Genomic DNA, 56304 nt, shown 5'->3' with positions numbered 1-56304 from the left:
GACTTCTTCGAGATGCTCTATGGTCACCTGCTGCTTTCCGGCAATGCCTATGTCGAGCCTCTGGCGATCGGCGGCGAACTGCGCGAGCTGCATCTGTTGCGGCCGGACCGGGTGACGGTGGTGGAAGGGCGTGACGGCTGGGTGAGCGGCTATGATTATCGCGCCGGTGGCGTGAGCCGGCGTCTTGCCGCCGAGGCGGGCGCGGATGGGCGGCCGGCGGTGCTACGGCAGATCGTTCTGGAACTGCGAAAAGATCCTGATCTCTGAGGCATGGCCTCGTTGAATCAATGTGTGAAGACGCTGACTCGACTTGCGAGGAATGCGCGCAACCGATTCAAATGAATGTAATTTGATACCGGCGCGATGGGGCTGTGACCGCCAGTTGCCGATCTGTCCGCAAATCCTAATCAAGAGAGATTAACAATGGATGACCTCACGGTCGGGCGCTATGATGGGGCGCGGGTGGAGCTGTTTCTGGTCAACTGGAGCGACCCGACCCAGCACCTGCTGCTCAATGTTCGCGAGATCGGCGAGGTTGCGCGGGTGGGCGGGCAGTTCCGGGCCGAGCTTCGCAGCCTGGCGCATCGGCTGAGCCAGCCGCAGGGTCGGGTTTATACGCGACGTTGCGATGCGGTGCTGGGTGACGCTCGCTGCGGTGTCGATCTTGCCCTGTGGAGGGCGGAGGGGGCGGTCGTCTCTGTTGCCGACCGAAGCCATGTGGTGGTGTCGGGGCTGGAGGCCTTTGACGGGGGCTTTTTCGAAAGGGGCAGGATCAGCTTTGCGGGCGGCGTTCATGCAGACGTCGAGACGGTGGCAAAGCGGGCCGATGGTCGTGCCGAGCTGACGCTGTGGCTGCCGTTGGAGGAAGAGCTTGCACCGGGGGCCGCGTTCGAAATCACGGCCGGCTGCGACAAGAGCTATGCGACCTGCAAGGCTCGCTTTGAAAACCACTTGAACTTCCGCGGTTTCCCGCATGTGCCGGGCGCCGACTTCGCCTATTCCTATGCTGATGGGGAGCGCGTCCATGACGGCGGGCCGATCTTTCCATGAGGGCGGATGGGGCACGTATCGTGGCGCTGGCCGAGACATGGATCGGCACGCCGTACCGGCATCAGGGGGCGACCAGGGGCGTCGGTTGCGACTGCATCGGCCTGATCCGCGGCATCTGGCGCGAGCTTTATGGCGAGGAGCCGGAGCCGGTCCCGGCTTATGCCGGGGACTGGGCTGAGCGAAGCGGCGACGACCGGCTGCTGGATGCAGCGCGGCGGTTGTTTGGGCCTCCCGTGCCGGTGAGTGAGGCGGCCCCGGGTGATCTCCTGTTGTTTCGCTGGCGGCCAGACTGCGCGGCAAAACACGCCGGGATCCTGGCGGGGCCGCAGCATTTCATCCATGCCTACGAACAATGCGCCGTGACGCGATCGGCGCTCGTGCCGGGGTGGCGGCGGCGGATTGCGGCGGTGCACCGTTTCCCGCAGAACTTGAATAAAACGGGCTGCTGAGCTATGTTTCTGGAGTGGTGAGCGAGGTTGCAGCCTCGCCCACCGTTTGCTTATCTGTTGAAATTGATCCGGACGGCTATTGACCAGCCCGTCCGGGTCATCCTCACGATAAGCGCAATGCTAATCGGCCTGAGCCTCATAACATCACCTCCATGTTCGAAAGCAGGGCTCCTGCCTGAGCCGGTGTAGCCTGTCTCCACCGGTGCGCCGGCTGGTACGGCGCGTTCTGCTTTTGCTTTCGAACCTTCCCACGCTAGCACAATTTTGACGGGTATCCAGTGGCATCGCTGGACGCGCCGAGGGAACTGCCATGGCCACAATTCTTTTCCAGGCTGCGGGGGCGGCGCTCGGCAGCGTGTTCGGCCCTGTGGGGGCGATCATCGGCCGTGCGGCAGGCGCGCTCGGCGGCAGCATGGTGGATCGGGCGCTGCTTGGTGGCTCGCCGACTGTGTCTGGGCCGCGGCTTGCCACTGCGCGCATTCCGGGTGCCGACGAGGGAACGGCGATCAACCGGGTCTATGGCACGGCGCGGGTGGGCGGCACGCTGATCTGGGCGACGCGATTCGAAGAAGAGGTGACCCGCGAGCGCACCGGCGGCAAGGCGACGAGCGGACCTCGGGTGGAAACCTTCCGTTACTTCGCAAACCTGGCCGTCGGGCTCTGCGAGGGGCCGATTGCCGGCGTGCGGAGGGTCTGGGCAGATGGGCGGGAACTGGATCTGACGACCATCGAGATGCGGATTTATCGCGGTGACGAGGAGCAATTGCCCGATCCGCTGATCGAGGCAAAGCAGGGCGAGGGCAATGCGCCTGCCTATCGTGGCCTGGCATACGTCGTGTTCGAACGGCTGCCGCTCGACAGCTTCGGCAACCGCATTCCGCTTCTCCAGTTTGAAGTGCTGCGGCCCGTGGGTTCGCTGGAGAACCAGATCCGGGCCGTGACGATCATCCCCGGCGCGAGCGAGCATGGTTATGCGACGGTTGCCGTGACGGAGAAGACGGGCGAGGGCAGCGCCAGGGTGCTGAACCGCAATGTGGTGACGGCGGGGACAGACTGGCAGGCTTCGCTCGACGAACTGCAAGCGCTTTGCCCGAACCTGCAAAGGGTGGCGCTGGTGGTGTCGTGGTTCGGCACAGACTTGAGGGCAGGTCACTGCCGGATCGTGCCGGGGGTGGAAGTGGCGCAAAGGCGCGACGAGAGCAGCCCCTGGGCCGTGGCGGGTGTATCACGGGCCGAGGCGCATCTGGTGAGCCAGAACGGCGGCCCCGCTTATGGCGGCACGCCGAGCGATGCGAGCGTGATGCAGGCGATCGCCGACCTCAAGGCGCACGGGCTGAAGATCTACCTTTACCCCTTCGTGATGATGGACATTCCGCCGGGCAACGGGCTGCCGGATCCGTATGGCGGCGAGGAGCAGGCGGGTTATCCGTGGCGCGGACGGATCACCTGCTTTCCCGTGTCGGGCGACGGGACGGCGGCCGTCGCGGACCAACTCGCTGCATTCACGGATGGGGCAGAAGGGTACCGCCGCATGGTGCTGCATTATGCAGCGCTCGCGACAGCGGCTGGCGGGGTCGACGGCTTCATTATCGGTTCCGAGCTGCGGGGCCTCACGCAATTGCGCGACGAGGAGAATGCCTTTCCCTTCGTGAAGGCGCTAGTGGATCTGGCCGCCGAGGTGCGGGCGGTGATGGGACCGGAGCCGAAGCTGACCTATGGTGCCGACTGGAGCGAATATTTCGGCTACCATCCGCAGGACGGTTCGGGCGACGTGTTCTTCCATCTCGATCCGCTCTGGGCTTCGCCGGATATCGATGCCGTCGGGATCGACAACTACATGCCGCTGGCGGACTGGCGCGACGAGGATCTGGGCGCGGTCAATCCCGATGGGTTTCGCGTGCCGGATGATGTCGCGGCGATGCAGGGCCAGATCAGCGCCGGCGAGGGTTTCGACTGGTATTACGCGAGCGAGGAAGCGAGGCTGAGCCGCACGCGCTCGCCGATTACCGACGGGCTGGCGAACAAGCCCTGGGTGTTTCGCTACAAGGACCTGCGTGGCTGGTGGTCGAACCGGCACTACGATCGGGCCGGTGGTGCCGAACATGTGGCGCCGACGGGTTGGCTGCCGGGCATGAAGCCGATCTGGTTTACCGAGCTAGGTTGCCCAGCGATCGACAAGGGCGCAAACCAGCCGAATGTCTTCGTTGATCCGAAGTCTGCCGAAAGCGCAGTGCCTTACTTTTCGAGCGGCGGCCGCAACGACAGCATGCAGCGACGTTTCCTCGAGGCGCACCACCTGTGGTGGCAGGGGGAAGATGCGCCGGCGGGCATGGTGGACCCTGACCATGTTTTTGTCTGGACTTGGGATGCGCGGCCGCAGCCGGCCTTTCCGAACAATGTCGATCTGTGGGCGGACGGCGACAACTGGCAGACCGGTCATTGGCTCTCCGGGCGCCTCGGGTCAACGACGCTAGGCGATACGATCGCGGCGATCCTGCGCGAACATGGTTTTGATGATTTCGACGTGTCGCAGGTGAGTGGCGACCTGAACGGTTATGTCCAGGGCGAGGTGACTTCGGCGCGCGCGCTGCTCGAACCGCTGCTGGAGGTGTTTCAGGTGGACGTAGCCGAGGAGGCGGGGCGGCTGACTTTCCGCTCGCGGCTGAAGGCGAGCCTGGCGCCGAAGCCGGTTTCCGTGGTGGCGGATATCGAGGACGAGCCGCTCTGGTCGGAAAGCCGGGGGCATGACAGCGACTTTGCGGCAGAAGCAGTGCTTACCGCCTATAATCCGGTACTGGACTACGAGCAGTCGAGCAGCCGCTCCCGTCGCGCGGCCGGCCCAAGCCGACGCACGCTCTCCTACGACCTGCCGGCGGTGCTGCCGGAGGACCTGTCGCTGGAAGCAGCCGAGACGCTGTTGCGCGCGCAACGCCTGGGACGGCGGACGATCAGTTTCGCCATGTCGCCGGCGGAGATTACGCTGGAGCCCGGGGATGCGGTGCGGCTTGACCTTCCGGAGGCGGCCAATCCGGACGGGGTCTTCATCGTCGAGCGGGTCGAGGAAGCCAGTGTGCGACGCATCGAGGCACGCCATCATGCGCCGCTTGCTCCGGTCAATCGCGGGCGACCGGTGCTTCGCCGGAATGGCGGCGGCAATGGCCCGGAGGGCTTTGCGCCGGTGCTGCATTTCCTCGACCTGCCGCGCCTTTATTCAGGCGAGGCGGCGAGCTTTGCCCGCCTCGCAGGCTTCTGCCGGCCGTGGAGGCGGATGGCGGTGTCGTCATCGGTCACGACGGAAGGATATCGCACCCGCACTACGATCGAGCGGCCGGCACGCGTGGGTGTCCTGACGTCGGCGCTGACGGGTGGCGTGACGGGCATGTTCGATGAGGTCAACGCGATCGAGCTGGATCTTTATTTCGGAGGCCTGTCTTCGGCGGCAGAACTCGCGGTGCTGAATGGCGAGAACCGCCTGGCGGTGAAGGCGGAAAACGGCGTCTGGGAGATCATCGGGTTCGTCGATGCCGAGGAAGTCGCGCCGAACCGCTGGCGGCTGACGCGGCTGTTGCGTGCTCTTGCCGGGACCGAGGACGCGATGGGCGCCGGGGCCGCGGTTGGCGCTCCCGTCGTGGTGCTGGACGAGGCGGTCGTTCCGCTCGGGCTGCTGCCGGAGGAACGTGGCCGCAGCCTCAACTGGATCGTCGAAAGCCTGGGTCCGGCAGGCGGCCGATCTGGTCCGCATGTCTTTGCCGGTGGGTTGCGTGCCGAGACGGCGCTGGCGCCGGTGCATCTTCGTGCGAAACGACTGGGGAGCGGTGACATCGAGATCACATGGAAGCGGCGCAGCCGACTGGAGGGCGATAGCTGGGACGGCTCGGACATCCCGCTCGATGAGCCGGACGAGCGCTACCGCGTGGAACTGCTGGAGGGGACCGCGGTGAAGCGCACGGCGGAGGTGGCGGAGCCGCTATTCGTGTACCCGGCATCGGACGAACTGGCGGACTTCGGCGCACCGCAGGCGAGCCTTTCGCTGAGGGTGAGGCAACTGGGTCGGGCTGTGCCTCTCGGCATTCCAGCTGAAACCATTGTCATCGTCGAGGATTAACAAGGGAGCATGAGCATGGGTGATACAAAACATTGGTACCGGTCAAAGACCGTCTGGGGCGCATTGATCGCCGTCGCAGCATCCTTGCTGCAGGTCGCCGGACTTCAACTCGGTCCGGATGTGCAGGCCGATCTCGTTGAACTTATCGTGACTTCAGCCGGCGTTGTCGGAGGACTTCTGGCGATCTATGGCCGGATTGTAGCCGATAGTGGAATCAGGGGAAAATAAGCTGACTTACTTGGCCCTACCAAGCATTCATTTGCCATTCAGCAGCCGTTGGATACATAATCCATCACATGCTTTGCATCTGAATCCTGTCGTACGTTGAGTGGAAAAGGTAGCTATGGCGCGACTGCCGATTATCGCAATACTGGCCGCCGGCATAGCCGCTTCGGTTGGTGTGCAGCCGGACCGTGCCCACGCACTCGACTACCTCGTTTTTGTCGCGGGTGACTGTGGATCGGCAGCGACCCGCGTGGTGCGCGAGACCGGCGGGCAGTTGCTGTCTGCCCAACCCTCGGCTGATGGCCAGACTTGCGTCGTCACTGTCCTGGTGCAGGGCGATGGCAAGCAGCGACCGCGCAAGGTTACCGTCAGGGTTCCCATGTAAGGTGGGCAACGCAGGTTCAAGGCCGGCATATTGAATTTGAGGGGCGGTGCATGCGCATTCTGGTTGTCGAAGACGACGTCAATCTCAACAGGCAGCTTTCCGACGCCCTGAAGGAACAGGGCTACGTCGTTGACCAGGCGTTTGACGGCGAAGAAGGGCATTACCTCGGCGACACCGAACCTTATGACGCGGTGATCCTCGACATCGGCCTTCCGGTGATCGACGGGATTACGGTCGTCGAGAAATGGCGTGCGGAAGGCAAGGGTATGCCTGTGCTGATGCTGACGGCGCGCGACCGCTGGAGCGACAAGGTAGCCGGTATCGATGCCGGCGCCGACGACTATGTCGCCAAGCCCTTCCATGTCGAAGAAGTGCTGGCCCGGGTTCGGGCGCTGATCCGCCGGGCGGCCGGTCATTCCTCCTCCGAGATCGTGTGCGGGCCGGTGAAGCTCGACACCAAGGCCTCCAAGGCGACGGTGGATGGGGTGCAACTGAAACTTACCTCGCACGAATTCCGTCTGCTCTCCTACCTGATGCACCACATGGGCCAGGTGGTTTCACGCACCGAACTGGTGGAGCACATGTATGACCAGGACTTCGACCGCGACTCCAATACGATCGAGGTTTTCGTGGGCCGGCTTCGCAAGAAGCTGGGCGTCGACCTCATCGAAACGGTTCGCGGCCTCGGTTACCGGATGCAAGCTCCCACCAATGCGAAATAGGCTTCCGCGCCTGAAGCTCGGGCCGAGCTCGCTCACCGCCCGGGTGCTGCTCCTGGCCACGTTGTGGTCGGCGCTGGCGCTGGTGGTGATCTCGATCGTCATCTCGCAGCTTTACCGACAGTCTGCCGAACGCGCTTTCACCGACCTGCTGCGGGCGCAACTCTACAACGTCATCAACTCGATCACGATCGGCGACGACAACCAGCTTTCCGGCAGCCCGCAATTGGGCGACCTCAGGTTCTCGCAGCCGGAGACCGGCTGGTACTGGATCATCGAGCCGCTCGGGACATTCGCGGCGCGGCCACTTTCGTCGTCATCGCTCGGGACCTCCAATATCAGCGTGCCGTCGATCCTCGCAGTGCCCTTCAACAATCGCTACGAGCGCTTCTACAACGCGACCGACGCCTACGGTAACAACGTGCTGGTGGCCGAGACCGAGGTGGTGCTGGACGGCGAGGGACGCGCGGCGCGTTTCCGGGTGTCCGGCAACCTCTCGGTTGTCGAGGAGGACATCCAGACCTTCTCGCGTAGCCTCTACATTGCCCTGGCCGTGTTCGGCCTGGGCAGCCTGATCGTGAACGGGTTGGCGATCCTTTACGGGCTGCAGCCGCTGGACGGCGCACGGCGTGCGCTGGATCGGGTGCGGCGTGGCGAGGTGGAGCGGGTGGAGGGACAATTCCCGCGCGAAATCATGCCGTTGGCGAACGACATCAATGCACTGATCGAAAGCAATCGCCGGATCATCGAGCGGGCCCGCATGCAGGTCGGCAATCTCGCGCATTCGCTGAAGACACCGATTGCGGTGCTGCTGAACGAGTCGCGCGCGGTGGAAAAGGTCCAGTCGGACCTCGTGCGCTCGCAGGCGGAAGGCATGCAGTCGCAGGTGCAGTCTTATCTGAACCGGGCGCGCATTGCCGCCCAGCGGGATTCCCTGTTGGCGCGCACGGAAGTGGAGCCCGTGCTGGAACGGCTGGTGCGGGTGATGAGACGGCTGAACCCAGACAAGGAGTTCCACCTTTACGTGGCGCCGCAGGGCATCGGCCTTGCGATGGAGCAGCAGGACGTGGAGGAAACCATCGGCAACCTGCTCGAGAATGCCGCGAAATTCTGCAAGACGGCTGTCTGGGTGACGGCGGTGCCGGGACCCGCGCCAGCGGGGGCGGAGGGCGACAGCGCACGCCGGCCCTGGATCGAGATGGCGGTCGAGGACGATGGGCCGGGCCTGGAGCCCGACGAAATCCGCGAGGCACTGAAGCGGGGACGGCGGCTTGACGAAAGCAAGCCGGGTGCGGGCCTTGGCCTTTCCATCGTGCGAGAGATCGTGACCGAATACCAGGGCGCGCTGGAGCTTTCGCGCGGCGAACGGGGCGGCCTGAGGGCAAGGCTCACCCTGCCGGCGGTGACCAAGGATGTTGCGCATTCGTAAGGTGGCGGCGCGAACTGTGGCGGAGCGGCAACAACCGCGCATTCGTGCCTGCCGGATGTGGACGCAAGCGAAGCCTGCTATATCTTTGAACCTGAGGCCGCGCGGGACGCGCGGAGCGACGACAGGGGCTGATGATCGCCAGATTCTCGTGTTTTGCCAAAGATGCCTTAATGATGCCATTGCGGGACAGGAGCAGTCTCATCAACGATTCCGGAATGGTGGCTGGGGCGACATCTAAGATGCAGAGATTGAACTACGGGCATATCGGAGTGCTGCTGATGGCGGCATCGGTTCTGGCTGGCTGCACCACCGCATCCACGGGTGGCAGCGGGCCGCGAGGGCTCCTGTCTCCACGCCCGTCCCCTTCGGCATCCTATATCTCGGCTCTGCAGGGCGGCATCATCGGTCGCACCGGCGCGACATTATCGGAAAGCGATCGCTCCCGGGCGCTGGAGGCCGAATACCGGGCCCTGGAAGACGCAGCGCCCGGCCGCGCCACCCCCTGGAAAGGGCGCAACGCCGATGGCGAGGTCGTTGCCAACGCGCCCTACCAGGTCGGGACGCAGAACTGCCGGCAGTATCGGCATACGGTGACCGTCGGTGGCAAGGAAGTGGTGGCGCGCGGCGCAGCCTGCCGCAATACGGATGGGACGTGGTCGCCACTCATCTAGCGCGACCAATTGACTTACGTCATGGCTTTGCCGGATTTGAAGCCTCATAAGCATCGCGAGAATGGAAGTCCCGCGATTGCTTGCGGCGAAACGCCTCAAATTCGCGTCAACCGCAGCGCCGCAGTTGGAAAGCGCCGGCCGTTGCAGTAATGGGCCACTATGCTTTTATGGATCGTCCTCGCAGCTCTGACGGCAGCCGTTGCGGCAGTCCTCATCCTATCGCTTGCCCGCGGTGCAAGATCGGCGGGCGCCGACCGCGCCGGTGAGATCGCCGTTTACCGCGACCAGTTGAAGGAACTCGAGCGCGATCGGGCGCAGGGGCTGATCGATGCGGAGCAGGCGGAATATGCCCGCGCCGAGATCGGTCGGCGATTGCTGGCCGCCGCCGATGCCGCAAACGAGGCTTCGCAAGGTGCGGGCCCGCGCAAGATCGGTTACCCGGCCATGGTCGTGACCGTGGTGCCGCCGGCAATCGGGCTCTGTCTTTACCTGCTGCTTGGCAACCCGGGGATGCCGGACCAGCCGCTTGAAGCGCGGCTTGCCAATCCCGGCAACAACATCGCGCTGCTGGTGGCCAAGGCCGAGCGGCACCTGGCGCAGAACCCGAATGACGGTGCCGGCTGGGACCTGCTGGCGCCGATCTATTTCCGCTCGATGCGGCTCGGCGACGCAGAAATGGCTTACCGTAATGCAATCCGCATCCTTGGCACCAATCCGGCGCGGCTTGCGGGGCTTGGCGAAACGCTGGTCGCGGCAAACGATGGCATTGTGACGGAGGATGCGCGGCTCGCCTTCGAAGAGGCGGCGAAGCTCGATCCGACCAATCCGCGCCCGCGCTTTTATGTCGGGCTGAGCCACGAGCAGGCGGGCCGGCGGGCGGAGGCACTTGCGGCTTTCGAGGCGATTGCCAAGGAATCACCCGCCGACGCGCCGTGGATGGAACTGGTGAACCAGCACATCACCAAGAATGGCGGGACGGCCGTGGCGGGCAAGAACGCGCCGCAAACGGCTTCGCCGGAGAAGGCGCTTGGCAACCCCAGCCAGGAGGATGTCGCGGCAGCTGCGAACCTGAACCAGGGTGACCGGCAGGCGATGATCCGCGGCATGGTTGATGGGCTTGCGGCGCGGCTGAAGGAAGACCCCGACAATCTGGAAGGCTGGCTGCGGCTGGTGCGATCCTATTCTGTGCTCGGCGAGCGGGACAAGGCGCAGGAAGCGCTGAAAAGCGGCCTGAAGCAGTTTCCCTCTTCGGGTGAACTGGTGGCGCTGGCCAACGAGATCGGGCTTGCCGTGGAAGGAACGATGCAATGACGCGCAAACAGAAACGGCTTGCGGTGATTGCCGGCGGCATGAGCTTTATTCTTGTAGCGGTGCTGCTGGTGATGTTCGCCTTCAGCCAATCGGTCGCTTACTTCTTCATGCCGGCCGATCTTGCGACCGCCGATATCAAGCCGGGTACGCGCATCCGGCTCGGTGGCCTGGTAGCTGAAGGCTCCGTGAAGCGCGGGCAGGGCTCCACGGTAAGTTTTACCGTGACGGACGGGACCGGCAGCGTGCCGGTGACCTACAGCGGTCTTCTGCCGGACCTGTTTCGCGAGGGCCAGGGCGTGGTGACGGAAGGCAGCTTCGAGCCCACCTCCCGCAATTTTGTGGCCGACAGCGTGCTCGCCAAGCATGACGAGAACTACATGCCGAAGGAGGTCGCGGACCGGCTGAAGGCCGACGGGACCTGGAAGGACCCCGACGAAAATGCTCAGGGCACCGGCAAGGGGATGACGAATTGATCATCGAACTCGGCCATTATGCACTGGTTCTGGCGCTCGCCACCGCGCTGATCGTCTCGACCCTGCCGGTGATTGGCGCAAGACGCGGCGACATGGCAATGATGGGGCTGGCCTCGACCGGCTCGCTGACGCTGTTTGCGCTGGTGGCGCTGTCCTTCGCCTCGCTTACCTGGGCCTATGTCGTTTCCGACTTCTCGGTGCAGAACGTGTGGGAGAATTCCCATTCGCTGATGCCGCTGATCTACAAATATTCGGGCGTGTGGGGCAACCACGAGGGATCGATGCTGCTGTGGCTGCTGATCCTGGTTTTCTTCAGCGCACTTGTGGCCCTCTTTGGCCGCAACCTGCCGGAAACGCTGCGGGCCAATGTGCTGGCGGTGCAGGCATGGATTTCGGTCGCTTTCCTGCTGTTCATCCTGCTGTCGTCCAATCCGTTTTTGCGGCTTGAACCCGCGCCGGCGGAAGGCCAGGACCTTAACCCGGTCCTGCAGGACCTGGGGCTCGCGGTGCATCCGCCGCTGCTTTACCTCGGTTATGTCGGCTTTTCGGTCTGTTTCTCGTTTGCCGTTGCAGCGCTGATTGAAGGGCGCATCGATGCGGCCTGGGCGCGTTGGGTGCGGCCGTGGACGCTGGCCGCCTGGACCTTCCTGACGGCGGGCATCGCGATGGGCTCCTACTGGGCCTATTACGAGCTCGGCTGGGGCGGCTGGTGGTTTTGGGACCCGGTCGAGAACGCCTCCTTCATGCCTTGGCTTGCCGGCACCGCACTTCTGCATTCCGCGCTGGTGATGGAAAAGCGCGAGGCGCTGAAGATCTGGACTGTGCTTTTGGCGATCATGACATTCTCGCTGTCGCTGCTCGGGACCTTCCTCGTGCGTTCTGGCGTGCTGACCTCGGTTCATTCCTTCGCGACGGACCCCGCGCGTGGCATCTTCATCCTCTGCATCCTGGCGATCTTCATTGGCGGCGCGTTTGCGCTGTTTGCCTGGCGGGCGCCGATGCTGAAGGCGGGCGGGCTGTTTGCGCCGATCTCGCGCGAGGGATCGCTGGTGCTCAACAACCTGATCCTGACGGTGGCGACCGCAACCGTGCTGATCGGCACGCTTTATCCGCTGATCCTCGAGACACTGACGGGCGAAAAGATCTCGGTCGGTGCGCCCTTCTTCAACATGACCTTCGGGCTGTTGATGCTGCCGCTTCTCATGGCCGTGCCGTTCGGGCCGATGCTGGCGTGGAAGCGCGGCGATTTGCTTGGCGCGCTGCAGCGGCTCTACGTGTTTGCCGGCCTGTCGCTGTTTGCCGGTCTCGCCTTCTTCTACATCCACAATGGCGGGCCAGTTATGGCGATCTTCGGGCTGGCGCTCGGTTTCTGGGGCATGTTCGGCGCCATTGCCGACCTCTGGTACCGCGGCAACTTTGCCAAGGTGGGCGTGAGCGTCGGTTTCAAGAGGCTTGCCGGGCTGCCGCGCTCCGTTTTCGGGACGGCGATTGCGCATTTCGGGCTTGGCGTCACCGTGCTCGGCATTTTTGCCGCGACCACCTTCGGCACCGAAACCGTGGTGGAGATGAAGCAGGGCCAGACGGCAAATGCCGGCGGATATGTGCTGACCTATGACGGCATGCGCGACGCGGTCGGCCCGAACTACACCGAGCAGCGCGGGCACTTTACCGTGCGCAAGGCTGGGGCAACGGTGGGCGACACATGGTCGTCGAAGCGGCTTTATACCGCCCGCCGCATGCCGACCACGGAAGCGGGCATCCTGACGTTTGGCCTCAGCCAGCTTTATGTATCCCTGGGTGATGCGATGGAAGGCGGCGGCATGGTGGTGCGCATCTGGTGGAAGCCGTTCATCCTGTGCATCTGGGGTGGCGCGCTGATCATGATGCTTGGCGGATTCGTCTCGCTGTCTGACCGACGCTTCCGGGTGGGCGCGCCGAACCGCAAGGCGCGGGCGGTGAAGCCAGTGCTGGAGGCGGCCGAGTGATGTGGCGTGGCCTGCTCCTGGCATTGATGCTGTCGATCCTCGCGCCGCTTTCGGCGATGGCCGTCAATCCTGACGAGGTGCTGGCCGATCCTGTTCTGGAGCAGCGGGCACGGAACCTCTCGGCGCAGCTGCGCTGCATGGTCTGCCAGAACCAGTCGATCGATGATTCCAATGCAGAACTCGCCCGCGACCTGCGTGTCCTCGTTCGCGAGCGACTGAGCAATGGCGACAGCGACGAACAGGTGATCGACTACGTGGTGTCGCGTTATGGCGAGTTTGTGCTGCTTAACCCGCGGATGAGCGCCAAGACGATCATTTTGTGGGCGACGCCGGTGCTGCTCCTGTTGGGCGGCGCTGTTGCGATGATCGTCTACGTTCGCACAAGGCCGCGCCAGCGCGCGGTCGCCGCATTGACGCCGGAAGAGCAGGCGCGCCTGGACGAGCTTCTCGAAAAGTAGCGTCCTCGAACATTACAAAGATTTCATCCTGCCGCCACGTGCAGTTAACCTGACCGCTCCTATATCTCTCGTCATCCACCGCCCGCCGGACCTCCGGCCACACAGATGACAGAAGATAAGAAGGTTAGGTAAAGATGCGCAAACTAGGACGTCCCTCTCTGAAGACCGTCTTGAAGACCACCACTGTCGCTGGTCTCGGAGCGGTCATGCTTTCCACCGGCATTCCAGCCGAAATCATCAGCTCCTATGCGGCTCCAGTGAGCGTCACGGCGCCGCAGGCACCGAGCTTTGCCGATGTCGTAGCGGCCGTTTCGCCGGCCGTTGTTTCCGTTCGCGTTCAGTCCGACGCGCAGCCGGTTTCCAACGATGGCAGCAATTTCTCCTTCAATTTTGGCGGCCGCGGCTTCGACCAGCTTCCCGACGACCATCCGCTGAAGCGCTTCTTCCGTGAATTCGGCGGCCAGGATGGCCAGGACGGCAATCAGAACCGCGCCGAACGCGGTGGCCCGCGCAACCGCGACGGCAACCGTCCGCACCGCCTGCGTCCGGCTGCCCAGGGCTCCGGCTTCTTCATCTCAGAAGACGGTTACGTGGTCACCAACAACCACGTCGTTTCCGATGGCGCGGCTTATACCGTCGTGCTGAACGATGGCACGGAACTGGAAGCCAAGTTGATCGGCAAGGACAGCCGCACCGATCTCGCGGTGCTGAAGGTCGATGCCACCAGCCGCAAGTTCACCTATGTCACCTTCGCTGACGACAGCAAGACGCGTGTCGGCGATTGGGTGGTAGCCGTCGGGAACCCGTTCGGCCTTGGCGGCACCGTGACTGCCGGCATCGTTTCGGCGCGCGGTCGTGATATCGGCTCCGGTCCGTATGACGACTACATCCAGGTCGATGCTGCGGTGAACCGTGGTAACTCGGGTGGCCCGACCTTCAACCTTTCCGGTGAAGTGGTCGGCATCAACACGGCGATCTTCTCGCCGTCCGGCGGCAACGTCGGCATCGCATTCGCCATCCCTGCCTCCACCGCCAAGGATGTCGTGGCCGACCTGATGAAGGACGGCAAGGTCGAGCGCGGCTGGCTTGGTGTTCAGATCCAGCCGGTGAACCAGGATATCGCCGAATCGCTCGGTCTCAAGGAAGCCAATGGCGCGCTTGTCGTGGCACCGCAGGAAGGCTCGCCCGGCCAGAAGGCCGGCATCCGCGAAGGCGACGTGATCACTGCCGTCAACGGCCAGCAGATCAAGGACGCCCGCGAACTGTCGCGCAAGATCGCGGCACTTGGGCCCAACACCAAGGTCGACATCGCCCTGTGGCGCGATGGCAAGTCGCAGAACGTATCCGTGACGCTTGGCAACCTGCAGAGCGACGAAGCATCCGCCCCGACGCCTGAGCAGCCTGAATCGCCGGCACCGTCGAGCGAGAAGGCACTTGCGAACCTTGGCATCACGGTCGCACCGGCCGGTGATGGCTTGGGTCTTTCGGTGACCGACGTGGATCCGGATTCCGAAGCTGCTGCCCGCGGCCTCAAGACCGGCGAAAAGATCGTCTCGGTCAACAACCGCAAGGTCGAAAGCGCAAACGACATCGGCCGCGTGATCGAGGAAGCCCGCAAGGACGGCCGCACCCGCGCCCTGTTCCAGGTGGAAGGCAACGGCTCGAGCCGCTTCATGGCGCTGCCGATCGACGAAGGTTGATCGAACCTGCCGGGCAAAAGAGGGGCGCCGCCGGCAACGGTCGGCGCCCTTGCTGTTGAAAGGGAGCAAAATGCGCTGGGACACGAGTAACACTGCCGAATCCAGTGGCACGAAAACCGGCGGTGACGCTATTGTGCCGCACATGAAGATTCTGGTGATCGAAGACGATCTCGAAGCAGCCGCCTACATGACCAAGGCCTTTCGTGAGGCGGGCATTGTCGTTGACCATGCAAGCGACGGCGAAAGCGGCCTGTTCATGGGATCGGAAAATTCCTATGACGTGATGGTCATCGACCGCATGTTGCCGCGCCGCGACGGGCTGTCGGTGATCAGCGAGTTGCGCAAGCGTGGCGTCAACACGCCGGTGCTGATCCTCTCGGCGCTTGGGCAAGTGGACGACCGCGTAACCGGCCTGCGTGCTGGCGGCGACGATTATCTCCCCAAGCCCTATGCCTTCTCGGAGTTGCTGGCCCGCGTGGAAGTGCTCGGACGCCGCAAGGGCGCACCGGAACAGGACATGGTCTACCGTGTCGGCGACCTCGAGCTCGACCGGCTTTCCCACGAGGTGCGTCGTGCCGGCAAGGAAGTGCTGCTGCAGCCGCGCGAATTCCGGCTTCTCGAATATCTCATGAAGAATGCCGGGCAGGTCGTGACCCGCACGATGTTGCTTGAAAATGTCTGGGACTACCATTTCGACCCGCAGACCAATGTGATCGACGTGCATGTTTCGCGGCTTCGCTCGAAGATCGAGAAGGATTTCGACAAGCCGCTGCTCAAGACCATTCGCGGCGCCGGCTACATGATCAAGGACGAGGGGTAAGATCCCTTGTTGAACCGTGCCCGCCTGATGTTCCGTTCGACCGCCGTGCGGCTGTCGGCGCTCTACATCCTGCTGTTTGCCCTGTGTGCGGCCTTTCTGGTCTTCTACGTGACCGCGATGTCCGAGCGCCTGCTTGCGCAGCAGACGCGCCAGACGCTGCAGGAGGAAGTGGGCGACGTGCAGCGCGCTTATGAGCGCGGCGGGATCAACCTGCTGGTGCGGATGATGGAGCGGCGTGCCCGCCAGCCGGGCGCCAACCTTTATGTCGTGGCGGGGCCGAACGGCGAGATGCTGGCCGGCAACGTGGCCTCGGTGCAGCCGGGCGTGCTCGACGAGCAGGGCTGGACGGAGCCGCCGTTCCGCTATGAACCTTTCGCCGAAGCGGAGAAGCCGGGCCAGGACGTGGCGATCGGTTATGTGATGCGGCTCGACAACGGCCTGAGGATCATGGTCGGGCGCGACCTCGGCGATCCTGGCCGCTTCCGGCTGATCGTCCGGCGGGCGCTGATGGTGGCACTGACGATCATGGGTGTCGGCGCGCTGGTGATCTGGTTCGGCATCGGCCGCAACGCCCTGAAACGCATCGATCGCATGTCGGCGGCGAGCCAGAAGATCATGGCGGGCGACCTTTCGCAGCGGTTGCCGGTCGGCCGGTCTGGCGACGAATTCGACCGACTTTCCGATTCCCTCAATGCCATGCTCGGCCGCATCGAGAAGCTTAACGAAGGGCTTCGGCAGGTGTCCGACAACATCGCCCACGACCTGAAGACGCCGCTGACGCGGCTGCGCAACAAGGCGGCCGACGCGCTTTCGGAAGATCGCGAGGATGTGCGCCGCGCGGCGCTCGAAGGCATTATCGGCGAGTCGGATCAGTTGATCCGCACCTTCAATGCGCTGCTGATGATTTCGCGCGTCGAAGCCGGATCGATTGCAGCGGAGATGTCGGAAGTGGATCTGTCCGCCGTTTCGGCTGACAGCGCCGAGCTTTACGAACCGGTGGCGGAGGAGGCGGGGCTTCAACTTGCAACCGAAGTGCTGCCCGGCGTGGCGGTGAACGGCAACCGCGAGCTGATCGGCCAGGCGATCTTCAACCTCCTCGACAATGCCATCAAGTATTCCGGTGACGGAGACGACAACCGCGGCATCAAGCTGCGGCTCGTCAAGCGGGATGGCGATATTCGCCTTTCCGTCTGTGACAACGGGCCGGGCATTCCCGCCGACAAGCGGGAGGATGTGCTGAAGCGGTTTGTGCGGCTCGATGAAAGCCGCTCGAAGCCGGGCACAGGGCTGGGGTTGTCACTGGTGGAAGCGGTGATGGAACTGCATGGCGGCTCGCTGGAGCTTTCCGACACATATGAAGGCCGTCCGGATGCAACGGGGCTTACCGTCACCATGGTCTTTCCGGCGCCAAGGCTCTAAGTGATGATCGGGATGATCGACGGGAGGCGCCGGTGGAGGAAAAAGCAGCGACGGTGAAAGTGTCCGAGCCGGTCAAGCGGCTCGACATAGTGTCGCCGGACATCATACGGCAGCTGACGCAGGCGGAAGCGAAAGCGGCCCTGTCCGTTCTCAAGGATGCAGCCAAGCTCGAGCCGGCGGTGGTTGAACTGCTGGCCGAAGATGGTCCGCTCAAGTCTTTCCTTGTCTCGGCCCTTAGCCTTTCCCCGTACCTCTCGGAAACCGCTGCCCGATCTCCGGCACTTCTGACCACTGCCATTCATGAGCCTCTGGAACCAAGGCTTCGGCAAATCGTCGGCCGAGCCCGCGACTGCTGGCGCCCCAATGATGGTGAAATCCCCTCCGAAAACGAAGTGATGACGGCGCTGCGGGTGGCCAAGCGCGAGCTGAGCTTCCTCGTCGCGCTCGCGGACCTTGCGCGTATCTTTACCGCCCGCGACACGACCTTCTGGCTGAGCGCGCTTGCCGATGCCGCGACCGCCGCCGCCATCGACCACCTGCTGCTGGCGGGCCACGAGAGCGGCAAGCTGAAGCTTCCAGACACCTCGAACCCCAGCGAGCGCTCCGGGCTGATCGTGCTTGGCATGGGCAAGCTCGGGGGGCGCGAGCTCAACTACTCCTCCGACATCGACATCGTCGTGTTCTTCGATCCGGAAGCTGGCACGCTGCCCGATCCCATGGGTGGGTCGGAAACTTACGGGCGGATGATGCGGCGGCTGATCCGCATCCTGCAGGAGCGCACCGCCGACGGTTATGTCTTCCGCACGGATCTGAGGCTGCGGCCCGACCCCGGCTCGACGCCGCTGGCGGTCTCGCTCGATGCGGCGCTCGTTTATTACGAGGCGCGCGGACAGAACTGGGAGAGGGCGGCCTATATCAAGGCGCGGCCGGTTGCCGGTGACATCGCGGCGGGCAAGAACTTCATGCGGCTGCTGACGCCCTTCGTGTTCCGCAAGTATCTCGACTACGCGGCAATTGCCGACATCCATTCCATCAAGCGGCAGATCCATGCTCACAAGGGACATGGGGCGATTGCGGTGAAGGGGCATGACGTGAAGCTTGGTCGCGGGGGTATCCGCGAGATCGAGTTCTTCGCTCAGACCCAGCAGTTGATTGCCGGTGGGCGCATGCCGCCCATCCGCGTTCGGGAAACCGAGGCGGCGCTTCGGGCGCTCGCGGAAGCCAAGTGGATCTCGCACGAGATCGCCGACGAGATGACGGAGTGCTACTGGTTCCTGCGTGACATCGAGCATCGGATCCAGATGGTGCGCGACGAGCAGAGCCATCACCTGCCGGACACAGAGGCGGAGTTGAAGCGGATCGCCTTCATGCTCGGCTTCCGGGACACCAAGAGCTTTTCGGCAAGACTCGAGGAGGTGCTGCGGACGGTCGAGAAGCGCTATTCGCGGCTTTTCGAACAGGAAGCCAAGCTTTCCGGTACCAACGGCAATCTCGTTTTCACCGGTCAGCAGGACGACCCTGAAACCCTGGAAACGCTGTCAAGCCTCGGTTTTGAGCGGCCAGCCGACATCTCGCGGGTGATCCGCACCTGGCACAATGGCCGCTATCGGGCGACGCAATCGGTTGAGGCCCGGGAGCGGCTGACGGAACTGATGCCGGCGCTCTTGAAGGCCTTTGGTGAAAGCAAGCGCGCAGACGAGGCGCTGCTGCGTTTCGACAGCTTCCTCAAGGGTTTGCCGGCGGGAATCCAACTGTTTTCGCTGGTTGCGAACAACCCGCCACTGCTGGCGCTGATCGTCACCATCATGTCCTCGGCGCCGAGGCTTGCCGACATTGTCGCGAGCAAGCCGCATGTCTTCGACGGCATGCTGGACCCCGGTCTGATTGCCGAACTTCCGACCCGCGAGCATCTCTCCCATCGGCTGACCACCTTCCTCACCGGCGCAAGGGCCTATGAGGAACTGCTGGACCGGCTGCGGATCTTTGCCGCCGAACAGCGCTTCCTGATCGGCATCAGGCTGCTGACCGCGACAATCACCGGGGAGCAGGCGGCACGCGCCTTTACCCACCTTGCGGACCTCCTGATCGAAGCGGCGCTCGATGCCGTGCTGCGCGAGATCGAGGCTGGCCATGGGCGGTATCCGGGCGGTCGCGTCGCGGTGATGGGGATGGGCAAGCTCGGCAGCTTCGAACTGACGGCAGGATCTGACGTCGACCTCATCCTGCTCTACGACTACGACGGTTCGGCTGCCGAGAGTTCAGGGCCGAAGCCGCTCGACGCGGTGCGTTATTTTTCCCGCATCACCCAGCGGTTGATCGCCGCGCTTTCCGCGCCGATGGCGGAAGGGGTCATCTTCGAAGTGGATCTTCGGCTGCGGCCATCCGGAAACAAGGGGCCGGTCGCAACCCGCATCACCTCGTTCCAGAAATACCAGCATGAGGACGCCTGGACCTGGGAGCACATGGCGCTGACCCGGGCGCGGCTCATCTGCGGTGACGAAAGCCTCGTCGCCGAGGCAAAGGACATCATCTGCGACGTGCTCGCGGCCGCCGACGATCCGGACAAGATCACCAGGGATGTCGCGGAGATGCGGGCGCTGATCGAAAAGGAAAAGCCACCGCGCGATGTTTGGGACATGAAGCTGATCCGCGGCGGGCTGATCGATATCGAGTTCATCGCCCAATATCTGCGCCTGATCGCGCCGGCGAAGGGGGAGGTGGTCAATACCTATGGCCTCTCGACGGCTGACGCGCTGAAGATGCTGGGCGCGCGCTTCCTGCAACAGGATCAGCTCGATACCTGCCTTGCAGCGCTGCGGCTCTACACCGAGCTTTCGCAGATCATCCGCCTGTGCGTCGACGGACCTTTCGATTCCAAGGATGCGCCGGCCGGTCTTGTGGAACTGTTGTGCCGCGCTAGCGACTGCCCCGACCTCAAGACGCTGGAAGGCGAGATGAAGCGGCTTTCCTCGGCGGTGCGAGACACCTTCAAGGCCGTTGTGCGGAAATAGGGCTCAGGCCGTCTTGCGGTGCTCTGCAGGCTCGCGGTCCGGGATCATCAGCGACACGACGGTGCCGACGCCGGTTCGCGAGCGAATGCGCATCGAGCCGCCATGCAGCGCCACCAGCGAGCGGGAGATGGCGAGACCAAGCCCCGAACCGCCCTTGCTCTTGGCATATTGGCTCTGCACCTGCTCGAAAGGTTGGCCGATCTTGGCAAGTGATTCCTTCGGGATGCCGATGCCCGTGTCGGCGATCGTCAGCATCAGGCCGTTCTGCACGCGGCGGGCACGAAGCTCGATGTTGCCGCCCGCATCGGTGAATTTCACGGCGTTCGACAGCAGATTGAGCATGATCTGCTTGAGCGCACGGCGGTCGCCGATGACGTCCAGGCGGTCGCAGAGACGACGGTTGATGGAGACAGATTTCTCTTCTGCAGCGATGGACGTCAGGCGCAGGCTCTCCTCGATCAGCGGCTTCAGGTCGACCGGCTCGGACACGATGCGCATGTGGCCCGCCTCGATCTTCGACATGTCGAGGATGTCGTTGATGACGTTGAGCAGGTGCTTGCCGCTGTCGTGGATGTCCTTGGAGTATTCAACGTATTTCGGGGATCCGAGAGGCCCGAACATGCCGTTCATCAGGATCTCGGAGAAGCCGAGAATGGCGTTGAGCGGCGTGCGCAGTTCGTGGCTCATGTTGGCCAGGAATTCGGACTTTGCCTTGTTGGCAGCCTCGGCGCGTTCCTTCTCCGCCTGATAGTTCGCGTTGGCGACTGAAAGCTCGGACTTCTGCCGCTCCAGCTTTTTCTGAGAGGCGGAAAGATCACCGATCGTTGCCATCAGGCGGCGTTCGGATTCGCGCAGGCGTTCCTGGTGGCGCTTGAGGAGGGTAATGTCGGTACCGACCGACACCATGCCGCCATCGCGGGTGCGGCGTTCGTTGATCTGCAGCCAGCGTTCGTCCGCAAGCTGGACTTCCGTGGTGCGGGACATGCCGCTGCCGTCGGGATCGGCCACGCGCCGCTCGATGACAGGGCGGGCGGCGGCTGCATTGACGGCCGCGCGCTCGGTGCCGGGCACGAGGACGCTGTCGGGAAGGCCGTATGCCTGCTGGAAGTGCGTGTTGCACATCACCAGCCGGTCGTTCTTGTCCCAGAGCACGAAGGCTTCCGAGGTGCATTCGATGGCGTCGGCAAGGCGCTGGTCGGCCTCGGCGTAACGCTGCGCCAGGCGATGGTGCTCGGTGACGTCCATGGCGATGCCGATGACATGGGTGCGGCCGTTCGCCGTCTTCACCACCTGGGCACGGGCACGCATCCACACGTAGTGGCCGGCGGCGTGGCGCATACGGAACACCTGGTCGACCTGCTTGGAATTGCCGCGGCTGATTGCGCGCGCCAGTGCATAGATGTTGCTGTCGGTCGGGTGCATCATGCGGGCGGCATCGGTGAAGGAGATGACGTTGCCGCCCGGCGGGAGGCCGAGCATCTCGTACATCGAGCCCGACCAGAACAGGCGGCGGTTCTCGACGTCGAAGTCCCACAAGCCGCAGCGGCCACGCGACAGCGCCGTTTCCATGCGCAGGTTGGACTGCACGAACGTGTCGTCGGCTTCGCGGGCGCGACGGACCTGCATGTAATAGGCATAGAGGATCACCAGCAGGATCGCCGAGATGCCGGCGAAGACGGTGACGTTAAGCGACACCTCCTGGCGCCAGAAAAGGTCGATATACTGCAGCGAATGGGCAGCGACGATAAGCGCGCCCTCGGTACCGATCGCCTGGATGACGGCGTAATGCGAGACATCGCCGATATAGGTTTCGATCACCGCGTTGTCGGTGCCGACGCGCCGCACTGCGGCCGTTTCGGGGAGCAGCGAGGTCAGGCGGCGATCGAGATAGGAGGCGATGTTGCCCCAGCCGCCGACCACGCGGCCTTCCGGGTTGACGAGGAGCACAAAGGCGCCCGGCATGGTGGGCTCCGGCGGCAGCACGGCGCGCAACTGCGCTTCGGCCGGCGCGCGGGCACCCGTCGTCACGAGCGAGGCATTGGCCGCAAAGGTAGCGCGGGCGGCAGAGGCGAGCAGCTCGGTGGAGTGGCGGGCTGCATCCTGCATGCGGCTGTATTCGCCCATGATGCCGACGACCCGCGAAGCGGCAACCACGATCAGGAAGGCAACGATGAGGAGGGGGATCGAACGCTTGAGGATCAGTTCGACCTTCGGCATCTGGCGTGCCATCGGTCTCCAGGTCAGCCGTCCTTCGTCAGGAACGGCTCGACCCAAGCCGTCCAGGCTCGGAAATTTAAAACGCAACCGACCTTCGGCAGCGGGGACCCGCTGCGCGTCCGACATCGTCTTCATGTAGACCCTCGTGATGATCCGACGCGCCGCTCGCCCGAATCTGACTCAATGAATCATTAGTGATTCTGCGTGTCCAGAGGGTCCGTTAGCTTTTTGTTAAGATCTGCTACCTGTTGCCAAACGGACTCAAAACCAGGTGCAAAAAAGGCCCGCGGAGAGATCCGCAGCCCTTGTCGTTCTAGCCCTTGAGCATCCGCTCGACGATGTCCCTGACATCGGTCGAAAGATTGGCGGCCCGCTCTATCGTGGTGAGCGCTGCCCGGGCATGATCGGCCCGCTGCGGTTCAAGTGAACGCCAGGACCGCATCGAGGTGAGGATGCGGGCTGCAAGCTGCGGGTTCTTGGCGTCGATCGCCAGGATCTGCTCGGCAAGGAAGCGATAACCTTCCCCGTCGGCGCGGTTAAAGCCGGTCGGGTTGGAGAAGGCATAGGTGCCGATCAGCGACCGTACCCGGTTCGGGTTGGTCGAGATGAAGCGCGGGTTCTCCATCAGCGACTTGACGCGCGACAGAGCGTCCGCGCCCGGGATGGTCGCCTGGATCGAGAACCACTTGTCGATGACGAGCGGATTGCCGTCAAAGCGAGTCAGGAAGCTCGCAAGTGCCGACGTTGCCTCGGACGAAGACGGGAAGCGATGGGCGAGTAGGGTGAGTGCCTGCGCCAGATCCGTCATGTTGTCGGAGGACGCGAAAGCCTCGGCTGCACGAGCCGGCGAGCCCTCCGAATAGGTGAGGTAGGACAGCGCGATGTTGCGCAGTGCGCGCTTCCCAGCGCTTTCCGCATCCGGCGCATAAGCGCCCTCGGGCTTCATCGTCTCGAACAGGTGGACGAAGCTCTTTTCGCCAGCCTCGGCAATGGCCGAGATGACCGCGGTGCGGCCGGCGTGGATTGCGTCCGGATCGTTGTTGCTGCCGAGTTCGCGGGCAATATCAGCCTCGCTCGGCAGCGTAAGCGCCTGTGCCCGGAAGGCCGGCTCCAGCGTCTCATCGGCAGCCGCCTCCAGAAGCGCGGCGATAAGCGCCGGATCGCAGGTCACGTCCTTGCCGTCGCGTGCATCCCGCGCCGCCTGCATCAGGTTCGGCATGGCAAGATCGGTCAGCGCCTGCCAGCGGGCGAAGAGGTCGGTGTCATGGCGGGCGATATGCGCAAGATCGGCCGGCGTCTGGTCGAAATGCAGGTTGATCGGCGCCGAGAACGACCGGTTGAGCGACAGTACCGGGCGCGACGAGATGCCGGAGAAGGTGAAGGTCTGGCGTCGTTCGGTGAGGTGCAGCACGTCCTCGGTGACTTCGCCGCCAGTGACGCCTTCCGGCGTTGCCAGCGAGCCGTTATCGAGGATCAGCGCGAACGACAACGGGATGTGCATCGGATCCTTGGTCGACTGGCCGGGCGTTGCCGGCACCATCTGCTCCAGCGACAGTGTGAAGGTGCCGCTGGACTGATCGTAGCTGCTCGAGGCGGTGACCAGCGGCGTACCGGCCTGGTGGTACCAGAGCGAGAACTGCGTGAGATCGCGGCCGCTCGCATCCTCGAAGCACTTCACGAAATCCTCGACGGTGGCGGCATCGCCATCGTGGCGCTCGAAATAAAGGTCCATGCCCTTCTTGAACATGTCGCGGCCCAGCAGGGTGGCGATCATGCGGGTGACTTCGGAGCCTTTTTCGTAGACCGTCGTCGTGTAGAAGTTGTTGATTTCACGATATTTCGTCGGACGCACCGGGTGCGCGAGCGGACCGGCATCCTCGGGGAACTGCTCCGACTTCAGGTGGCGGACTTCGGCGATACGCTTGACCGGCCGCGAACGCATGTCGGCCGAGAATTCGTGGTCGCGGTAGACGGTCAGGCCTTCCTTCAGGCACAGTTGGAACCAGTCGCGGCAGGTGATGCGGTTGCCGGTCCAGTTGTGGAAATATTCGTGGGCGATGATCGCCTCGATATTTGCATAATCCTGGTCGGTCGCGGTCTCGGGGTCAGCGAGAACATATTTGTCGTTGAAGACGTTGAGGCCCTTGTTCTCCATCGCGCCCATGTTGAAGTCGGAGACGGCGACGATCTGGAAGATGTTGAGGTCGTATTCGCGGCCGAACCGCTCCTCGTCCCATTTCATCGAGCGCTTCAGCGCATCCATGGCATAAGCCGCGCGCGGCTCCTTGCCGTGCTCAACATAGATCTTCAGCGCGACTTCATTGCCGGACATGGTGGTGAAGGTGTCTTCAACGACGCCGAGATCACCGGTAACCAGTGCAAAGAGGTAAGATGGCTTCGGGTGCGGATCGAACCAGGCGGCAAAGGCGCGGCCTTCGTCATAACCCGCGCCGCCAAGGAAGTTGCCGTTCGACAGCATGACAGGGTTGGCAGCCTTGTCGCCGATGATGGTGACGGTGTAGGGCGCCAGCACGTCCGGACGGTCCGGAAAATAGGTGATGCGCCGGAAGCCTTCAGCCTCGCATTGCGTGCAGTAGATGCCGTTGGTGCGGTAAAGACCCATCAACTGGGTGTTGGCTTCCGGGTTGATATAGGTGGTGATGGTGATCTCGAAAGGCGACTCCGCCGGCAGGTCGCGCACCGTCAGTTGCTCGGGCGTCACGTCATACTGGCTGGTCGGGACCTCGTTCTGGTCCAGCAGAAGACCGGACAGCGTCAGTTCATCACCATCGAGCACCAGCGGGGCCGTGGGATCGACGCCCTCGCGGCGGTGGAAGATCAGCCGCGCCTCAACCTTCGTATTCGTCGGATCAAGCTCGAACGTCAGGTCGACTCGTTCCAGGACAAAGTCGGTGGGGCGGTAATCTGCCAGATGAACAATCTGGCCCGTATCTGTGCGCATAGTACTTCCTGGAACCGGCTCTTCATGTGAGTCACGCGACAAGCATCGGACCGAAATCGGCCAGACTGTACCCGTCGCGGCGGGCATAATTGCACGCAATGCTAAACGATTGTTGAACCCTCTACATCACGCAGAGGTTCGATATTACCGTACTCGGCTCAAAGGGTTTCCGTTTCGTCACCCAATTTGATCAACTCATCAGCAGATTTCATACTCCTCGCGTCCATCATCCTCTATCGTGCGGACAAATCAAGCATTTCCCATCTTTTGCCTGTCTGAAGCGCGGCGAATTCCGAAGAGTAGTACATGGCCGCGGATGCCTCAAACCCCCTCAAGGGGATCATGATGAAGGTGAGCTCAGTCGTGGTCTTCGTGGCCATGCAGGCATGCATCAAGTCCGCCGGACCCGATATTCCGGCCGGGCAGATCACCTTCTTCCGCTCCGCTTTCGCGGTGGTGCCGATCATCCTCTACCTTGGATACCTTGGCCAATTGCGGGGCGTGATGAAGACCAGCAGCCCGTTTGGCCACCTGCGGCGCGGCATGCTCGGCATCATGTCGATGGGCTTCGGCTTCTATGGGCTGGTCAACCTACCGCTGCCGGACGCAATCGCGATCGGTTATTCCATGCCGCTGCTTGCGGTCGTGTTCGCGGCGATCTTCCTGAAGGAGCCGGTGCGGCTTTATCGCTGGACGGCGGTCATGGTGGGAATGATTGGCGTTGTCATCATCTCCTGGCCGAAGCTGACGCTGTTCCAGGACGGCGGCGTGCCTTCGCAGCAGGCGCTCGGCGCGGCGGCGGTATTGACGTCATCTTTCCTGGCGGGCTTCGCCATGATCCAGACGCGGCTTCTGGTGCGCACGGAAAAGACGGCGACGATCGTGATGTATTTCTCGCTCAGCGGCGCGGTGTTCTCGCTGCTGAGCCTGCCTTTCGGCTGGAATAACCTCAGCGCGTCGGAGATGGCATTCCTGATTGCGGCGGGGTTTTGCGGCGGCGTCGGGCAGATCCTGCTGACAGAAGCCTACCGGAATGCGGACGTTTCGACGGTGGCGCCGTTTGAGTACACCTCGATCGTGCTGGGGATTGTGATCGCCTACATCCTGTTTTCGGATGTGCCGACAGTCGAGACCTTGATCGGCACGACGATTACCGTCTCGGCCGGCATCTTCATCATATACCGCGAGCACCAGCTTGGGCTGGAGCGGAAGGCGGCGCGCAAGGCGTCACCGCCAGGCGGCTGAAGCCAGTCCTTAGAGCGGGATGGCAGCCGTCGCGGGATTGCTCTTCTTGGCAGAAGCAGCGCGCGCCGTGTCGGCATGGCTGTATTCCCGCGATGCGTTCACGGCCGTGCCGATGTGGTGCAGGCTGTCACGGAAGCTGCGCAACGAGCGGAAAAACGTGTTCATGGCAAAATCCTTATCGTTTGCGGATCAACGTTCGCGGAAGTCTGCGAAAACGGCTGCAGGACGCGACACACCGGTCGGGCGCGCCATGGCACGCGAGGTCATCTGCTCGTTCGTCGCCGAGCCGAAGCGGTGGTAGCCCTGCGTGGCACGCGGTGCGAGCCCTGCAATGCGAAGGGTTTCAAAGCCCGAGTGGATCGGGCGGAAGCGGGTCGTCATTGCCTTGGTTCCTTTAAACCACAATTCCTCCCAAGACATGTCTCTATATTGCGCCGCAACATCGATTCCGCAATGCGACAGAACGCCGTACTGTCATGCGCAACGTGCATGGCTTTCTTCATGGTCCGGTAATCTTGTTCAAAGAATCGGCAGTAACGGCCGAATGCCCATCTAGTGGCTGGTGAGGCGGCTCTTGAGGGTGAGCAGGTCCTGCCATGCAAGGGCCTTGTTGGCAGGGGCCGCGGTCAGTTCCTGCGGATGCAGGGTGGCAATCGCCGCCGTATTCCAGCCGGCGATGGTAACATCACGCCATTCGCCGCGGAGCGAATGGATCGTGCCGTTGACGCCGAAGAAGAAACGGGCCGGGAAGGTGCCGAGAAGCAGCAGCGTCTTCGGCTCGGCAAGCGCGATCTGGCGCTCCAGGAACGGCCGGCAGATTTCCATCTCGGCGGGCGAGGGCATGCGGTTGCCGGGCGGCCGCCACGGGATCATGTTGGTCAGCACCACGGCTTCACGGGCGAGGCCGATCGCACCCAGCATCCGGTCGAGAAGCTGTCCCTGCCGTCCGGAAAAGGGGATGCCGTCGCGATCGTCATCGGCATTCGGCATCGGGCCGATGACCATGATGCCTGAGGCCGGATCACCGCTGGCAAACACCGTGGAGCGCGCGCCGTTCTTCAGGTTGCAGCCGCTGAAGGCCTCAAGGGCCGTCTTCAATTCCGGCAAAGAGCGTGCGCTTTCGGCGGCAAAGCGCGCGGCCGCGACGGCCTCGCCATCCGGGATGGAAACGGGTGCGGAGGATGACGGTGCGGCAGGCGAGGGGGCGGAAGCCCGTGCAGCCGAAGCTGCGCCAGTGCGGCTTTGGGCGGCAGCGCCACCTGTGTTGGTCGCGGTATCATTCTGCGCCAGGTTGCCGCGAGCCGATGCCGGTATGCGTGCTCCTGCCTTGGCCGCCTTTTGGGCGGCGAACTGCGCGAAGCGATCCACCGGATCATCCTCGGCCAGCCACTCCACACCCGCATCTGCATAAAAATGCAGAAGCGCGGCGAGCTCTGGCGCGTCGAGATCCTTGGCGGTGTCCATGATCCTATCCTAGCGGAGCGGACGAGGCGGCGAAAGGCAAAGCCGCTCTCACGCGGCCCATTGTCCCACGTTATCGCTCTCGCCGATCAGCGCCAGCCCGTGTGCGATGGAGAGCAATTCGCCGCCGCTTTCGATCTTGGACGCGTCGAAGCGGCGGGTGAAGATCCGCCGGACGGCTGGGACGAAGGACGTGCCGCCGGTGAGGAAGACCTTGTCGACAGCTTCGGGCGGCGTGTTGGTCTGCTCCAGCACCTCGTCGAGCGCCCCTTCGATCTTGGCAAGATCGTCCGCAATCCAAGTCTCGAAGTCGCTGCGCTTCACCATCTTGTTGCCAGCCTTGCCGAGCGGCGCGAACTTGAATTCCGCTTCCTCGGCGCCCGACAGCGCCATCTTGGTCGCCGAGATCGCCTGGTAGAGCGGATAACCTTCGTCGTGCTCCACAAGATCGATGAAAAGTTCCAGTTTGTCGGGATCCAGCGCCGAACGCACCAGCGATTTCATGTCGGCGAACTCGCGGGTGGTCTTGAAGATCGACAACTGGTTCCAGCGGCTGAAATTGGCGTAGTAGCCGGCCGGCACTTCCAGCACCTTGTCGAAGCTCTTGAAAAAGGTGCCCTTGCCGATCTCCGGCGCCACGAGATGGTCGATCATCCGCGCATCGAAATGGTCGCCGGCAATGCCGACGCCCGAGTGCCCGATCGGCTTGGCGGTAAGCTTGCCGGCCTGGCGTTCGAAACGGATCAGCGAATAGTCGGTGGTGCCACCGCCGAAGTCGGCCACCAGCACGGTCGCGTCGGTTTTCAAAGTCTGGGCGAAATAATAGGCGGCCGCCACGGGCTCATAGACGTAGTGGATCTCGGGGAAGCCGAGACGCGTCAGGGCCTCGTTGTAGCGCTCGGTGGCGAGTGCGGGATCCGGATTGGCACCGGCAAAATGCACCGGCCGCCCGGCGATGAGGCGCGAGACTTCCGACGGCCAGTTGCCATCCGCATAGGTCTTCAACCGCTTCAGGAAGATTTCCATCAGGTCTTCGAATTGCTGGCGGCGTGCGAACACGAGCGTGCCCTGGAAGAGCGGGCTGGCCGCAAAGGTCTTGATCGACTGCAGGAAGCGGCAATCACCCGGATTGTCGATGAACTGGCGGATCGCAGCCTGGCCAGCCTCCACCTTCAGCGCCTGGGCGCCCATCACTGCGTCCTTCATGAAGGAAAGCGCGGTGCGCATCGAATCGCTGGTGCCGGCATTGCTCGTGAACTGCATCGAATGGGTGGTCGAACCGTCGCCGTCCGCCAGTGCCAGAACAGTATTGGTCGTGCCGAAATCAAGCCCGAGCGCCCGTGCCATGGCCGTGCTCCTTAAAGTCATCAATGATGTTGAAACGGGCAAAGGCCCGAACGCAAAAAGGCGCCGAACAGCGCCTTGATCAGTGTGGGCGCGTGATCGCACAAGCCGGCTGTTGATGCAAGCTGAAAGGCTTTAGATGTTGCTTATGTGCTCAGGCTCCGCGGCCTGTTCCAGAAGCCATGTGCGGAAGGCTTCCATGGCCGCGTTGACAGGCCGTGATTTCAGCCGCACCAGCCAATAACTGCCTTTGGAGATAAAGATGTCGAAAGGTTGCACCAGCGCACCTGACGCGGTGTGGCGCGAAAACATCAGAGGCGGCGCGAGCGCCACGCCTGCACCCTGGATCGCCGCCTCCACCATCAGCACCGAACTGTCGAACACCATGCCGCGAAGAGGGGGTGGCTCAACGCCTGCAGCCTCGAACCAGCTTGGCCATTCGTCGGCCCGGTAGGAGCGAAGCAGCGGCTGCTTCGCCACATCTTCCGGCGCCTGGATCTCCCTTGCAATCGAAGGCGTGCAGAGCGCCGTCAATGGCGCCTCGAACAGTGCTTCTGCCTCCATGTCATGCCAGGCCCCGTTGCCGAACTTTATCGTGTAATCAAGCCCTTCGGCGGCAATATCAACGCGATTGTTGTTGGTGGAAAGCCTGAGATCCACGAACGGATGTTTGATATGGAAATCGGACAGGCGCGGCAGCAGCCAGCCGACCGCAAGGGTCCCCACTGCACCGAGTTTCAGCACCTCGCGTACATGCCCGCCCTCGAAGCGCTCCAGCATGTCGGCCATGCGGTCGAAACTTTCCTGCAGGCAGGGCAGCAGCGCCAGGCCTTCCTCGGTGATCATCAAGCCGCGCGGCAGGCGGCGAAACAGCGTGACGCCGAGCCGCTGCTCCAGCAGTTTCACCTGATGGCTGACGGCGGCTTGCGTGACGCAGAGCTCGATCGCGGCGCGGGTGAAGGACAGGTGGCGCGCGGCGGCTTCGAATGCGCGCAACGCGTTGAGCGGCAGGTGGGGTCGAACCATGGATGCCCTAGATTTATTTGTGCCTGCCCGCAGATATCATCGTTTGATTGGGGCTCGCAAGCCGACCTAGAAATGCCGCATCACCTCAAACGGAGCATGATGATGGCGTCCAGAAATCCCCTCATTCTCGCAGCACTCGTTGGCGCGACGGCGTCTCTTCTCCATTTCGCCGCCGCGCACGCGGCCGAGCCGTTGCGGTGTACGGTCATCATCGACGAGAAGAGCGGCGAGCCGCTGCATCGCCAGGGGGATTGCGCGGAGGCCATATATCCGCAGTCTACCTTCAAGCTGCCGATCGCGATGATGGGATATGACGCCGGCATCCTTACCGATGCCCACAATCCGCGCTGGTCCTACCAGGCCAAGTGGCAACGCCCGCAGCGGGAGCAGAAGGACAGCGACCCGACAATCTGGGAACGCGATTCCATCGTCTGGTACTCGCAGGAGATCACCCGCCGGCTCGGCAAGAAGGCGTTTGCCGACTACATCCGCGGCTTCAACTACGGCAACCGCGACGTTTCCGGTGGCCCGGGCGGCACCGACGGCCTGACACAGTCATGGCTGATGTCGTCGCTGAAGATCTCTGCGGATGGGCAGGTGGATTTCCTGAAGCGGTTCCTGACCGGCGGCCTGCCGATCAGTGCGGAGGCTGTTGAGAAGACGAAAGCCATCACGCCGAGTTTCGACGCTGCGGATGGCTGGACCGTCTACGGCAAGACGGGCTCGGGCAGCATGCGCAACAAGGCCGGCAAAGGTGACACGAGCCGTCCGATCGGGTGGTTTGTCGGCTGGGCCGAGAAGCAAGGGCGGCGTGTCGTGTTCGCGCGCCTCTTCGTGGATACGAAGCGCCACACCAAGCAACCGATCAGCTTCACCGTGCGCGACAGCCTGATCGAAGACCTGCCGCGTCTGATGGCGCGGTAAGGGAGAGGCTCGCGTCGTTCTTACCCCCGAAGGCGGCGCGAGCCCCAGATTGTTACCAAGCCGATGGCGGCGGAGACCAGGCCCCAGATGATCCAGGGCGTCTGGTTGATCATGAAGCTGGAGCGAGGATACGGGAAATAACCCGTGCCCTGGCCGCTCCACAGCAGGCCAATGGCAACCATCACGATGCCGACGATCCGCAATACAGTCCGCATGGTTGCCATCCTCCTGCCGTCTCGTGTGAAGGCGTTACATCCTCATTGGCCGCACCGCGGTCAGATCGATCGCGATGCTCCGCCGTCGACGCGCAGCATCGTGCCCGTCACATAGCTCGCCGGCACGGAGCACAGGAAGGCGCCCGCTGCGGCAAACTCCTCGACCTTGCCGAGACGGCCGGCCGGGATGGTCTTCAGCGATGCGGCGCGAACCTCCTCAAGGCTCTTGCCCTGGCGCTTGGCATTGGCGCCATCGAGTTCATCGATGCGATCGGTATGAATGCGGCCCGGCAACAGCATGTTGCAGGTAATGCCGAAGCTCGCCACCTCCGCCGCCATGGTCTTGTTCCAGCCAACGAGCGCGCCGCGCAGCGTGTTCGACAGGGCGAGGTTCGGGATCGGTTCGAAGACGCCCGATGACGCAACCGTCAGGATGCGGCCAAACCCCTGTTCCTTCATCTGCGGCAGGAATGCGTTGGTCAGCGTGATGACGCGCAGCACCATGGACTGGAAGAAGGTGTCGAGCTTTTCGGCTGTCATCTCTTCCGCCGTGCCCGGGGTCGGGCCGCCCGTGTTGTTGACGAGGATGTCGATGCTGCCGAGCTTTTCCTTCACGCCATCCACCATGGACTGGACGAAATTGTCCTCCGCGAGGTCGCCCCACAGCCAATCGGCCTTGCCCTTTCCGGCTGCGTTGATGGCCGCGCAGTTTTCCGCCAGCCGATCGCCCGAGCGGCCGACGAGGAGAACATGGGCGCCTTCTGCCGCAAGCGCCTTGGCAATGCCGAGGCCAAGCCCGCGTGAGGAAGCAAGAACAAGCGCACGCTTGCCGGTGAGGCCGAAATCCATGGTGTGATCCTCCTGATTTTGTCTTGAAGTTGCGGAAGTTATAGCAGCCGTTCGGCAGTGGGGAAGGCCGATCTTGCAATCTTCCGTTCGGCTGTTAGATGACGTATACGTAAACGTAATATGCGAAAGCGGAAACGCGGGTTGCGCGAATGGCAAGGGTGGAGACGTTTTCCTGCCTCGACAACCGCGGTCGGTTTTGCAAAGACAGGATGCCCTGCGTGGCAGGCGAAAAGAACATGCCGGTAGGGGCCGGCGAGCGGAGTTTGATATGAGCGACCAGGACTTTCCCGCCCACGAATTGCCCGAACGCGAAGCGATGGAATTTGATGTTGTGATTGTGGGGGCGGGGCCTGCAGGTCTTGCTGCTGCAATCCGGCTGAAGCAGATCAATCCGGATCTGACGGTCGTGGTTCTGGAAAAGGGATCGGAAGTCGGCGCCCACATCCTGTCCGGCGCGGTCGTGGATCCGTCCGGCATCGACGCGCTGCTGCCGGACTGGCGCAGCGAGGACGGTCACCCCTTCAAGACGCCGGTAACGGACGACCAGTTCCTGTTCCTCGGGCCGGCCGGTTCGGTCCGCCTTCCGAACGTCCTGATGCCGCCGCTGATGAACAACCACGGCAACTACATCGTCTCGCTCGGCAATGTCTGTCGCTGGCTCGCCGAGAAGGCGGAAGGCTTGGGCGTCGAGATCTACCCGGGTTTTGCCGCAACCGAAGTGCTCTACAACGAAGCGGGCGCGGTGATCGGTGTCGCCACCGGCGACATGGGCGTCGAGCGCAACGGTGAACCGGGCCCGAACTTTACCCGGGGCATGGAACTGCACGGCAAGTATGTGCTTATCGGCGAGGGCGTGCGCGGTTCGCTCGCCAAGCAGCTGATCCTGCGTTATGACCTACAGAGCGGCCGCGAGCCGCAGAAATACGGCATCGGCCTCAAGGAACTCTGGGAGGTAAAGCCGGAAAACCACAAGCCGGGCCTGGTGCAGCACTCGTTCGGCTGGCCGCTCAACATGTCCACCGGCGGCGGTTCATTCCTCTACCACCTCGAGGACAATTTGGTTGCCGTCGGCTTCGTGGTTCACCTGAACTACAAGAACCCTTACCTCTACCCGTTCGAGGAATTCCAGCGCTTCAAGACGCATCCGGCGATCCGCTCCACCTTCGAGGGCGGCAAGCGCCTGACCTATGGCGCACGCGCCATCACCGAGGGTGGCTACCAATCGGTTCCGAAGCTTACCTTCCCGGGTGGCGCGCTGATCGGCTGCTCGGCCGGCCTCGTTAACGTCCCGCGCATCAAGGGCAGCCACAACGCGGTCCATTCCGGCATGCTGGCGGCAGAACACGTCGCCGCAGCGATTGCAGCTGGCCGCGCCAACGACGAAGTGGTCGAGATCGAGAACGAGTGGCGTTCGACCGCCATCGGCAAGGACCTGAAGCGGGTGCGCAACGTCAAGCCGCTCTGGTCGAAGCTCGGCACGGGCCTTGGCATTGCGCTCGGCGGCATCGACATGTGGACGAACCAGTTGCTCGGCTTCTCCTTCTTCGGCACGATGAAGCACGGCAAGACGGACGCGGCCTCGCTCGAGCCGGCGGCCAAGCACAAGAAGATCGATTATCCGAAGCCGGATGGGGTGCTCACCTTCGACCGCCTCTCGTCGGTCTTCCTGTCCAATACCAACCACGAGGAAGACCAGCCGGTCCACCTCCAGGTGAAGGACATGGACCTGCAGAAGCGCTCCGAACTGGAAGTTTTTGCCGGCCCCTCGACGCGCTACTGTCCGGCCGGCGTTTACGAATGGGTGGAGAAGGACGGCGAGCAGGTCTACGTCATCAACGCGCAGAACTGCGTCCACTGCAAGACCTGCGACATCAAGGACCCGAACCAGAACATCAACTGGGTACCGCCGCAGGGCGGTGAGGGACCGGTCTATCCGAATATGTGACTTTGGTTGCAGCTTGATCAGTCTATGGAAGCGCCGCCCGGACCTTGGCGGCGTTTTCGTTTCCGCTGACGCGTTCGTGATCGTCCGAGCAGGCCGGCACTTATCATTTCATTAACCATAATCTCAGTATTTCTGCGTCATCACTTTGACGCACCAAGGACACATTCATGTCGATTTCCCGTCGCGGCTTTCTTGCAGGCCTGCCGCTCCTTATGGCCGGCTGCGCCTCCACCGTTTCCGACCAGGCCAACTACGCGACGGTCAGCAATGAAGAGTTCCCGCTGAAGGCGGTGCCGATCGAGAAGATCAAGCCCGAACTTCGCCGCCAGGAAGTGGCCTATGTCACGCCGCATGCACCCGGAACAGTGGTGGTCGATACGCCCGCGCGCCGCGCCTATTTCGTGCTCGGCAATGGCCGTGCGATCCGCTACGGCGTCGGCGTTGGTCGCGCCGGCCTGGCGCTGTCAGGCAATGCCTATGTCGGTCGCAAGGCTGAGTGGCCGTCCTGGACGCCAACCCCCAACATGCAGCGCCGCGAGGAGCGTTACCGCAAGCTCGCCGGCGGCATGCCGGGCGGCCCGAACAACCCGCTCGGCGCCCGTGCGATGTATCTCTATCGCAACGGCAACGACACCATGTTCCGCCTGCACGGCACCAACCAGCCGGAATCGATCGGGCTTGCCATGTCGAGCGGCTGCATCCGCTTCATGAACCACGACATCATCGACCTCTACAACCGCGTCCAGGTCGGCGCCAAGGTCGTCGTGCTCCAGGCTTGATATTCAGGTTCGATGGGTGAGGGCCCGCCGCTTGCGGCGGGCTTTCGCTTGTCTGGGATCTAGCGCGATTTCCAGGCGACCACCATCATGCCGCCGATGACGGTGATGTGCTCCATCGCTACGTGGAATTCCATCGTGCGCATCGGCTCCTCCATCGACCAGAAATGATGGACGAGGGGGATGGTAAGCGCGGTGAAGACGGCAAGCGCACCGGCGCCCAGCCACGTCCAGCGGTTCAGGATCACCAGCAGCGATCCGCCGATCTGGACAATGATCGTCGCGATGTTGAAGGCAACCGCCGGCTCCAGGCCGAACTGCGCCATCTCGGCCACGCCGCCCTGGAAGTCGATGAGCTTCGAGAGGCCGCTTCCCCAGAAAGCGAAAGTCAGCACGATGCGGGCGAGATATCCGAACCAGGTCGTCCCCGTGACCGCGTCCAGCGGATTGCCAAAACTCGATGTCGATGAAGTTGCCATGATGTCCCCTCCGGTGTTTGTCCCGGCGAGATCATAGCTCAAGTCATGGCGCGCGTTAAGGTGTGGCGTGGCGCGTTTGCACCTATCGGGAGCAACCGTCCGGCTAAAAACCGGAAAGCACGATCTTGCCCTTGGTGCGGTTGCTTTCGATCATCGCATGCGCCTTCTTCAGGTTCTCGGCGTTGATCTTGCCCAGCGTTTCCGACAGAGTCGTTCGAAGCTTTTTGGCATCAACAAGCTCGGCCACATGGTTCAGCAGCTTGTGCTGTTCGATCATGTCTGCCGTCTGCCACACCGGCCGGGCAAACATCATCTCCCAGTGGATCGACAGCGCCTTGCTCTTGAAGGGCCGCAGGTCCATCGGCTCCTTGGGATCGTCGATCAACGACAGCCGGCCCTGCGGCGCGATCAGTTCGAGGATATCCGGCAGGTGCGTTTCTGTGTGGGTGGTGGAGAACACGAAAGCCGGTGCGCCGATCGCCATCTCGGCCAGTTGCTTTGCCATCGGCTTCGAGTGGTCGAGCACGTGGTGGGCGCCGAAATCGCGGATCCAGTCCATCGTTTCCGGCCGCGATCCGGTGCCGATCACCGTCACGTCGGAAAGTTCGCGCAAAAGCTGGATGGCAATCGAGCCGACGCCGCCGGCGCCGCCAATCACCAGCACGGCGTTCCACGCACCCGCCACCTTGTCCTGCACCTTCATGCGGTGGAACAGCGCCTCATAGGCGGTGATCGCCGTCAGCGGCAGGGCAGCGGCTTCCTCGAACGACAGTGTCTTCGGCTTGAAGCCGACGATCCGCTCGTCCACCAGGTGCAATTCGGCATTCGTGCCTGGACGGTTGATGGCGCCGGCGTAATAAACCTCGTCGCCCGGCTTGAAGAGCTTCACCTCCGGTCCGACGGCTTTCACCACGCCGGCTGCGTCATAACCCAGGATGCGGTGCTGGCCGGGCTCCACGGCGGCCGTGCGGCGGACCTTCGTATCCACCGGATTGACTGACACGGCACGGATTTCCACGAGCAGATCGCGACCCTTGGCTTCCGGCTCGGGAAGGTCGAGATCGAGCAGTGACGTTTCGGAAGTGATCGGCTGAGGCTGGTTGAACCCGACGGCGCGCATGGCATCTCCCTTTCCATAGGTGCTGGGAGACAAGATGGAACTTGTGCTCTGAGCGCGCAAGGACGGCGAAGGCGCCTGATGGGCGCCTTGCCGATTTTGTGATCTTGCTGATTTGGGCTGTCAGGCCCGGCCGCGTCTGGTCTCGAGCGTATGGGACACGAAGAACACGCCAAGCCCGAGCAGCGACAGGAAGGCGCCGACATAACCGGTGGCGGCGAATCCCCAGCCCCAGGTGATCACCAGCCCGCCGAGCCAGGCGCCCAGCGCATTGGCGATGTTGAAGGCGGAGTGGTTGGAGGCGGCGGCCAGCGTCTGCGCGTCGGCGGCAACATCCATGAGCCGCGTCTGCAGCGCGGGCCCGGCTGCAAAACCGCAGCCGATCAGGAAGACGCAAAGGCACAGCACCGCCGGATATTCCGCCCAGAGCCCGAAGGCGCCCATGACGAAGACGTTGAAGGCCATCACGCCGCCGATCGTGCCCATCAGCGACAGGTCGGCGAGGCGAGAGCCGACGATATTGCCGACATTCATGCCAATGCCGAAGAGCGCCAGCACGATCGCCACGGTGGTGACCGGCATGCCGGCGGTCACGGTTGTCGTGGAGGCGATATAGCTGAAGACCGAGAACATGCCGCCGAAGCCGACCGCTGCGATGCCGAGCGTCAGCCAGACCTGGCTGCGACCGAAGGCGCCGAGTTCGCGTTTGACGCTTGCGCCTTCCATCACCCTGTCGCGGGGCTGGAAATACCAGAGCAGCGCCACAGTCAGCGCGCCGATGCCGCCGACGAGGAAGAAGGCCGCACGCCAGCTTAGCAACTGGCCCATGAAGGTGGCGATCGGCGTGCCGAGCAGTGTTGCCACGGTCAGGCCCAGCATGACGCGGCCGACGGCGCGAGCCCGCTTGGTGGGCGGGACCATGGAGGCAGCGACAAGCGCCGCGACACCGAAATAGGCGCCGTGCGGCAGGCCGGTGATGAAGCGCAGCACCGTGAAGCTCCAGAAGTCGGGGGCAACGGCGCTGAGGATATTGCCGAGCGCGAACACCGCCATTAGCCCCAGGAGCAGGGTGCGGCGTGGCAGCCGCGCCGAAAGCACGGCGATCACCGGGGCGCCGACAACGACGCCGAGCGCATAGGCGCTGATGACATAACCCGCCATCGGGATGCTGACCTGATAGGTCGCGGCAACATCCGGGAGCAAGCCCATGATGGCGAATTCACCCGTTCCGATGCCGAAACCGCCAACGGCGAGCGCAATCTCGATGAGGAGCACAGCCATGGGTGTGAGGGAGGCAGCGGGGAGGTGGGGTGTTGGTCGGGAGGTATCCTGGACGGACTCGATGGGAGAAGCCGATTGGGTCATGATGCTGAATATGTCTTTGGCAAAAAAATACGGGCTGGAATGTGGGAGACATCCAACCCGTTCTGGAGGTAGGTGTGGTCAAAACGCTGACCATGCAGAGAGATTACCATGTCATTGTGCATTGCGGTAGATGGCGCCAGCGTGGCCTTGCGCAAGAATGCGTGAAACCGCAAGCCCAACTGCTAGGCCCGCCGTTTGGTTTCTTCAAACTCCACCGTTGATAAACGAGAAGCAGCAACCATTTCACTGTTCGTCCGTTCTTCCGCGGCCCGTTCGGCGCTGCCGCAAGTGAGATGCAATGAACCTTTTTGCCGTCTTCAACCGCGATGGCGGTACCTTCAAGACCACAGACATGAGCGCTTATTGCGCTCAGGCCACCGAAACCTTCAAGAAGGCCGGCCATGAGATCGAATGCCATGTCGTCTCGGGCGACAAGGTGGTCGAGACGATGGAACGTGCCGCCTCGACAAATGGCGTCGAGGGGCTGATCGCTGGCGGCGGCGATGGCACAATTTCCGCCGCGGCCGGCATTGCCTGGAAGAGCGGGATTGCGCTTGGCGTCGTTCCTGCCGGCACGATGAACCTCTTTGCCCGCTCGCTCAGACTGCCGCTCGATATCTGGGAGGTGCTCGACGCTCTTGCCAACGGAGTGCCCCAGAACATCGATATCGCCAGCGCCAACGGCAAAAGCTTCGTGCACCAGTTCTCCGCCGGCATGCATGCCCGCATGGTGCGCTATCGCAACTCCATGACCTTCGGCTCGCGGCTCGGCAAGATGCGCGCCAGCACCCGCGCCGCGATCGGCGTGATCTTCAACCCGCCGGAATTCGAGGTCGAATACAATGTCGAAGGCGAGGTCGGGCGGCGCCGCGTCTCGGCGATCTCCGTCTCCAACAACGAGTTCGGCCCGGACCCGCTGATGTATGCCGACCGGCTGGATCGTGGCGAACTGGGCTTTTATACGGCGGATCCGCTGGGTCCTGCCACTGCCGCAAAGCTCGTCTTCGATATCTTGCGCGGACGCTTGAAGGAGAACCCATCGGTCACCGCGATGACCGCACCCGAGCTTGAACTGCATTTCCCGCGATCGCGGCATGACGTGAAATGTGTCATCGATGGCGAATTGCTGCCGATGTCCCGTGACGTGCTGCTGAAGATCCACGCCGGCGAGCTCAAGGTGCTCGTCAACCAGCCGCAGTCGCCCGCCGATGGGGAAGGGCAGGGCAGCGGGATCTAGATCCGCGGCAGGTAGGTGCGGTAGTCGAAGTCGCTGACGGTCCGCAGGTAGGCGATCGCTTCCTTGCGCTTCGTGTCGCCGTAAAGCTTCTGGTAGCGCTCGCCGAACACGTCGCGGATGAAGGGCGAGGCGCGGAAATCCTCCACCGCCGTCAGGAAGTCGTGCGTCAGGCGGCCCGTGCCGGCCGGAGGCTCCTTGCCGGGCTCTGTCGGTGCGCCCGGATCAAGCGTCTCGTCGAGCCCCTTCAGCATGCCGCCGAGGATCGCAACGAGCAGCAGGTAGGGATTGGCATCCGCACCCGCGACGCGATGTTCGATGCGCGCGGCCGCTCCATCCTTGTCGGGAATGCGGACCGCCGTACCGCGATGGCCGAAGCCCCAGTCTATATCGACGGGCGCAAAGGATCCCGGCTGGAAGCGACGATAGGAATTGGCAAAGGGCGCGAAGATCAGTTGCGCGTCCCGCATGGTCTGCAGCATCCCCGCCGTCACCGATTTCAGCAGGGCCGGCTCGCCGCCCTTGGCATCGAGGATGTTGTTGCCGTCGCGGTCGATGATGCTGGCATGCACATGCAGCCCCGATCCCGCGTGCTCGGCATAAGGCTTGGCCATGCAGGTTGATTTCAGCCCGTGCTTTCGCGCTGCCTGTTCGGCAATCCGCTTCAGGTAGATGCAGTCGTCCGCCGCGGCCAGCGCATCGGTGCGGTGCAGAAGGTTCACCTCGAACTGGCCGGGGCCGAACTCCGCCGTGGTTGCATCGGCCGGCAGGTTCTGCGCCTTTGCCCAGGTCCGCACCGTCTGCAGGTAATCATCGAGCGCATCGACGGCGCGCATGTCGTAGAGCTGGAAACCATCCGGCGCGTTGCGGTACATCAGCGCTTCCGGCGGCCGCGGCTTGCCCGTCTGGCGCCAGTCGTCCTGCACCACGTAAAATTCGAGTTCCGTCGCCACCACCGGCGTCAGCCCGCGCTCGGCGAAACGCTGGAGGAGTGCGGCCAGGATGCCGCGCGGGTCCATGAAGCTCGGCTCGCCGGTGAGCTCATGCATGGTAGAAAGCACCTGCATCGACCCTGCCGGCGCCCAGGGCATCGGCGTCAGACTGCGCCTGTCGGCCACGCAGTTGCCGTCCGGGTCGCCGATCGTCAGCGATAGGCCGGTGATGTCGTCGTTGTCGTCGCCCCAGATGTCGAGGGACTGCGTCGAGGTGGGCAGCCGCACCGAACCCTCCCAGACCTTCTTTTCCGCCGTCATCGGGATACGCTTGCCGCGAAGGTCCCCGTTCATGCCGACAAGCAGGATTTCGATATGGGGATCGGCGGCATCAGGCATGCGAAACGGTCTCACAGGGTTGCAGAGGTTCGTTCGTAGCCGATAAGGATGGGAGGCACAATCTGAGGGGCTGAGTGACACACATATGAACGACCTGAAGAACACATCCAACCTCGCGGCCATCGATGCGGCCCACCATCTTCATCCGTTCTCGGACATGAAGGAACTGAACGCGAAGGGCACGCGCATCATCGAGCGGGCGGAAGGCGTGTTCATCTACGACTCGACCGGCAAGCGTTACCTGGATGCGTTTGCGGGCCTCTGGTGCGTCAATGTCGGTTATGGGCGCAAGTCTATCGCCGAGGCCGCAGCCCGCCAGATGCAGGAACTGCCCTATTACAACGCCTTTTTTGGCACCACGACGCCGCCCGCCACGTTGCTGGCGCAGAAGATTGCCTCCCATACCGGCGAAAAGCTGAAGCGCATCTTCTTTACCAATTCCGGCTCCGAGGCGACCGACACGTGGTTCCGGATGGCGCGGGTCTTCTGGAAGGCGCTTGGAAAGCCGCAGAAGACGCAGGTCATTGCCCGCCGGAACGGCTACCACGGCTCCACCGTTGCCGGTGCCTCTCTCGGCGGCATGAAGCTGATGCACGAGCAGGGCAACCTGCCGATCGAGGGCATCCACCATATCGGCCAGCCCTACTGGTATGCGGAAGGTGGTGATCTTTCTCCCGCCGATTTCGGCCTGAAGGTCGCGCGCGAACTGGAAGCGAAGATCGATGAACTGGGCGAAGATCAGGTCGCGGCCTTCGTGGCCGAACCGATCCAGGGGGCAGGCGGCGTCATCATCCCGCCGGAAACCTACTGGCCGGAGATCGCCCGCATCTGCAAGGCACGCAATATCCTGCTCGTCGTCGACGAGGTGATCTGCGGGTTCGGACGGCTCGGCGAGTGGTTCGGCCACCAGTATTACGGGATCGAGCCGGATCTTGCGCCGATCGCCAAGGGCCTGTCATCCGGCTACCTGCCGATTGGCGGCGTGCTGGTGTCCGATCGCGTTGCCGACGTGATGGTCGAGGAACTGGGGGATTTCCACCACGGCTTCACCTATTCCGGCCATCCGGTCTGCGCCGCGGCTGCGCTGGAAAACATCCGGATCCTGGAGGAAGAACGGCTGGTCGAGCGTGCGCGCGACCATATCGGTCCGTATTTCGCGGCAGCCTGGAAGTCGCTTGAAGACCATGAGGTGGTCGGCGAGGCACAAAGCGTTGGCCTGATGGGCGGGCTGCAGCTTGCGGCCGACAAATCGACCCGTCGCCGCTTTGCCAAGCCGGACGAGGTCGGCATGCTGGTGCGCAATCATTGCCTCCAGAACGGCCTCATCATGCGCGCCACCGGTGACCGCATGCTTGCCTCGCCGCCGCTGACGATCAACCGCCCGGAGGTGGACGAGGTGATCGACACGCTGCGCAAGGCGCTCGATCACCTGCGTGATGCCAAGATGGCTTAAGGCCGGTTTAGCGTCCGCTCGCGGCGGCCGTGACCCAGGCGTAACCGAAACCGACCCGGTCGTCGCGCCACGAATAACGATAGGGTACGGCAAGGGTGGAGGGCACCAGCACCTCCGGCTTGATGCCGTATTGCTGCAGGAAGGGGCCGAGATAAGCCGGCGTCTGCGTCGCATCGCCATCGAGCGGCCAGACAACAAGCCCGCCGCCCCGAAGCTCGTCTTCGGTGATCGTCTGGACCTGCTTGAAACCGGTGAAGATCACCTTGGCCTCGGGGATCTCGGTCCGCGCGCTGCCGGCGAGATAGGGATCCGTGGCGATCACATAAGCCGGCATATCTCCTCCATGTCGTTCGATCACCTCGTGGATGAACGGAGTGGAGGGCCAGTTTTCCTTGGCATATTTGCCGAACATGGGGCCGATGACGACGCCAATTGCCAGATAGATGATCCCACCCAGCGCCAACACCGAGACGGGCAAGACGAATCGTTCAACGCTTGCTGTCGCGTCGGCCCCGGCGGCTTCGATCTTGAGGCAGAGGTACAGCGGAACAAGCAGCAGGAATGGCGAGAGCCACTTTTCGCTGATGTTGCTCGCCCCGAAGCCCAGCGCAACCAACGCCACCAGGATAAGGCAGATCAGGATGGTGCGCCCGATGATCCGTGTCCATGGGCTGGTCGCCCGCCAGGCCTTGGGCAAGGCGGTTCGGAACGCAATGAGGAAGAAGCCAAGCACCGGCAGCCCGCCACCCGCAAGGGCGCCGAGCATGGCAAGGAGGCCGGTGATCCGGTCATTGACGGCATCACCCGAGGCATCTTCCCGCATGGCCGCAATCGTACCTGATGTCGCTTCGTTGAGGTTGCCAAGCACCCAGAACAGGTGCGGCAGGCAGATGAGGGCGGCGACCGCAACGGCCGCACCAAGCCGCCAGTCCAGCACCCGGTTGCGCAGGTCGCGCTCGGCGAGGACAGCCAGCACGGCCGCCAACGGCACAAGCACGAAGTTATATTTGCTGATCAGCCCCATGCCGACGGCAACGCCGGCAAACAGATAGGTCCCGAGGTTGGGACGCTGGATGGCGAGCAGGAAGGCATAGGTGAAGACGGCAACGGAAAACAACGTCGCCACCGCATGTGTAAGGTCCCGTTGGGCCACCACGCTGACGACCGGCATCGCCACGACGCCGAGCATGGCGATCGCCACGAGCCGCATGTCTTTCAGCACCAGCCTCGCCGCAAGGCCGTAGAAGACGCAGGTGAGGAAAAGCAGCAGGTTCTTGACGAGCGACAGCGCAAGGATCGAGGGGCCGATCAGCTGGATGACGCCATATTGCAGCCAGTTGTAGAAGGGCGGCTGGCGCCCGTATCCCATCAGCAGGAACTGCGACTGGATGAGTTGTTCGGCCTCGTCGCTTTCAAGCGCATCGGAACGCAGCACCCTCAGGACGATCGCCAGCAGGTAATAACCGGCGATCAGCCAAAGGACGATGGTGGGACGGCGGGCAAGCGCCTCACGTATGCTGAGGATCGCCCTCATAGACTTCCCTGATAATGTAGCTCACCGCGGTGTCTTCACGGTAATAGGTGCGGGCGATCATCTCGGCCAGGATGCCGGTGGTGATCATCTGCACTGCCGAGAGGAACAGCATCACCCCGATCATGAACAGGGGGCGTGTGCCGATGTCGTTGCCCATCAGGAACTTGTCGATGAACAGGTAGAACAGGATGATGCTCGACAGCGCGCCGAGCCCAAGGCCGAGCGACCCGAAGAAATGTCCCGGCCGCGCCTTGAAGCGCATGAAGAACATCACCGACAACAGGTCGAGAATGACCCGGAAGGTGCGGGAAATGCCGTATTTCGACACGCCATGCTGGCGCGCATGGTGGGTCACCGGCATCTCGCCGATGCGCGAGCTCGGTACCACGCCCGCTACCCAGGCCGGGATGAAGCGGTGCATTTCGCCCATCAGCTTCACCTGCTTGATTACCGAGCCGCGGTAGATCTTCAGCGAGCATCCGTAGTCATGCAGCCGCACGCCGGTGATGCGGCCGATCAGCCGGTTGGCGATGAAGGATGGGATCTTGCGCAGGAGCAACCCGTCCTGGCGGTTCTTGCGCCAGCCGACGAGGAGATCGAGTTCCCGCCGCTCCAGTTCCGCCACCATGGTGGGGATGTCCTTCGGGTCGTTCTGCAGGTCGCCGTCGAGCGTGGCGATCAGCCGGCCCTGTGCCTGGTTGATCCCGGCCTGCATGGCGGCCGTCTGTCCGAAATTGCGCTGCAGCGCGATGATCTTGAGGTTAAGACCCGGCCGGTTCAGCGCTTCGCGCGCATTGGCAATCGTTGCGTCCGTGCTCCCGTCATCGATGAGAAGAAGCTCCCAGATTGCCGGATAGCTCGCCATGGCTGCCGTGATACGGTCAATCAGCGGCCCGACGCTTTCCTCTTCATTGAAGAGCGGCACGACGAGGGAGAGTTCGATCGGTTCTGCCGTGTCGAGGCGGCTTGCCATCAACTCTGCTGTTGTACCCACTTTGTGTTTCTCCTAAACCACGGGCTCTGAGCGAACACGCTCACGCGGCGCTAACCCGATGTTTCAGATCCTGGTTCGTATGGGGCACCCCTAGTATATGAAGAACTCCCCGGTTGCCAGCCGCCCATCCTGGATAATTCGCAACGCCATGACGCTGCTGACGGTTGCGATCATCCTGGCTTATGCGGGTTTCATCCAGTGGGTCTGGGGATGGCAGACGGTAGCCTCGCTCTGGTCGGGCGCCGGCTGGGGCACGGGGCTCGTCGCGCTCGGCGCACTTCTCGTCACCTACGTTCTGCGCACCTGGCGCATCTACGATTATTTCCCGACCGAGACTGCAGGCCACTTCGGCAGCCTGTTGCGGCTGGTGCAGGTCCACAACCTGCTCAACATCATGCTGCCGTTCCGCACCGGGGAGGCGAGCTTTCCGTTGCTCATGAGGCGTGAGTTTGCCCTGCCGCTCGCCCGCACCACCTCGGCGCTTCTGGTGATGCGCCTGTTCGACCTGCACGCGCTGCTTGCTGCCGCCGGCGTTGGTCTGGTTCTCCAACACGGCGCGCCCTGGGCCTGGGCATTGTGGGCCTTGTTTCTCCTCGCACCGGTCGTCGCCTTTGCGCTTCGCAACCGCGTTTTCGATATTGCGGCTCGCCTCGTTCCCGCCAAGGGACGCAAGCTGGTGGCAGAGGTGAGGAGCGGCCTGCCTGCCAGTGGCGCAGCCTTCGCGCGCGCCTGGGGCGCGACGCTCGTCAACTGGTTCACCAAGATTGCGGTGCTCGCCTGGGTACTAGGCCTGCTCGGTGGCACGACGATTGCCCCAAGCTTTGGCGGCGCGCTCGGCGGTGAACTGTCCTCCGTCCTGCCCGTCCATGCGCCCGCTGGCGTCGGGACCTATCCGGCCGGCATTACCGCCGGCGCCATTGCCTTCGGCGCCGGGGCGACCGGCTCACCGCTCGAAGCTCTCGGCCAGGCGGCGGTCAACACCCACCTGCTGGTGATCGTGTCTTCGCTGGTCGGAACCGCGCTGTCATTGTTTGCGGCAAGGCGCAAGGGGAACTGATCAGGCAAAGGTCTGGAGGGGGAGCGCCAGGTCGTTCCCCCCTAATCAGCTATCTTGTCACTGGAACGCCGTCTCGTAGAAGCTCCGGAGCTTGCGGGAATGCAGGGCTTCCGGCGGCATGGCGGCAAGCTTCTGCACGGCGCGGATGCCGATCTGCAGATGCTGACTGACCTGGCTGCGGTAGAAGGCCGTCGCCATGCCGGGCAGCTTCAACTCGCCATGCAGCGGACGGTCGGAAACGCAGAGGAGCGTGCCGTAGGGAACGCGGAAGCGGAAGCCGTTGGCGGCGATCGTCGCCGATTCCATGTCGAGCGCAATGGCTCGCGACTGGGACAGCCGCTTGACCGGTCCACGCTGGTCGCGCAGTTCCCAGTTACGATTGTCGATCGTTGCGACCGTGCCGGTACGCATGATGCGCTTCAGCTCAAAGCCTTGGTAGCCGGTGACTTCCTCAACGGCGCTCTCGAGCGCCTGCTGCACTTCCGCCAGCGCCGGGATCGGCACCCAGACCGGCAGGTCGTCATCGAGAACGTGGTCTTCGCGCACATAGGCATGCGCCAGAACGTAGTCGCCGAGCCGCTGGCTGTTGCGAAGCCCGGCGCAGTGGCCAACCATTAGCCAGGCATGCGGGCGCAGCACTGCAATGTGGTCGGTGATCGTCTTGGCGTTGGAGGGACCAACGCCGATGTTGACGAGCGTGATGCCCGCATGGCCCTTTTTCTTCAGGTGGTAGGCCGGCATCTGCGGCATGCGCACCACCGCATCCGTTTCCGGCTTGGCCTTGCCGGCGAGCGTGACGATGTTGCCCGGCTCGACAAAGGCCGTGTAGCCGTCGCCGCCCTCGGCCATCATCTTGCGCGCCCAAGCCGCGAACTCGTCAATATAGAACTGGTAGTTCGTAAAGAGCACGAAGTTCTGGAAGTGCTCGGCGCCCGTCGCCGTATAGTGGCTGAGGCGCGCGAGCGAATAGTCGATGCGCTGCGCCGTGAAGGGCGCAAGCGGCGATGGCACGCCCGAGGTTTCCTCATATTCGCCATTGGCGATCAGGTCGTCGGTGTTGTTGAGGTCGGGCGTATCGAAGAGGTCGCGCATCGGAATGTCTGACAGCGCACTCGTCGCCGACGCCTCGACATGCGCACCTTCGCCGAAGGCAAAGTGCAGCGGGATCGGCGTCGAGGATTCCGACACCGTCACCGGGACGCCGTGATTGCGCATCAAGAGCCCGAGCTGTTCCTTGAGGTAGTGCCGGAAGAGCTTCGGCCGGGTGATCGTCGTGGTGTAGACCCCCGGCGAAGTGACATGCCCGTAGGAGAGGCGCGAGTCGGCATGGCCGAACGACGTCGTCTCGATGCTGACCTGCGGATAGAAGGCGCGGTAGCGGCCCGTTACCGGGGCGCCGTCTGCCAGCTTGCCGAAGGACTCGATGAGAAACGTCGTATTGCGTTCGTAGAGCTCGGTCAGGGCGTCCACGGCTTCGACCGGATTGTCGAAGACACGCGGTTCAGGCGCGCTCGGGCTGATGAAGGGGAGGGGAGAGACGGAAGAGATTCGTGTTGTCATGAGCCATTATAGTGAGAACATTGCGACAAGCAAATTGCAGTAGATCTCACCTTAATGGAGCAACTCAAAGAGTTGCAATGCATCCCTGCTTAAGCGGAGATGTCTGGCAATTGATCGACCATTCGGAGCGCAGGCGCGATACCTTGCCATTCTTCTGCGCCACAAGCGCGGTGAAGGAAAAGGCGAAGATCGCCATGATCAGCGTGAAGATGGTGAAGCGGCGTACCAGAATGCCCATTGTTCTCTCCCAAGCCCGATGCTGGAAGATTGACAGGCCGCGCCTGAATAGGTGCTGATCTTGAAATTCATCCGCCGTTCAAAATGATGAACGACAAAACCCGCCGAAAGGATCGGCGGGTTTTGTGGGATCAAGCCGGCTGACCGGCCGTATTCCATGATCTGAACCAGTTGCGACCTGGTTCAGCCGGTGTCTTGAAGGAACTGCTTAGCCGAACGGGCGAAGAGCGCCGTCGTAATAGTCACCGGAATCCTGCGAACCGTCGAGGTCGGCATTGCCCGAACCCGTGTTGTTGTAGATCGAGTCGTAGCGCATGATGCTGCCGGTCGACATACGGTCAACGTCCTGGCCGCGCGACTGTTCTACGCTCGGCGGAGACATCGGAAGGGCGTCAGGGCTGGAATATACAGCGTCCTGTGCCGAAGCGACACCGGCAATGCCGGTAACCATGAGGGCAGCGATAGTAGCGGGGATATAGCGTTTCATTTCTATGTCCTTTCTTTGTTATCGGAGCCAGGCGTTCGAACCGCCCGGTTCGTCTACAAAATCCCTTCCGGCAAAGATCGTTCCATAGAAATTGCCCGCCTTTGCTGCGTCGCATCATATCGGCGGTGGAGAAGGACGGATAAGGGGAGCTACTTCAGGCTGCAAATGCGGCTTGGCAGCGGAAAAATCACAAAAGCCTGCGGGTTTATGTGATTGATTCGCGAAACGGCTTCACGTAATCTTGAGTAAGTGCCTGGTTTCAGAGTCCAGTCACAACACTTGGAGAAGACGATTGCGACCCGTCTTTTCCGTACGGTGTCTTGAATGAACTGCGAATGCCAGCCGCGCGAGCGGCTGGCATTTCTTTTGGGAGGATCGGTTGGCCGATCCGTCTCGCTGTTGCAGTTTTAGCTGCCCGCAAGGACCGGCCTTGGCCGATTAGTTCGGACGGTGTGCGCCGTCGTAGTAGTCACCGCTGTTCAGGCCGGATTCGCGGTTGTCGCGGCTGCCGCCGTTGTTGAACGGAAGGCGGCCGTTGTCGCGGGCAGTAATGCTGCCGGTGCTGTTGCGGTCAATCGAGCTGCCGTAGGCGTCACGGGTAGTGCCTTCATAATAGTTGCCTTCTGCGAGGGCGACAGAGGTGAAGGAAGCCGAAGCGATAAGAGCGGCAGCGATAGCGGAAATGGTCTTGGTCATAATAATGTCTTCCATGGATGGGCCCTCGGCGCAGGAACTGCGCCTGGAGGGTTTTGGGTCATGCGATATTGATTGAGTCCGGTTGATTAGTTCGGACGGAATGCACCGTCGTAGTAGTCGCCGGAGTTCAGCGTGCTTTCAGTCTGGGCGTTGTCCGACTGGGCGGCGCGGGAAACAGAACCGGTGTAGCCATAGCGGCTGCTGTGGACGCTCTGTGTAGCGTTGGTCTGTTCGTTGCGTTCAACGCCGCGGTAGTAGTCGCCTTCGTCAGCCAGTGCGACGGAAGCGAAGGAGGCCGAGGCCAGGAAAGCGGCTGCGATAGCGGAAGTGATCTTGGTCATTGTCTTAACCTTTCAGAGTTTGCCGTTGCCTTGAGTTTGCGACCTGGCAAGCGGCGGGTTTTCGTTGTCTCGAATGAACTGCGGTTAGTTCGGGCGGTTTGCGCCGTCGTAGTAATCACCGGAGTTGATGACGGTGCGTTCCTGCGACTGCGCTGCTGCAGAACCGGCATAGCCGTAGCTTACCGAGCTGCGGGCGACAGGATGCTTCTGCGTTGCCTGCTCGCTGAACGATGCAGACGGGCCTTCGTAATAGTTGCCCTCGGCCAGTGCGGCCGTGGCGAAGGAGGCGGAAGCAACCAGCGTTGCTGCGATAGCGGATGTGATCTTGGTCATTGTCGGAATCCTTCAGAGTTCGCCGCTGCCCTTAAGCTTGCGACCTGGGCAAGCGGCGTTTGTTTCAGTGTCTGGAATGAACTGCGTTTAGTTCGGACGGTGTGCGCCGTCGTAGTAGTCGCCGGAATTGACAGCGGCGACGCGATCTTCAGACTGGGCAACAGAACCGGCATAGCCGTAGCTGACAGTGCTGTGCGATACAGACTGCTGCTGAGCCTGCTGGTTTGCGACCGGAGCCGCTCCTTCATAATAGTTGCCTTCGGCGAGTGCGGCCGTAGCGAAGGAAGCGGAAGCGATCAGGCTTGCTGCAATAGCGGAAGTGATCTTGGTCATTGTCGTGGTCCTTTCAGAGTTCCAGCGGCTTAAAGTTTGCGACCAAGCACGCCGGGGTTCGTTACGATGTCTTGAATGAACTGCTTGTTTAGTTTGGGCGCTTTGCGCCTTCGTAGTAGTCGCCACGGTCGAAATGAACCGAAGCATGGCGGTCACCGTTCTCGATGCTACCCGTCGTAATATGATCGACGGATGCGCGTTCGTTGGCACCTGTATAATAATCACCCTCGTCTGCCAGAGCGGGGCCTGCGACTGAGGCCAACAAAGCCGCAGCGAGTAAAGAATTGATCGTCTTCATTGTCTTGCGTCCCTGTGATTCCTCTAGCCGTATGTTTTCGAACCGAGGAATTTCGTTTGCGAGGTTGATATCGGACCGATCGGTTCGATCCGGAAGGCCAAGTTTTGACAACTGCTGTCAACGAGACGTTGACGATCGATTTTTCGCTGGCGGGATATGGACTGCGATCGGGCGCGCGCTCCGCTCGGTTCAGGTGGCTGATCGGTCGATCGCGACGCGTCGAGGCACCAGAAAATTGATTAAAGTCAATTCGTTATCGGCGGCGACGTGGTGTACCCTGATCAGGAGCTTCCTCCGGCCGCTCGGTTTCTGCGCGTCAAAAGCGGGCCGCCGCGAAATCGATTTCACATAAGTGTGACGCCAAATTTTTTTGTGCCCGTGCCTCTTGAAGACGCGGATTTGGGAGAATTCGGTACCTGGATACGCGGGAAGATGACGTTTCTGGAGAATGAGAGGCGGCGCAAACGGCCCCGCCTCAGATTCTTTTTCTCAGAATGTTAAAAAGGGTGCCGCGGCTAGAGGCGGCTCCAGGTCTGGGTCTTGCAGAAGATCTTCATCACGCAGCCCTTCATCTTGAGCGAGTTGCCGCTCACGGATCCGGATCCGGAATATGTCTTGTCTTCCGCAGGGTCGGTAATCGAGCCGCTATATTCGGCCCCCTTGCCGGACATGCGGCCGATCTGCTTGCCAGCATATTTCCCGGTCTTGAGCGTAACGCAGTAGGCGCTGCCGCATTTGCCGATCGCCGCCGTCTCGCCGCTGGCTGTTTTCCAGTTGCCTTCGATGGGCTCTGCAGCCTGCGCGGTCGTCGCAACGATTGCGAACGCAGCTGCCAGCATGAGCTTCTTCATTCAGGGTCTCCTCCAAACCGACAGATGCCTCCACGCATCTGTTCGCGCCGCAACTCAGTCGGCAGGCGGAGAAATTACCTTACGCACACGTAAAGGTAAATAGCGCCCCAGCGACCTTGGAAAGCATCTTCTGGGGCGCTCATTGCCGTTCGTATCCGGTTCGGGACCGTCTTTTATGGTTTCGGGTTGGTTTAATTCCAAATCTGAACTTCGCGTAAAAATCGAGGCAAATCGCCTGCGTCGCAAGGAAAGCGATGTTTAACAAAAACCCAATTTTACCAAGTATTTGCACTTTGTTTGTCTCAAGTTAATCATGCTTTTTAGGCGACTTTTGAAAGGTTGGCGGCATAGTCGGGGCATCAAACGAGCGGGAAAAACCGCCGGCCGGACGAACCGGAAGAGCCGCATAAGACGGCGGTTCGGACGGAACCAAAACAGGGCAGTCGACAACAAGCTTTCAACAGGGATCTAAACCGATGGCACGCTTTGAAATGAATGCTTCCGAGATGGCCTCCATGGGTGGCGATAATCGGGCTGATACCTTCTGCGAGATGGGATTGATGTATGCGACCGGCCGCGGCTGCGACATTGATCTGGTCTCGGCACACAAGTGGCTGAACATCGCGGCGATCAAGGGCTCGGACCGCGCTGCCGAGTTGCGCGCCGACCTTGCACAGACGATGACCAAGATGCAGCTTGCCGAAGCCCTGCGGGCCGCCCGCGAGTGGATGACCATCCACTAAGGCATCAGGCTTTCATTTCAGGCCAGCCGGTGAAGAGCTGGCCACAACAAGTCCATGAGGGGACGGAGCGGGAACACCAGCCACCGCTCGTTATTTAAACCGCGACCGGCAGAAACAAGGCCGGCGCGGTTTTCTGCTTTAGCCCAGCGTCTTCAAAACCTGCGGCAAGGCTTCCTCGAGAAGCTTCATGTCCGATTCCAGCCCGGTGCTGATGCGGATGCAGCGGTTGAGCGGTGCCACGCCCGGCATGCGGATGAAGACGCCGTGCTCCATCAGGCCATCCACGATCGACCGCGCATAGGCGCCGTCGCGGCCACAGTCGATTGCCACGAAGTTCGTGGCCGAGGGCAGGGGGTTCAAGCCATTGGCCGTCGCGATCGCCGCGATCCTGTCGCGCGATGCGCGGATCTTCTCGATCACCTCGCCCAGATAAGCCTGGTCCTTCAGCGCCGCGATGGCGGCCGCCACGCCGATGCGGTTCATGCCGAAATGGTTGCGGATCTTGTCGAAGGCGCCCGCCGTCCCGGGCGTTGAGATCGCGTAGCCGACGCGCGAGCCCGCCATGCCATAGGCCTTGGAGAAGGTGCGGGTGCGGATGACGTTCGGCCGGTCGATGAGCGCAGAAATGGCGGGCGTTGCGCCGGCAGGCCCGGTCTCGCAATAAGCCTCGTCGAGGATCATCAGGCAGGTCTCGGGCAGCGCCTTGGCGAAAGCGACGATGCTGTCGGCATCCCACCAGCTTCCCATCGGGTTGTCCGGATTGGCGAAATAAACCAGCGGCGCATCTTCCCGCCGCACCGCGTCCATGAGGGCGTCGAGGTTTTCCCGGTCATCAACATAAGGCACGGTCACCAGGCGACCGCCATGGCCTGCGACATGGAAGTTGAAGGTGGGATAGGCGCCAAGCGAGGTGACGACGGGCATGCCGGGATTGATGACAAGGCGCACGATCATGCCGAGCAGGCTGTCGATGCCTTCGCCGATCGCTATATTGTCTGCGCCGCAGCCGAGATGCTCGGCGAGCGCCTGGCGCAGGTCGTGATTTTCCGGATCGGCATATTTCCAGGTGTAGCGTGCCGCAACGGCCATCGCCTCGATGGCGGACGGGGCAGGGCCGAAGCCGTTTTCGTTCGCGCCGATGCGCGCCTTCACCGCCAGTCCCCGACCACGTTCGATCGCTTCCGGTCCCACGAAGGGCACGGTTGCCGGCAGGGCATTGATGAGGGGGGTAAAGCGCGAGAATGCAGGCATGTTCTGTGTCCGGATGAAAAGTCGGCACAGAATAAGTGCGAATCGCGGCCGTGCAAGCCACTGCAGGGGGCATGCAGCGTCATGCCCGGAAAAGTTTTACCCGCGCTCCGCCGGTTCAGCCTGGATTCGTTTCAATGGCTGGTCTCGAAGCTCAGCCGGATGACATGATGAAGGAATTCCGGATCGATCAGCATGTTGAAGCCGACGGTCACCTTTTCTTCTTCGCGGCGGATGACGGTGCATCCGATATCGTCATGGATGCCCATGATCTCGAGGAAGAAGTTGCCGGGCACCGGCAGGTTCGGGCTCACCTCGAGTTCGGCGCCTGCCAGCGAGATGGTGCGCACGAGGCAGCGGTAACTTGTGCTGGTGCTGAGGTGACGGCCGACGAAGATGATCTTGCCGGGACGATCCACCGGGTATTTCTCGAAAACCTCGTCCGTCTGTTCTGTGCGACCTGCGTCGACTTCGATGTTCAAGGGCATGTTAACCCTCCTTCTCACTCCCTATTGAATGGACGCTACAGTAACTCCCTTCAGATTGCGTGAAACGAACAGATAAAATGCCTGCGAAGCTTCGCCCCTTATAGATAAAGCCGAAGCTGTCTCGTTCTGGCACGGCGCGTGCCGGGCATGTCGCCGTGTTGACCCCTGGATGTCGCAGCGTTACCCCTTGTGCGCATTGATTGGTGCTACTTCACGACTGGCATCAAGAAGAGGGACATGCGCGTGACAGGCAGGTTGGTGATCGTAGGGGCAGGGCAGGCAGGTTTTGCCCTGGCTGCAAAGCTGAGGGCGCTGAAGGATATGCGTCCGATCACGATGATCGGCGCCGAGGATGTGATTCCCTACCAGCGCCCGCCGCTCTCCAAGAAATACCTGCTTGGCGAATCGAGCTTCGATCGCCTGACCTTCCGCCCTGAAGCCTGGTACGCGGAAAACCAGGTCGAGCTTCGGCTGTCGTCTTATGTCGAGGAAATCGACCGGCAGAACAAAAGCGTGCGCATGCAGGATGGCTCGGTCGCCGAATACGACACGCTGGCGCTTGCCATGGGCGCAACGCCGCGCACGCTGCCGGCGACCATTGGTGGCGACCTGCAAGGCGTCTTCACCGTGCGGGCCAAGCGGGATGCGGACCTGCTGGTCGACGAGATGAGGCCGGGCCGGCGCCTTCTCATTATCGGTGGCGGTTACATTGGCCTGGAGGCCGCCGCGGTGGCTCGTCACCTCGGGCTCGACGTGACGCTGATCGAGATGGCCGACCGCATTCTCCAGCGCGTCGCGTCGCGCGAAACAGCCGACGCCATGCGCGCCATCCACCAGCAGCACGGCGTCACGATCCGCGAAAATACGGGCCTGCAGCGTCTTGTCGGCGAAGACGGCAAGGTCACGGCGGCAGAACTCTCCGACGGCACGACGATCACGGTCGACCTCGTCATCGTTGGTATCGGCGTCGCGTCCAACGACCGGCTGGCCCAGGATTGTGGGCTCGACGTCGGTAATGGAATCATTGTTGATGAATTCGCCCGCACCTCCGACCCGGCGATCTTCGCCATGGGCGATTGCGCCAGCCTGCTGTGGAAGGGCAAACGCGTTCGTCTCGAATCGGTGCAGAACGCCGTCGATCAGGCGGAGGCCGCAGCCGCCGTCATGGCGGGCGGTTCGGCCCCTTACGAACCGAAGCCCTGGTTCTGGTCGGATCAGTATGACGTGAAGCTGCAGATCGCCGGCTTCAACTATGGCTACGACGAAACCCTGGTTCGCCCGGGCGCGCGCGAAGGCAGCCTTTCCGTCTGGTATTTCGCGCAAGGCCGGTTCATCGCTGTTGACGCGATCAACGATGCCAAGGCCTATGTCAGCGGCAAGAAGATGCTTGAGTCGGGTATCGAGCCTGACAAAGCTGTTCTCGCCGACCCGTCTCAGGATCTGAAACAACTTCTCGCTTGAAGGATCACGCAATGCCGGCTCCCAGGAATCACTTCAAGGCAGCTCTCAAGGCCGGCCAGCCGCAGATCGGGCTTTGGCTGAACATGGGCGAAGCCCTGATGGCGGAGATTGCCGGACACGCGGGCTTCGACTGGCTTGTGATTGATGGCGAGCATGGCCCGAACGATGTTCGCAGCATCCTTGCGCAGCTCCAGGCGCTCTCTGCTTCGCCGTCCGAAGTCGTTGTCCGTCCGCCGATCGGCGAAACCTGGGTGATCAAGCAGATGCTCGATATCGGTGCGCGCACGCTGCTCGTGCCGATGGTTGACTCGGCGGAGCAGGCCAAGGAACTGGTTCGCGCCGTCCGTTATCCCCCGCATGGGGTCCGCGGCGTAGGCGCAGCGGTGGCGCGCGCTTCGAACTTCAACAACATTGCCGATTATGCGCACACCGCGGCGGACGAGATCTGCCTTCTGGTGCAGGTCGAAACCATGGCCGCGATTCGTGATCTTGAGAACATCGTGGCTGTGGATGGCGTTGACGGCGTCTTTATCGGCCCGGCCGATCTTTCTGCCGACATGGGTTATCTCGGAAACGCTGATGCACCGGAAGTGCAGGAAGTGATCGAGAAGGCGCTCGGCACCATCGTCCGCTCCGGCAAAGCAGCCGGCATCCTGACCTTCAGCGAATCGCTAAACCGCCGTTACCTCGATCTCGGAGCGACTTTTGTTGCGGTTGGCGCCGATGTTACCGAGTTTGCCGGTGCACTGGCGAATCTCGCGGGCCGCTACGGCCGCGGCAAAGACGGCAAGGCCGCTGGCGTCAGCTATTAAAAGCCGCTCCGGCAGGGCTCCAGGACCTGCCGGACACGGTCTCCGTCACAAAGTTCTGTCGGAGACTCACAAAGGCCTTGCATCAATTGGGGCGCTAACATAGTTAGACCGCACCGGAGAGGTGGCCGAGTGGTCGAAGGCGCTCCCCTGCTAAGGGAGTATACGTCAAAAGCGTATCGAGGGTTCGAATCCCTTCCTCTCCGCCATCCATTTCATTCTCCCTTCCCAAGCCTCCTGACGTTCTCCCGAGTCGCGCAAACGCTGCGTCGATTCTCTGGAATCCCGCACCGGGAAAGACTTTAAGTGACTGCTGCCACAGCCGTTTCTTAATAATGTCTAAAGTTTTACCCGGGTTGCCCCTCCGCTTTGTGTCCTTTCGGCAACATGGCGACGTGAAGCAGGCAGGCGAGGGCGCGGGACGCGACATTCACGATTGCAAGCCATCCATCGTCTTGTATCTTCATCCTCAGAAGCGAGGCGGTGGATCGCCCTTCTTCTGGCACTCGACGGGGATGGGGCAGGGAAGCTGTCCTTCAGCAAAAAGAACCCAGACCCATACGAAACTTTGACTGGAGGTCAAAAATGAACATCAAGAGCCTTCTTCTCGGCTCCGCTGCTGCCCTCGCAGCAGTATCCGGCGCTCAGGCTGCCGACGCAATCGTCGCTGCAGAACCGGAG

General features: G+C 62.5%; 52 protein-coding genes, 1 tRNA gene and 1 pseudogene (1 of these 54 only partly in view). 28 read left to right on the top strand and 26 right to left on the bottom strand.

Going from position 1 to position 56304, the window contains the following annotated elements; translation table 11 throughout:
* The 17 genes and pseudogenes from M0654_RS17440 to M0654_RS17360 all read left to right on the top strand — a co-directional run.
* Nucleotides 1-195: pseudogene (locus M0654_RS17440) on the top strand (phage portal protein); its annotated part reaches 278 nt to the left of the window's first position; the annotation flags it as partial.
* Between the two features lie 195 nt (nt 196-390).
* Nucleotides 391-1050, top strand: coding sequence for a DUF2163 domain-containing protein (locus M0654_RS17435; protein ID WP_282571673.1), 660 nt, complete (start codon nt 391-393; stop codon nt 1048-1050).
* Nucleotides 1047-1499: an NlpC/P60 family protein gene (locus M0654_RS17430; RefSeq protein ID WP_248684176.1), complete on the top strand. Its 453-nt coding sequence runs from the start codon at nt 1047-1049 to the stop codon at nt 1497-1499. The genes M0654_RS17435 and M0654_RS17430 overlap by 4 nt, the downstream gene beginning before the upstream one ends.
* Before the next feature lie 310 nt (nt 1500-1809).
* Nucleotides 1810-5604 carry a baseplate multidomain protein megatron gene (locus tag M0654_RS17425; RefSeq protein ID WP_248684175.1) on the top strand — a complete coding sequence of 1265 codons (3795 nt, stop codon included), beginning with the start codon at nt 1810-1812 and terminating at the stop codon, nt 5602-5604.
* A gap of 15 nt (nt 5605-5619) precedes the next feature.
* Nucleotides 5620-5832, top strand: coding sequence for a hypothetical protein (locus M0654_RS17420; RefSeq protein ID WP_248684174.1), 213 nt, complete (start codon nt 5620-5622; stop codon nt 5830-5832).
* 115 nt (nt 5833-5947) lie between these two features.
* Complete coding sequence (locus M0654_RS17415; protein ID WP_118849034.1) at nt 5948-6214, top strand: hypothetical protein; 267 nt, start codon at nt 5948-5950, stop codon at nt 6212-6214.
* 50 nt (nt 6215-6264) lie between these two features.
* Nucleotides 6265-6936: a response regulator transcription factor gene (locus tag M0654_RS17410; RefSeq protein WP_248684173.1), complete on the top strand. Its 672-nt coding sequence runs from the start codon at nt 6265-6267 to the stop codon at nt 6934-6936.
* A complete protein-coding gene (locus M0654_RS17405; protein ID WP_248684172.1) occupies nt 6926-8362 on the top strand; it encodes a sensor histidine kinase in 1437 nt (478 codons plus the stop codon). Before M0654_RS17410 ends, M0654_RS17405 begins: the two co-directional genes overlap by 11 nt.
* A gap of 239 nt (nt 8363-8601) precedes the next feature.
* Nucleotides 8602-9033, top strand: a complete 432-nt coding sequence (locus M0654_RS17400; protein ID WP_118849037.1) for a hypothetical protein — start codon at nt 8602-8604, stop codon at nt 9031-9033.
* Between the two features lie 159 nt (nt 9034-9192).
* On the top strand, nt 9193-10344 hold the full coding sequence (ccmI, locus tag M0654_RS17395; protein WP_248684171.1) for a c-type cytochrome biogenesis protein CcmI: 1152 nt from the start codon (nt 9193-9195) through the stop codon (nt 10342-10344).
* Nucleotides 10341-10817, top strand: a complete 477-nt coding sequence (gene ccmE, locus M0654_RS17390; protein ID WP_248684170.1) for a cytochrome c maturation protein CcmE — start codon at nt 10341-10343, stop codon at nt 10815-10817. The genes ccmI and ccmE overlap by 4 nt, the downstream gene beginning before the upstream one ends.
* Nucleotides 10814-12802, top strand: coding sequence for a heme lyase CcmF/NrfE family subunit (locus tag M0654_RS17385; protein ID WP_248684169.1), 1989 nt, complete (start codon nt 10814-10816; stop codon nt 12800-12802). Before ccmE ends, M0654_RS17385 begins: the two co-directional genes overlap by 4 nt.
* On the top strand, nt 12802-13260 hold the full coding sequence (locus M0654_RS17380; protein ID WP_248684184.1) for a cytochrome c-type biogenesis protein: 459 nt from the start codon (nt 12802-12804) through the stop codon (nt 13258-13260). Before M0654_RS17385 ends, M0654_RS17380 begins: the two co-directional genes overlap by 1 nt.
* 134 nt (nt 13261-13394) lie before the next feature.
* Nucleotides 13395-14960: a Do family serine endopeptidase gene (locus tag M0654_RS17375; RefSeq protein WP_248684168.1), complete on the top strand. Its 1566-nt coding sequence runs from the start codon at nt 13395-13397 to the stop codon at nt 14958-14960.
* A 70-nt stretch (nt 14961-15030) separates the two neighbouring features.
* Nucleotides 15031-15780 carry a response regulator transcription factor gene (locus M0654_RS17370; RefSeq protein ID WP_390920644.1) on the top strand — a complete coding sequence of 250 codons (750 nt, stop codon included), beginning with the start codon at nt 15031-15033 and terminating at the stop codon, nt 15778-15780.
* Between the two features lie 27 nt (nt 15781-15807).
* A complete protein-coding gene (locus tag M0654_RS17365) occupies nt 15808-17199 on the top strand; it encodes a sensor histidine kinase (protein WP_390920653.1) in 1392 nt (463 codons plus the stop codon).
* 59 nt (nt 17200-17258) lie between these two features.
* Nucleotides 17259-20210, top strand: a complete 2952-nt coding sequence (locus tag M0654_RS17360; RefSeq protein WP_248684183.1) for a bifunctional [glutamine synthetase] adenylyltransferase/[glutamine synthetase]-adenylyl-L-tyrosine phosphorylase — start codon at nt 17259-17261, stop codon at nt 20208-20210.
* A gap of 3 nt (nt 20211-20213) precedes the next feature.
* Here the strand turns inward: M0654_RS17360 and M0654_RS17355 are convergent, their stop codons facing one another.
* Nucleotides 20214-22553: a PAS domain-containing sensor histidine kinase gene (locus M0654_RS17355; RefSeq protein ID WP_248684182.1), complete on the bottom strand. Its 2340-nt coding sequence runs from the start codon at nt 22551-22553 to the stop codon at nt 20214-20216.
* Nucleotides 22554-22740: 187 nt separating this feature from the next.
* Entirely contained in the window at nt 22741-25389 is a 2649-nt protein-coding gene (gene pepN / locus M0654_RS17350) for an aminopeptidase N (RefSeq protein ID WP_248684166.1), read from the bottom strand.
* A gap of 306 nt (nt 25390-25695) precedes the next feature.
* Here pepN and M0654_RS17345 point away from each other — a divergent pair, with 306 nt between their 5' ends.
* Complete coding sequence (locus tag M0654_RS17345; protein ID WP_248684165.1) at nt 25696-26634, top strand: DMT family transporter; 939 nt, start codon at nt 25696-25698, stop codon at nt 26632-26634.
* A gap of 9 nt (nt 26635-26643) precedes the next feature.
* Here M0654_RS17345 and M0654_RS17340 read toward each other — a convergent pair whose 3' ends face one another.
* The 5 genes from M0654_RS17340 to M0654_RS17320 form a co-directional block, all read right to left on the bottom strand.
* Complete coding sequence (locus M0654_RS17340) at nt 26644-26799, bottom strand: hypothetical protein (protein ID WP_248684164.1); 156 nt, start codon at nt 26797-26799, stop codon at nt 26644-26646.
* Between the two features lie 24 nt (nt 26800-26823).
* Nucleotides 26824-27015 (bottom strand): hypothetical protein, encoded by a 192-nt coding sequence (locus tag M0654_RS17335; protein WP_118849046.1) that lies wholly within the window; start codon nt 27013-27015, stop codon nt 26824-26826.
* Nucleotides 27016-27186: 171 nt separating this feature from the next.
* Nucleotides 27187-28098, bottom strand: coding sequence for a uracil-DNA glycosylase (locus M0654_RS17330; protein ID WP_248684163.1), 912 nt, complete (start codon nt 28096-28098; stop codon nt 27187-27189).
* 48 nt (nt 28099-28146) lie between these two features.
* Nucleotides 28147-29442 (bottom strand): Hsp70 family protein, encoded by a 1296-nt coding sequence (locus tag M0654_RS17325; protein WP_248684162.1) that lies wholly within the window; start codon nt 29440-29442, stop codon nt 28147-28149.
* 132 nt (nt 29443-29574) lie between these two features.
* Entirely contained in the window at nt 29575-30465 is an 891-nt protein-coding gene (locus tag M0654_RS17320) for a LysR family transcriptional regulator (RefSeq protein ID WP_248684161.1), read from the bottom strand.
* Nucleotides 30466-30567: 102 nt separating this feature from the next.
* Here M0654_RS17320 and blaOXA point away from each other — a divergent pair, with 102 nt between their 5' ends.
* Nucleotides 30568-31389, top strand: coding sequence for a class D beta-lactamase (blaOXA, locus tag M0654_RS17315; protein ID WP_248684160.1), 822 nt, complete (start codon nt 30568-30570; stop codon nt 31387-31389).
* A gap of 20 nt (nt 31390-31409) precedes the next feature.
* Here the strand turns inward: blaOXA and M0654_RS17310 are convergent, their stop codons facing one another.
* Both M0654_RS17310 and M0654_RS17305 read right to left on the bottom strand, forming a co-directional pair.
* Nucleotides 31410-31604 carry a hypothetical protein gene (locus M0654_RS17310; protein ID WP_248684159.1) on the bottom strand — a complete coding sequence of 65 codons (195 nt, stop codon included), beginning with the start codon at nt 31602-31604 and terminating at the stop codon, nt 31410-31412.
* Between the two features lie 60 nt (nt 31605-31664).
* A complete protein-coding gene (locus M0654_RS17305) occupies nt 31665-32453 on the bottom strand; it encodes an SDR family oxidoreductase (RefSeq protein WP_248684158.1) in 789 nt (262 codons plus the stop codon).
* Nucleotides 32454-32721: 268 nt separating this feature from the next.
* On the opposite strand from M0654_RS17305, the gene M0654_RS17300 reads away from it, so the two are divergent.
* A complete protein-coding gene (locus M0654_RS17300; RefSeq protein WP_248684157.1) occupies nt 32722-34398 on the top strand; it encodes an electron transfer flavoprotein-ubiquinone oxidoreductase in 1677 nt (558 codons plus the stop codon).
* A 167-nt stretch (nt 34399-34565) separates the two neighbouring features.
* On the top strand, nt 34566-35177 hold the full coding sequence (locus tag M0654_RS17295; protein WP_248684156.1) for a L,D-transpeptidase: 612 nt from the start codon (nt 34566-34568) through the stop codon (nt 35175-35177).
* 59 nt (nt 35178-35236) lie between these two features.
* Here the strand turns inward: M0654_RS17295 and M0654_RS17290 are convergent, their stop codons facing one another.
* From M0654_RS17290 to M0654_RS17280, 3 genes are all read right to left on the bottom strand, one after another.
* Entirely contained in the window at nt 35237-35653 is a 417-nt protein-coding gene (locus M0654_RS17290) for a DoxX family protein (protein ID WP_118849057.1), read from the bottom strand.
* 103 nt (nt 35654-35756) lie between these two features.
* Nucleotides 35757-36773 (bottom strand): zinc-binding alcohol dehydrogenase family protein, encoded by a 1017-nt coding sequence (locus M0654_RS17285; RefSeq protein WP_248684155.1) that lies wholly within the window; start codon nt 36771-36773, stop codon nt 35757-35759.
* 120 nt (nt 36774-36893) lie between these two features.
* The gene (locus tag M0654_RS17280; RefSeq protein ID WP_248684154.1) at nt 36894-38051 is read right to left on the bottom strand and encodes an MFS transporter; all 1158 of its coding nucleotides are present in this window, start codon (nt 38049-38051) and stop codon (nt 36894-36896) included.
* A gap of 382 nt (nt 38052-38433) precedes the next feature.
* Between M0654_RS17280 and M0654_RS17275 the strand changes: the two genes are divergently transcribed.
* The gene (locus tag M0654_RS17275; RefSeq protein ID WP_248684153.1) at nt 38434-39372 is read left to right on the top strand and encodes a diacylglycerol/lipid kinase family protein; all 939 of its coding nucleotides are present in this window, start codon (nt 38434-38436) and stop codon (nt 39370-39372) included.
* Here the strand turns inward: M0654_RS17275 and M0654_RS17270 are convergent.
* The gene (locus M0654_RS17270) at nt 39369-40700 is read right to left on the bottom strand and encodes a glutamine synthetase family protein (protein WP_248684152.1); all 1332 of its coding nucleotides are present in this window, start codon (nt 40698-40700) and stop codon (nt 39369-39371) included. The two genes, M0654_RS17275 and M0654_RS17270, sit on opposite strands and share 4 nt — an antisense overlap.
* An 85-nt stretch (nt 40701-40785) precedes the next feature.
* Here M0654_RS17270 and M0654_RS17265 point away from each other — a divergent pair, with 85 nt between their 5' ends.
* Nucleotides 40786-42153, top strand: a complete 1368-nt coding sequence (locus M0654_RS17265) for an aspartate aminotransferase family protein (protein WP_248684151.1) — start codon at nt 40786-40788, stop codon at nt 42151-42153.
* Between the two features lie 7 nt (nt 42154-42160).
* Here M0654_RS17265 and M0654_RS17260 read toward each other — a convergent pair whose 3' ends face one another.
* Both M0654_RS17260 and M0654_RS17255 read right to left on the bottom strand, forming a co-directional pair.
* Nucleotides 42161-43687 (bottom strand): glycosyltransferase family 39 protein, encoded by a 1527-nt coding sequence (locus tag M0654_RS17260; RefSeq protein ID WP_248684150.1) that lies wholly within the window; start codon nt 43685-43687, stop codon nt 42161-42163.
* On the bottom strand, nt 43662-44660 hold the full coding sequence (locus M0654_RS17255; protein ID WP_248684181.1) for a glycosyltransferase family 2 protein: 999 nt from the start codon (nt 44658-44660) through the stop codon (nt 43662-43664). Before M0654_RS17255 ends, M0654_RS17260 begins: the two co-directional genes overlap by 26 nt.
* A 118-nt stretch (nt 44661-44778) precedes the next feature.
* On the opposite strand from M0654_RS17255, the gene M0654_RS17250 reads away from it, so the two are divergent.
* Nucleotides 44779-45738: a lysylphosphatidylglycerol synthase transmembrane domain-containing protein gene (locus tag M0654_RS17250; protein ID WP_248684149.1), complete on the top strand. Its 960-nt coding sequence runs from the start codon at nt 44779-44781 to the stop codon at nt 45736-45738.
* Nucleotides 45739-45795: 57 nt separating this feature from the next.
* Here the strand turns inward: M0654_RS17250 and amn are convergent, their stop codons facing one another.
* From amn to M0654_RS17205, 9 genes are all read right to left on the bottom strand, one after another.
* On the bottom strand, nt 45796-47298 hold the full coding sequence (gene amn, locus M0654_RS17245) for an AMP nucleosidase (RefSeq protein WP_248684148.1): 1503 nt from the start codon (nt 47296-47298) through the stop codon (nt 45796-45798).
* A 64-nt stretch (nt 47299-47362) separates the two neighbouring features.
* Nucleotides 47363-47536, bottom strand: coding sequence for a hypothetical protein (locus M0654_RS17240; protein WP_248684147.1), 174 nt, complete (start codon nt 47534-47536; stop codon nt 47363-47365).
* A gap of 207 nt (nt 47537-47743) precedes the next feature.
* Nucleotides 47744-48022 (bottom strand): hypothetical protein, encoded by a 279-nt coding sequence (locus M0654_RS17235; protein WP_150132680.1) that lies wholly within the window; start codon nt 48020-48022, stop codon nt 47744-47746.
* 438 nt (nt 48023-48460) lie between these two features.
* Nucleotides 48461-48733 (bottom strand): hypothetical protein, encoded by a 273-nt coding sequence (locus M0654_RS17230; RefSeq protein WP_245450403.1) that lies wholly within the window; start codon nt 48731-48733, stop codon nt 48461-48463.
* A gap of 71 nt (nt 48734-48804) precedes the next feature.
* Nucleotides 48805-49059, bottom strand: a complete 255-nt coding sequence (locus tag M0654_RS17225) for a hypothetical protein (RefSeq protein WP_118849069.1) — start codon at nt 49057-49059, stop codon at nt 48805-48807.
* Nucleotides 49060-49143: 84 nt separating this feature from the next.
* On the bottom strand, nt 49144-49392 hold the full coding sequence (locus M0654_RS17220) for a hypothetical protein (RefSeq protein ID WP_248684146.1): 249 nt from the start codon (nt 49390-49392) through the stop codon (nt 49144-49146).
* 87 nt (nt 49393-49479) lie between these two features.
* Nucleotides 49480-49725 carry a hypothetical protein gene (locus tag M0654_RS17215; RefSeq protein WP_248684145.1) on the bottom strand — a complete coding sequence of 82 codons (246 nt, stop codon included), beginning with the start codon at nt 49723-49725 and terminating at the stop codon, nt 49480-49482.
* Between the two features lie 88 nt (nt 49726-49813).
* Nucleotides 49814-50023, bottom strand: coding sequence for a hypothetical protein (locus tag M0654_RS17210; protein WP_118849072.1), 210 nt, complete (start codon nt 50021-50023; stop codon nt 49814-49816).
* 515 nt (nt 50024-50538) lie between these two features.
* Nucleotides 50539-50874 (bottom strand): DUF2147 domain-containing protein, encoded by a 336-nt coding sequence (locus tag M0654_RS17205; protein WP_118849073.1) that lies wholly within the window; start codon nt 50872-50874, stop codon nt 50539-50541.
* Between the two features lie 476 nt (nt 50875-51350).
* Here M0654_RS17205 and M0654_RS17200 point away from each other — a divergent pair, with 476 nt between their 5' ends.
* Nucleotides 51351-51617, top strand: coding sequence for a sel1 repeat family protein (locus M0654_RS17200; RefSeq protein WP_118849074.1), 267 nt, complete (start codon nt 51351-51353; stop codon nt 51615-51617).
* Nucleotides 51618-51755: 138 nt separating this feature from the next.
* On the opposite strand, the gene M0654_RS17195 is transcribed toward M0654_RS17200, so the two are convergent.
* On the bottom strand, nt 51756-52868 hold the full coding sequence (locus M0654_RS17195) for a pyridoxal phosphate-dependent aminotransferase (RefSeq protein ID WP_248684144.1): 1113 nt from the start codon (nt 52866-52868) through the stop codon (nt 51756-51758).
* Nucleotides 52869-52999: 131 nt separating this feature from the next.
* The gene (locus M0654_RS17190; protein ID WP_248684143.1) at nt 53000-53353 is read right to left on the bottom strand and encodes a PilZ domain-containing protein; all 354 of its coding nucleotides are present in this window, start codon (nt 53351-53353) and stop codon (nt 53000-53002) included.
* 243 nt (nt 53354-53596) lie between these two features.
* Here M0654_RS17190 and M0654_RS17185 point away from each other — a divergent pair, with 243 nt between their 5' ends.
* The 3 genes from M0654_RS17185 to M0654_RS17175 all read left to right on the top strand — a co-directional run bounded on the left by M0654_RS17185 (nt 53597) and on the right by M0654_RS17175 (nt 55832).
* On the top strand, nt 53597-54814 hold the full coding sequence (locus M0654_RS17185) for an NAD(P)/FAD-dependent oxidoreductase (RefSeq protein WP_248684180.1): 1218 nt from the start codon (nt 53597-53599) through the stop codon (nt 54812-54814).
* 11 nt (nt 54815-54825) lie between these two features.
* Nucleotides 54826-55626 (top strand): aldolase/citrate lyase family protein, encoded by an 801-nt coding sequence (locus tag M0654_RS17180; protein ID WP_248684142.1) that lies wholly within the window; start codon nt 54826-54828, stop codon nt 55624-55626.
* A gap of 115 nt (nt 55627-55741) precedes the next feature.
* A tRNA-Ser gene (locus M0654_RS17175) sits at nt 55742-55832 on the top strand.
* Nucleotides 55833-56304: the final 472 nt, after the last annotated feature.

Source organism: Neorhizobium turbinariae (assembly GCF_023223505.1).
GTDB classification, from domain to species: Bacteria; Pseudomonadota; Alphaproteobacteria; order Rhizobiales; family Rhizobiaceae; genus Neorhizobium; species Neorhizobium turbinariae.
Note: the sequence above shows the minus strand (reverse complement) of the source record. Positions and strands in the feature narration are given on the sequence as shown.

What these genes read in the sequence shown, in the direction of transcription:
- M0654_RS17430 (WP_248684176.1), top strand. Translation starts at nt 1,047, where the DNA reads ATGAGGGCGGATGGGGCACGTATCGTGGCGCTGGCCGAGACATGGATC.
- M0654_RS17425 (WP_248684175.1), top strand. Translation starts at nt 1,810, where the DNA reads ATGGCCACAATTCTTTTCCAGGCTGCGGGGGCGGCGCTCGGCAGCGTG.
- M0654_RS17420 (WP_248684174.1), top strand. Translation starts at nt 5,620, where the DNA reads ATGGGTGATACAAAACATTGGTACCGGTCAAAGACCGTCTGGGGCGCA.
- M0654_RS17415 (WP_118849034.1), top strand. Translation starts at nt 5,948, where the DNA reads ATGGCGCGACTGCCGATTATCGCAATACTGGCCGCCGGCATAGCCGCT.
- M0654_RS17410 (WP_248684173.1), top strand. Translation starts at nt 6,265, where the DNA reads ATGCGCATTCTGGTTGTCGAAGACGACGTCAATCTCAACAGGCAGCTT.
- M0654_RS17405 (WP_248684172.1), top strand. Translation starts at nt 6,926, where the DNA reads ATGCGAAATAGGCTTCCGCGCCTGAAGCTCGGGCCGAGCTCGCTCACC.
- M0654_RS17400 (WP_118849037.1), top strand. Translation starts at nt 8,602, where the DNA reads ATGCAGAGATTGAACTACGGGCATATCGGAGTGCTGCTGATGGCGGCA.
- ccmI (WP_248684171.1), top strand. Translation starts at nt 9,193, where the DNA reads ATGCTTTTATGGATCGTCCTCGCAGCTCTGACGGCAGCCGTTGCGGCA.
- ccmE (WP_248684170.1), top strand. Translation starts at nt 10,341, where the DNA reads ATGACGCGCAAACAGAAACGGCTTGCGGTGATTGCCGGCGGCATGAGC.
- M0654_RS17380 (WP_248684184.1), top strand. Translation starts at nt 12,802, where the DNA reads ATGTGGCGTGGCCTGCTCCTGGCATTGATGCTGTCGATCCTCGCGCCG.
- M0654_RS17375 (WP_248684168.1), top strand. Translation starts at nt 13,395, where the DNA reads ATGCGCAAACTAGGACGTCCCTCTCTGAAGACCGTCTTGAAGACCACC.
- M0654_RS17370 (WP_390920644.1), top strand. Translation starts at nt 15,031, where the DNA reads ATGCGCTGGGACACGAGTAACACTGCCGAATCCAGTGGCACGAAAACC.
- M0654_RS17365 (WP_390920653.1), top strand. Translation starts at nt 15,808, where the DNA reads ATGTTCCGTTCGACCGCCGTGCGGCTGTCGGCGCTCTACATCCTGCTG.
- M0654_RS17355 (WP_248684182.1), bottom strand. Translation starts at nt 22,553, where the DNA reads ATGTCGGACGCGCAGCGGGTCCCCGCTGCCGAAGGTCGGTTGCGTTTT.
- pepN (WP_248684166.1), bottom strand. Translation starts at nt 25,389, where the DNA reads ATGCGCACAGATACGGGCCAGATTGTTCATCTGGCAGATTACCGCCCC.
- M0654_RS17345 (WP_248684165.1), top strand. Translation starts at nt 25,696, where the DNA reads ATGGCCGCGGATGCCTCAAACCCCCTCAAGGGGATCATGATGAAGGTG.
- M0654_RS17340 (WP_248684164.1), bottom strand. Translation starts at nt 26,799, where the DNA reads ATGAACACGTTTTTCCGCTCGTTGCGCAGCTTCCGTGACAGCCTGCAC.
- M0654_RS17335 (WP_118849046.1), bottom strand. Translation starts at nt 27,015, where the DNA reads ATGACGACCCGCTTCCGCCCGATCCACTCGGGCTTTGAAACCCTTCGC.
- M0654_RS17330 (WP_248684163.1), bottom strand. Translation starts at nt 28,098, where the DNA reads ATGGACACCGCCAAGGATCTCGACGCGCCAGAGCTCGCCGCGCTTCTG.
- M0654_RS17325 (WP_248684162.1), bottom strand. Translation starts at nt 29,442, where the DNA reads ATGGCACGGGCGCTCGGGCTTGATTTCGGCACGACCAATACTGTTCTG.
- M0654_RS17320 (WP_248684161.1), bottom strand. Translation starts at nt 30,465, where the DNA reads ATGGTTCGACCCCACCTGCCGCTCAACGCGTTGCGCGCATTCGAAGCC.
- blaOXA (WP_248684160.1), top strand. Translation starts at nt 30,568, where the DNA reads ATGGCGTCCAGAAATCCCCTCATTCTCGCAGCACTCGTTGGCGCGACG.
- M0654_RS17310 (WP_248684159.1), bottom strand. Translation starts at nt 31,604, where the DNA reads ATGCGGACTGTATTGCGGATCGTCGGCATCGTGATGGTTGCCATTGGC.
- M0654_RS17305 (WP_248684158.1), bottom strand. Translation starts at nt 32,453, where the DNA reads ATGGATTTCGGCCTCACCGGCAAGCGTGCGCTTGTTCTTGCTTCCTCA.
- M0654_RS17300 (WP_248684157.1), top strand. Translation starts at nt 32,722, where the DNA reads ATGAGCGACCAGGACTTTCCCGCCCACGAATTGCCCGAACGCGAAGCG.
- M0654_RS17295 (WP_248684156.1), top strand. Translation starts at nt 34,566, where the DNA reads ATGTCGATTTCCCGTCGCGGCTTTCTTGCAGGCCTGCCGCTCCTTATG.
- M0654_RS17290 (WP_118849057.1), bottom strand. Translation starts at nt 35,653, where the DNA reads ATGGCAACTTCATCGACATCGAGTTTTGGCAATCCGCTGGACGCGGTC.
- M0654_RS17285 (WP_248684155.1), bottom strand. Translation starts at nt 36,773, where the DNA reads ATGCGCGCCGTCGGGTTCAACCAGCCTCAGCCGATCACTTCCGAAACG.
- M0654_RS17280 (WP_248684154.1), bottom strand. Translation starts at nt 38,051, where the DNA reads ATGGCTGTGCTCCTCATCGAGATTGCGCTCGCCGTTGGCGGTTTCGGC.
- M0654_RS17275 (WP_248684153.1), top strand. Translation starts at nt 38,434, where the DNA reads ATGAACCTTTTTGCCGTCTTCAACCGCGATGGCGGTACCTTCAAGACC.
- M0654_RS17270 (WP_248684152.1), bottom strand. Translation starts at nt 40,700, where the DNA reads ATGCCTGATGCCGCCGATCCCCATATCGAAATCCTGCTTGTCGGCATG.
- M0654_RS17265 (WP_248684151.1), top strand. Translation starts at nt 40,786, where the DNA reads ATGAACGACCTGAAGAACACATCCAACCTCGCGGCCATCGATGCGGCC.
- M0654_RS17260 (WP_248684150.1), bottom strand. Translation starts at nt 43,687, where the DNA reads ATGAGGGCGATCCTCAGCATACGTGAGGCGCTTGCCCGCCGTCCCACC.
- M0654_RS17255 (WP_248684181.1), bottom strand. Translation starts at nt 44,660, where the DNA reads ATGGCAAGCCGCCTCGACACGGCAGAACCGATCGAACTCTCCCTCGTC.
- M0654_RS17250 (WP_248684149.1), top strand. Translation starts at nt 44,779, where the DNA reads ATGAAGAACTCCCCGGTTGCCAGCCGCCCATCCTGGATAATTCGCAAC.
- amn (WP_248684148.1), bottom strand. Translation starts at nt 47,298, where the DNA reads ATGACAACACGAATCTCTTCCGTCTCTCCCCTCCCCTTCATCAGCCCG.
- M0654_RS17240 (WP_248684147.1), bottom strand. Translation starts at nt 47,536, where the DNA reads ATGGGCATTCTGGTACGCCGCTTCACCATCTTCACGCTGATCATGGCG.
- M0654_RS17235 (WP_150132680.1), bottom strand. Translation starts at nt 48,022, where the DNA reads ATGAAACGCTATATCCCCGCTACTATCGCTGCCCTCATGGTTACCGGC.
- M0654_RS17230 (WP_245450403.1), bottom strand. Translation starts at nt 48,733, where the DNA reads ATGGAAGACATTATTATGACCAAGACCATTTCCGCTATCGCTGCCGCT.
- M0654_RS17225 (WP_118849069.1), bottom strand. Translation starts at nt 49,059, where the DNA reads ATGACCAAGATCACTTCCGCTATCGCAGCCGCTTTCCTGGCCTCGGCC.
- M0654_RS17220 (WP_248684146.1), bottom strand. Translation starts at nt 49,392, where the DNA reads ATGACCAAGATCACATCCGCTATCGCAGCAACGCTGGTTGCTTCCGCC.
- M0654_RS17215 (WP_248684145.1), bottom strand. Translation starts at nt 49,725, where the DNA reads ATGACCAAGATCACTTCCGCTATTGCAGCAAGCCTGATCGCTTCCGCT.
- M0654_RS17210 (WP_118849072.1), bottom strand. Translation starts at nt 50,023, where the DNA reads ATGAAGACGATCAATTCTTTACTCGCTGCGGCTTTGTTGGCCTCAGTC.
- M0654_RS17205 (WP_118849073.1), bottom strand. Translation starts at nt 50,874, where the DNA reads ATGAAGAAGCTCATGCTGGCAGCTGCGTTCGCAATCGTTGCGACGACC.
- M0654_RS17200 (WP_118849074.1), top strand. Translation starts at nt 51,351, where the DNA reads ATGGCACGCTTTGAAATGAATGCTTCCGAGATGGCCTCCATGGGTGGC.
- M0654_RS17195 (WP_248684144.1), bottom strand. Translation starts at nt 52,868, where the DNA reads ATGCCTGCATTCTCGCGCTTTACCCCCCTCATCAATGCCCTGCCGGCA.
- M0654_RS17190 (WP_248684143.1), bottom strand. Translation starts at nt 53,353, where the DNA reads ATGCCCTTGAACATCGAAGTCGACGCAGGTCGCACAGAACAGACGGAC.
- M0654_RS17180 (WP_248684142.1), top strand. Translation starts at nt 54,826, where the DNA reads ATGCCGGCTCCCAGGAATCACTTCAAGGCAGCTCTCAAGGCCGGCCAG.